Below are 57,671 nucleotides of genomic sequence, written 5' to 3'. Positions count from 1 at the left end.
GCCGGCTGCCATGGGCCAGCTTGATTTCAGCAACCTGCGCGTGCAACCCCTCAGCCCCGATGCCGCGCAGGTGATTGGCCGCTGGCATCTGGCCCGTCCCTCAGCCGGCGACTTACAGGGCCATTTCCTGCTGGTGTTCCGCCGCATCAACGGCCAGTGGGTAGTAGTAGCCGACCATTCGAGCTGAGCGGGTAGCTGAGTAGCTGAGTAGCGGAGTAATTGTTCAGCTGGTCTCGGTCATCCTGAGCATAGCGAAGGACCTTATCCCGCTGGAACGAGTAGTGGCTACGGTTGTCGTTCCAACGGGATAAGGTCCTTCGCTGCGCTCAGAATGACTGAGTCTTCCTACTCAGGTCCTCCGCTACTCTGTCACTCAGCTACTCCGTCACTCTACTGCATTACTGGTTCACCGGAGCCTTCGCCGTCCAGGTCGGCGGCTTCGGGGGCGGCTTCATCCTTTTGCTTTTCCTGCTCCACGGCGGGTACGGCGGCCTGAAATACCAGCCCCGTGTTAGCGGCGTGCTGGGCAGCCTGCACGGTATCTTTCACCAGCAGCATTTCCACTTTATCGTTGTGCAGCTCCTCAGATACTTTCTGCACCATGGCCGCCCGGTCCGGCAGGTTCACGTCGCGGATGTAGATGGCCAGCACACGGCCGGGGTGACGGCGCACAACTTCCCGGTAAATATTGGCATCCTCCTGGCCTGAGTCGCCAATGAGCACAAAGGGCAGCTTGGGGTAGGTGAGGAGCAGGTTGTCAATTTCCTTGAGCTTGTGGCCATGGTGCTCCGACTCGGCCCCAGCCTGCTTGCGCTTAAGGGCCATGTCCCGGAGCAGCAGCGGCCCGGGCGGAATTTCGTTCAGGTGCAGGAAATCCTCCAGCAAGTCATACAGATTCCAGGGTGAGGAGGATACGTAGAAGAAAGGGTTGTTGCGCTTGCCGTTACGGCCCAATTGTAACTGCCGGTAGAACTCGGCCACGCCTTTGAAGGGCAGCCGGGAGCGGGCATTGCGCAGTAGTACCGTACGGGCCATGCGCAGCAAATCGGTGGCCGAGGTCTGAATTACTGTGTCGTCGAGGTCGGAAATGATGCCGTATTCCGCGTCGGGAGGGGGAATGAGCACCATGGCCCGGGTGGTGAGGGCCGGGGGCGTCGGGAACGGGGCCGGTGCCCGGCGCAGTAGTACCTCTACCGGATACCACAGGTAGTCAACGGGCTCGGGCAGCGCCTTAGGAGCCAGATTCAAGGTGAAATAGCCCTCCTCATCCGATACCACAGTGTGGTCGGAGCCATCGGCGGGCAGCACGCTGAGCTGGGCCCCGCTGATTTCGTTGCTGTCGAAGCGCCGGTACATATTCAGCAGGTTGTGCCAGCGCGAATCAGCTGGGTCAGCCTCACTAATGCCCTTATCAGTAAGCAGGCGGCCTTTCACGTACAGGCGCTCCGGGGTGCCGTAGCTGCGGTAGGGTACCAGTTGCAACGGATGCAGCAGGCCCAGGCGGGCGCGGGTGCGGGTCAGGGCATCGTCGGCCCGTTCGGCCCAGTCGTTGAGTTTGCTTAGAAGTGGAGCCATCAGGCGTAGTATAAAGCGGTTTACCAGTGGTTTGCCTACGCAAAACCACTAGGGCTGTGTTGTGCCAGGGTGCGAAACTGTAGAAAACAGATAAAAAAAGCTCCCGAAGAATTCTCCGGGAGCCTGATTTACTGAACTAGCAGGTGTTTTACAGCGCGCTACGCAACGCGGCAAAATCGGAGTTGCCGGCCGAGCGGTTGCGGCAGCTCAGCTGGTCGGCTTTGGTTTGGATATTCTGAATGCGGGAGCCGGGGTCGGGGTGGGTGCTCAAAAATTCCGGGGGGTTCTGCTGCCCTTCATTCTGAGCCTTGATAAAGAAGCCGGCCGCTCCGTCGCAGGCATAGTAGTTCGTTCCGTTCAGGTATTCCACGGAGTAAGCATCAGCCTCGGTTTCGTAGTCGCGGCTGAATTTGAGCTGGCCCAGGCTGGCGGCCACATTTACCAGCGTATTCTCATTCTCACCCAGCAGCAGGCTTAGCAGCACACTAATGCCATACTGGCTCTGCAGCTGGCGGGAGGTGTGGCGCCGGTCGGCGTGAGCAATTTCGTGACCCAGCACCCCGGCCAGCTGGGTTTCGTTATCCAGAAACTTAATCAGGCCCGAGTACACGTAAATATGGCCGCCGGGCGTGGCAAAGGCATTCTGAGTGGCATCGTCGCGGATGATTTTTACATCCCAGGGAAACTCGTTGCGGTATTGGAGCTTGCCGTTATCCAACACCCGCGTTACAATACGGCCCAGGGCGGCGTAAGCCTGAGGGTTGCTGCCGGGTTCCAGCAGCTGGCCCTTGGCCCGGAAGGTGGAATCGGTTTGGGCGGCTACTTTTTCACCCAGGGCTTTGTCGTCTTCCACGGAAAACAACAGTACTCCGTCGCCGTCTTTGGAGCAGGAGGCAGCACCTGCCAGCGTAAGGGCAAGGCCCGCAAGCAGGCCGGTTTTTTGCAACATATTTCGCATGACTTCGCGAGAAATTGAAATGGGAAGGAAAAGGAACAGAATGCAGGCTTCTTAGAGAAAACAATGCCAGAGCTGCAGCCTCCTAACGGCCGGCCGGCAGCAGGTGTTACATGGGGCAGCCGCCAGCCAGGGCTACAGCCCGCAGAATCAGCCTGAAAAAAAGCAGCCGGCCCCGGTACCGACTGTCCGGCGAGTGGCCCGCTGGCAGGTGGCTGGCACCCTGTGCGGCATTCCTGCGTAGAGAGAGGCTCCGTTACTATCAACGGATTTTTACGTTTCTACCGCTCTATGGCAACGGCCACTTCCACCCCCCGCCCTAAAATCAAAAAAAAGCGCCTCACCCCCCTGGAGGAGGCGCATGTGCTCTACAAGGATCCGGCCCGGCAGGCCGAGCTGGCCGGCCTGCGCTACCTCCCCGATACTAAACCCGGCCTTACCCGCGTACCCACCAGCAACGGCAGCTTTGCGTATCAGACAGCTAAGGGAGAGCCGGTGAAGGATGAAAAAACGTTGACCCGGATTCGGGGCTTCGTGATTCCGCCGGCCTGGACGGAGGTATGGATTTCGCCTTCCGCCACCACCCACCTGCAGGTAACCGGCCGCGACGCGAAAGGCCGGAAGCAGTACCTCTACCATCCGGCCTGGGACCAGGCTCGCTCCCTTACCAAATTCAGCCGGCTGCGGGCTTTTGGCGAGAAGCTGGCCGAGCTGCGCGCCCGTATGCACCAGGATTTGCAGCGGCCTCAGCTGGACAAACAGAAGGTGGTGGCCCTGGTGCTTACCCTGATGGACCAGTCGTTTATGCGGGTGGGCAATAAGGAGTACGCCAAGAAAAACAAAACGTACGGCCTTACCACCCTGCGCGACAAGCACGTGCAGGTGAGTGGGGCCGATGTGCGCTTCAGCTTTGTGGGGAAGAAGGGCGTGCCGCACGACCTCACCATTCATGACCGGAAGCTGGCCCGGCTGGTACAGAAATGCAAGGAAATACCGGGGCAGCACCTGTTTCAGTACTACACTCCCGACGGCCACCGGCAGGAGCTGGAATCGGGCGACGTAAACGACTACCTGCACGAGGTAACAGGCCTGAGCCTTTCCGCCAAGGATTTCCGGACCTGGGGTGGTACCGTGAAGATGGTGGAGTGCCTGGAACGGATACTGGACGAAGAGCCGGATTTTCCCAAGCCCAAAACGCTGAAGCGTGCGGTGAAGGATGTAGCCGAAAACCTGGGCAACACGCCCACCGTGTGCTCCAAATACTACATCCACCCGCAGGTCATCGAGCTGTTTAACTCCGACAAACTCATCGACTACCTACGCCGCCACGATGCGGACCCTTCGGAAAACGACCTGCTAACCCCCACCGAACATATGGTGCTGGACATGCTGGCGGAGTTGGAAAAGGATAAGGGATGAAGGATAAGGGATGAAGGATAAGGGATGAAGGATAAGGGATGAAGGATAAGGGATAAAGGATAAGGGATAAAGGACACCGTTAGATTATTGTCCCTTGTCCTTTATCCCTTATCCTTCATCCTTCATCCTTCATCCTTCATCCCTCACCTTCCCGAGCCGTCCCGGTCGAAGGCATGGGACCGGACGCTGTGGTCGGTGCGGTCTTTGGTTTCGGGGCCGGGTTGCAGGCTGTTGTTGCGTTTGGTATCGAAAAAACGGGTACGCTTGCGCAGACCGGCCACGCGGGAGGAGTCCTGAAGCAGGTCGGCATCGGGGCCGCCGTACACAGCCAGTACCGGTGAGCGGTGCACCGTGCCCGATACCAGAAACTCATCCTTGCCTTGTAAGCCGTGCAAAACCACTGTGCGGGTATAGGCCGGGTTGAAGCTGCGCCGGTACTGCAACGAGGCCGCCGGATTCTGGCGGTTCAGCGGCAGCGTGTACACCGATACCACCGTGGCCGTATCGTGCAGGCGCTCCACCACAAACCGCTCGTCTTCATCGGTGCCTGCTACCATTACCGTGCGGGCTTTCAGCCGGTAAAAGTCGGCGGCAGCCTGAGGCAGGGCGGTCCGGCGGGCCTGCAGGGCAGTTATTATATTCCGGCCTTCCAGGCGGTACACTTCGGGTGGTAGACCCTGCCGCACTGCCTGTTCCAGCACGGCGTCGGTGAGGCGGAGCTGCAAGTCCCGGGCCGCCTGCAGGTAACTGCTGCGGGGTACCGCCGCCAGGGCCCGCTCATCTATGAAAACCGCATTACGGGTGTAGCCTTCTATGCTCTCATAGCGGGGCTTAAATGTCCGGAACTTGGCCGCCAGCCGGCTTATTAGCCACGGTATCACCCCATCATCAAAGCGAAAAAAAACCTGGTCCCGGTCTTGGGGAACGGGTTTCCAGAGTGTATAGCCAGTGGCCTGCCGGTAGCCGGCCCAGCTCCATTGGCCCTCGTGCCGGTCCCAGTCGCCCAGCCACAGGTCCAGCAGGCGGGCGCGCACGTAGGTTTCCCCATCCAGCCGATGCTGGGGCGAGGCGTACCGGGCCTCCAGCACGTCTTCCGATTCTTCCAAGTCCTGGGCCCCGGCCACTGGTCCGGCTATATTCTGCTTGCCTTCGAATTTCTCTTCCAGCAGCACCACTTTGCCCCGGAACCGCTCGGAGGCTTCACCCAGCCCATCCTCATCGGGGCGAACATAAAATGCCCGGGGTGATGTATGCGGCAGGCCAGCCGCAGCGGCCAACGGGGGCACTACAAAGGCACCGTAGGGCATACCCGCCGAGGTGGCGTCGCGCACGGTGGTGAGTATAAACCCCTGGCGCAGTGCCTTGGGCAGGGTGCGGTAGGGGTCTTTGTCGATGCTGCGCAGGGCGTAGCCGCGGCCGTCGGGGCCCAGCAGCGTCATGCTGGTGGTTTGAAAGCCGCCCCCAACTTTGCCGAAGCGCAAGCCGCCCGGCACGGCAGTTTGGGGGTTGAATACCGGTAACAGCACTGGCTGGGCCCAGGCCCGCCGGTAGTGGCTGCCCAGAAAAAAGCGGCCCACCGGCCCCCGCCGGTAATGGCGGCCCGCCGTTACCCGGGCACTATCGGTACCGGGGGGCAGCGGCGAGGCATAGTCAACCCGGGCATCGGGCTGGAAGTAGGTGTCGCGGCTGCAGGAGGCAGCGGCCAGCAGCAGAAAAAGGGAGGAGAAACGTGCAGTCATGCAGGGCAGAAAAGCGCAGCTTGGGTTCCTTCAACGCAACTTTCACAGAAAAGTCAATGCGCCCCTGGATAACCGCCGGGGGGTGGTTTGCGCTATAAGCCTTGCCGCTCTTGTTGGAGTGGCTCCCAAACCTGATCCAAACGTACCAGTTCGTGCCGTTACCTTCTCCTGCCTCCTGGCTGGCCACTTGCCTGAGCGGCGGCTTATTACTGGCCTCCTGCCAGGCCCCGGCCCAGCCCCGGCCCACGGCCGCCCCACCCATTCGGCCCGATTCTACGGTGCAGGTAGCGGCTGGGCCTCAGTACACGCGCGGGGCGCTGCACCGGTTTTTTTGGGGTACTCACTACCGGGCACTCTGGGCCCTGCCCGTAACCGCGCCCGTGTTCAACCTGCGCACGGCCGTACCCGGCGGCCTCACCCCGGTGCGGGAAGGTGGCTCTTTCCAAACCAAAAACCTGCGCCTGGTTGACCGTAACGGAGTGCAGTATGTGTTGCGCTCCGTGGATAAAGACGCCACGAAGGCACTGCCCGAAGGCCTGCAAAATGGGCCCATCGGCCGCCTGATGAAGGACCAGACCAGCGTTATTCATCCGTATGGGGCCTACATTGTGGCCCCGCTGGCCGAGGCGGCCGGCCTCTATCACACCAATCCACGCCTGATCTACGTGGCCGACGACCCGGCCCTTGGGGAGTACCGGCAAAGTTTTGCTAATGCATTATACCTCTTTGAGGAGCGGCCCGAGGGCGACCAGCGCACCGTGCGCAGCTTTGGCAACTCTGGCGCCGTGGAAAGCTCCCGCAAAGTGTTTACCAACTTAGTAGCCAGCTCCCGGTTTCGGGTAGATGCCCGCCAGTACTTGCGCAGCCGGCTGTTTGATATGTGGCTGGGCGACTGGAGCCGGCGCGAAGACCAGTGGCGCTGGGCCAGCTTCGCGGCGAAGGGCGGCGGCACCGTGTACCGGGCAATTCCGCGCGACCGGGACCATGCGTTCTTTAAGTTCGATGATGGCCTGCTGACCCACATGATTGGCTGGGTGAAATCCAACTATCAGAGCTTTCACGAGAAAATCCGGCTGGCCGACGTGGAAGGTCTTAACCAGGCGGCCCGCCCCATGGACAAGTCGTTGCTGGCTTATCTGAGCCGGGAGGATTTCCGGCAGGTGGCCGATTCGCTCCGGGGCTCCCTCACCGATGCTGCCATTGCCCGGGCCCTGGCCGTGTGGCCCCAGGAGGTGCAGCACATGAGCAGCCCCGATTTCAGCCGCAAGCTGCGCAGCCGCCGGGAGCAGCTGCCCGCCGTGGCTGAGCGGTTCTACGAGCTGCTGGCCCGCGACGTGGAGCTGCCCGGCACCGACGAAGCCGAGCGGTTTGTGCTGGAGCCGGCCGGGGCCGGCAACGTTCGGGTGCAGGTGTTCCACCTCACGCCCCACGGCGCTACTCTGCTTTGGCAACGCACCTTCCTACACCCCGAAACCCGCTCCCTCAAGCTGTTTGGGCTGGGCGGCAATGATGAGTTTGAATTGCGAGGGGAGCCGGATGCTCACCTGGAAATTGGCGTGTACGATGGGGCCGGCCAGGATTTGATAGAGGCCACCCCCGTACCGACCCGCCGCCTGCGCAGCCGCCTCACCGTGTACGACAGCGGCGACGGTAATACCCTGCGGACCGGTATACTTAAAGTAGAAAAATACCAGCCCCGAGCTGAGGAGTTTGACGCGGCCGGCTGGCTGTTGCGCCACCGGCTGTATTAGGCTATGCTTACGGTCATTCTGAAAAGCCCATCCTTCCGAGTGTGCCAACGTCTGAATTAATTTACAACCTCAGCCCGCGAAATTCCTTGGCACGCTCGGAAGCACGGTTTCTGCCGCACGTTTAAGGGCAGTTTGCCAACGGTACACACGCTCTGGCTGGTGGCCAGCCAGAACTTTCGCATGGGCGTACCGTGCAGGCCGTTGTTCGTACATATAGCCGTTGTTCGTACATATATTGGGGCTCTATTTAGCCCTCATGCGCGCGTTTGCAGCCCCGGATTTTCTTCACCTGACCTACCGCGACGACCTTGATTTTCTGGTTGTCCGTTGGTTACGACCCGTTTCGGGGCCGGAAACCCGGCTGGGGTACCAGCTTATTCTGGAAGCCGCCCGGCAGTGCGGGTGCCCATACTGGCTGCTGGATGGGCGCCGCCGCCTGCCCGCCGATGAGGAGACTACACGCTGGGGATTGGAGGAATTTTTCCCCCACCTGGCCGAACTGCTGGGTAAGCCAGTATATATGAGTCAGCTGTTGTCGCCCAGCTATCAGCAGCTTACCGACAGCCTTTCGGCGTTCCAGGCCGCCGAGCAGGACCAGCAGCGCACCTACCAGATGCGCCGCTTCAACGACGAGACAACGGCCGTGCAATGGCTGCAGCTGTTACAGCGGCAGAAGTAGCGCCGTGGTAAATGAGAGCAGGGGATGGAAGACCTCGTTTCACGATTCCACCCATTTCACAGTCTCATCTTTTACCGGCTCACTTAAATACTTTCACCTTGTCCTTGTGCTCGGTGCGCAGGTACTGGCGGATTATCTGCTGCACGTCCTTATTGTCGTGGTAGCGCGTCACGGCGTCCCGGAAATCGGTGAAGCGGCGGGCCGAAAAGGCTTCATCCACGTAGCCAAAGCCAATGTAACGGCCATTTTCCACCACCACCAGGCTTTTCTCGTCGGGCCGGCGGCCCTGTCCAATCACCACAAATGAGCCGTGCTCATAGGTGAAGGACTCAATGGCGGCCTCTACGCGCTGGTTGTACTCCTCGGCAGGCTCCAGGCCCAGACAGGCGCCCTTACAGCGGTGCACCTGGTAGTCGAAACAGGAGCCCTGCGTCTTATACAGGTCACAGAGTTTCTGGCAGAGGTTGAACTTGGCTACCTTATGAAATAGAAACCCCTTGGCTTTGTACTGGTTGCCCAGAGCAATAAGCGGGTGCGACTCGGCATGGTCGTCGGCGCGGCCGTAGTACAGGCGCTTGTAACCGTTTTCGTCGGTGCGCAGGAAAATACCGGCCGGGAACACGGAGCGGCGCTGGGCCCGGTTGTACAGCGGCTTCAGGCGCTTTATTTCGTGCGACTCGTAGAGCAGGGCAACCAGTTCGGAGCCCGTCAGCTCCCAGGTAATATCGGAAATGGAATTCTTGAACTCGATGCTCTTGCGTGACTTGTAATCAACGGCGAAGTGCTGCTGGATTCGCTTGTAAATGTTAATGCTCTTGCCCACATAAATTACTTCCCCGGCCTCATCATGGAAATAATACACGCCCGCTTCCTGCGGTAAGGAGGCTACTTTCTCAGGGGTGATGTTGGGCGGGAGCAAGGCTGTTTTAATGGCCTCCTGTACGGCCTTTATTTTACGGGCCGAGGGCTGCCTGGCTTGGGCGCCAGCGGGGCGTTGCCCAGCCGGGGCATTAGCATCTACGGCGGCCAGTACTTCCGCGGGGTGCAGGCTTGCAGCGGCATCCTGCTGCTGACTGATGGCTAGCAGGCGGCCAAACAGAATGGCAGTGGCGGCAGCGTCGCCGGTAGCCCGGTGCCGGTCCTGCAAGGGAATGCCAATATTCTGGCACAGCTTACCCAGGCTGTAGCTGGGCTGGCCGGGCATCAGGGAGCGGCTCAGGCGTACGGTACACAGGGTTTTGCGGGAGTAGTTGTAGCCTAAATCAGCAAATTCCTTCTTCAGAAAGGAGTAATCGAAGCGCACATTATGGGCCACGAACACACAACCCTCGGTTATTTCCACAATCCGCCGGGCCACTTCATGAAATTTCGGGGCATCACGCACCATATCATCGGTAATACCGGTGAGCTGGGTGATAAAGAAGGGAATAGCCCGGCCCGGGTTAAGCAGCGTGCTGAACTCATCCACCACCTTTTCGCCATCATGAATGTAAATGGCAATTTCGGTGATGCGGTCCTGGGCGGGTTGGCCCCCGGTAGTTTCAAGGTCGATGATGGCGTACAAAGGAATAGGCTAGGAGGTGCGTCGTACAGAGCTAAACAAATTGCTAACAAAGATACCCGGTTAGATGGTTGCAGCAGCTAAATAGCTTAGCCGGGAAGTGCAGCCAGTCCCAGAGCAAGCGGTACTAACCAACTGTATGGTGCCCGGTCGGGAAAAAGCAGCCGTTGCTCCAACGCAAAACAGCCCGCCAAATGGCGGGCTGTTAGTTCTTGCGGGATTCAGGCGAGGCTAGTGGGTACCTTTCTGCTGCGTAACCCAGTTTTTCGCCGACAGAATTTCGCCGTGCTGCTTCTGGATGATGTTACGGGCCTCTACGGGCAATTCGCTGGAACGAAGTGCCGTTTCGTAGGTTTGCAGCGCCGTAGCGTCGCCGGTTTCACACTCGCCCAGGATGGCCGAGTCGTCCTGGCCCGTAATGGCCGATTTGATGTTGATCCAGCCCCGGTGTACGGCGGCAGCGGCATCGGCTACCACGCCCTCAATGGTCGATTCATTTTCGGGGTTGATGCCGTACTGGCTGGCCTGCCGGCTAAGGTCGGAGGCAAACTGGGCCCGCTGCTGGCTCAGCTCGCTGAGTTTCGATTTCAGATCGGGGCTGCTGACACCTTCAGCGGCTTCCTGATAGCCTTTGGCAGCCGTTTTGTTGATTTCTACGAGGTCGTTGTATGCGCGGGCAGTTTCGCCGGTGATAGTAGCCATGATGGAAAGAAAATTAGGGTGGTATGGAACGTATGATATGCCCAGCCAATGCTGGCACTCTGGGAGTATACCGTGGCTTAGCAAAAGGAGGTTACGTACAAAATTTAGGGTTAGCTGCTCCAAACCATGCATCTGCTACAACGCAAGCCCTCCAGGCGGCCGGCAGCCTGAGGGGGGCCATAGTCCCTAACCAGCGGCCTACGCCGCCTTGCCCATCATCCGCTGCCAGAGCTTCTGTAAACCTCCCGGCTGCTTGGTTTCCGGTTTCACCGAGTCTTCGCCCTCGGCAGTATCGCCCAGCAGGAAGCCCCAGGGCTCGGTAGTTTTGTTGGCATCCAGCACTACTTTGGCTACGGCCATCAGCGGAATACTCAGAATCATACCCGGCGTGCCCCACATCTCCCCGCCCAATATCAGGGCAAGAATAGCCGCCAGCGGGTTGATGCTCACCTGGGAGCCGGTAATCATGGGCGTAATAAAGTTGCCCTCGAGAAACTGCACCACCACAAACACCCCAATTACCAGCGCCGCCTGCAACGGCGAGCCGGTTTCTACCAGCGTAATAATGGCCGGTACCGTGGCCCCAATCATAATGCCGATATAGGGAATAACGGCCAGTACCGAGGCAAAAATGGCGAAGAAGATGGCAAACTTGACCCCCAGCGCCAGCAGCCCGATGCCGTTGAGGATGGAGACAATAACAATTACCTTAAACAGCCCCGAAATATAGGCCTGCACTACCGTCTGGATGTTATCGACGGTGTGCAGCACGCCGGTACGCTTGTCGGGCGCCACAAACCGGAACATAAACTGCCGCAGATGGTCGCGGTAGTACAGAAAGCAGAAAATATAAATCAGCACCTGAGCCAGGTTGCTGAGCACGGCCGTGGTGGTATTGAGGGTGGTACCCAGGTACGTGCCGCCCGATTTCTTCAGGGCCTTGATGGACGTTTCCTTCAGGTCGTTGATGCTCATGGGCTGGTAGCCGAATTTTTGATGGGCCCATTCCTGCGCATCAGTGAAAAACTCCATCAGCTTGGCCTGCAGCTTGGGTATCTCATTCTTGAACTGCGCCAGTTGGGAGCCAAACCCCAGAATAACACCCGTAAAGACGGCCAGTACCAGGAGCAGGCACAGCACAATGGCCAGTACCCGCGGCAGCCCCCGCAGCTCCAGCCACCGGCAAATAGGCAGCAGCAGGAGCGTAAATACCGCCGAGAATAACAAAGGCAGCAGAATATCATCCAGTACTTTCAGGGAATATACCAGTAGCACCAGGGCCAGCATAAAGAAGGCAAACTGGATGAGGGGCGTCTGCTTGACTACCTGATTGGGTTTGTGACCCGAGGGGGGCAGGTTGTGCTGTGCGTTAGGGTGTAGCATGTGCTAATGAAATTGGGAGACGGGGTAGGGGAGTGGAGGGAAGTGTAGGCGGTTTAGGGGCCGAATTAGGGTAAAAATCACCTCGGTCAGGCGCGGAAAGCCAGGGAATTTGCTAACTTTACTAGCGAAACTAAAGCGCGGAAGCGGACAATTTTCTGCGTTATTTTACCTCAAATTTGATTTCTGGTTTTCCAATGGCTGAACAGCAAGCATCTCCCGCTCCACACGCATACACCGAAGACAGCATCCGCTCCCTCGATTGGCGGGAGCACATCCGCCTGCGCCCGGGTATGTACATTGGGAAGCTCGGCGACGGCTCCAGCTACGATGATGGCATTTATGTGCTGGTAAAGGAGGTAATTGACAACTCCATTGATGAGCACGTGATGGGCTATGGCCGTACCATCGACATCAAGATATCCGATAGCCGGGTGCAGGTGCGCGACTATGGCCGGGGCATTCCGCTGGGCAAAGTGGTGGAGGTAGTCAGCAAGATTAACACGGGCGGCAAGTATGACAGCAAAGTCTTTCAGAAGTCTGTGGGCTTGAACGGCGTCGGCACCAAGGCGGTTAATGCCCTCAGCAATTATTTCCTGGTGCAGAGTGTGCGGGATGGGCAAATGAAGGCTGCCGAGTTTGAGCAGGGCCTGCTCAAAACCGACGCCCAGCCTCAGCCCACCAGCCAGCGCAACGGCACGCTGATGGTGTTCCAACCCGACGACAGCATCTTCCGCAACTACCGCTTCATTCCTGAGTTCCTGGAAAGCCAGATCTGGAACTACTGCTACCTCAACGCGGGCCTCACCATCAACTTCAACGGCCAGCGCTACCACTCCGAAAACGGCCTCAAGGACCTGCTGGCCCGCAAGGCCGACCCCGAGGCCATGCGCTACGATATCATTCACCTGAAAGGGGAGGATATCGAGCTGGCCATTACCCACGGCAACGACTACGGCGAGGAGTACTACAGCTTCGTGAACGGGCAGTACACCACCCAGGGCGGTACCCATTTGGCCGCCTTCCGCGAAGCCGTGGTGAAAACCGTGCGTGAGTTCTATAAAAAGGAGTACGACGCGGCCGACGTCCGGGGCTCCATTGTGGCGGCCATTTCGGTGCGGGTGCAGGAGCCTGTGTTCGAAAGCCAGACCAAAACCAAGCTGGGCAGCCTCAACATGGGCCCCGATGGCCCCACCGTGCGGGGCTTCATTCTGGACTACGTGAAGGAGCACCTGGATAACTACCTGCACAAAAATCCGGCTGCCGCCGAAGCCCTGAAGAAACGCATTGAGCAGAGTGAGCGGGAGCGGAAGGACATGGCCGGGGTGAAAAAGCTGGCCAACCAACGAGCCAAAAAAGCCAACCTGCACAACCGTAAGCTGCGCGACTGTCGCCTGCACCTGGGCGAATCCAAGGTTGAGGAGAAAGCGCTGCTCACCACCTTATTTATCACCGAGGGCGACTCGGCCTCGGGCTCCATCACCAAAAGCAGGAATGTAGAAACGGAGGCCGTGTTCAGCCTGCGCGGCAAACCCCTGAACTGCTTCGGGCTGAAGAAGAAAATTGTATATGAAAATGAGGAGCTGAACCTGCTCCAGCACGCCCTCAACATTGAGGAAGGTATTGAGGGGCTGCGCTACAACCGCGTGGTTATTGCCACCGACGCCGACGTGGATGGGATGCACATCCGGCTGCTGCTGCTTACTTTCTTCCTGCAGTTTTTCCCCGATCTGGTGCGTAATGGCCATGTGTTCATCCTGGAAACCCCGCTCTTCCGGGTGCGCAACAAAAAAACCACCATCTACTGCTACAACGAGCAGGAAAAGCAGGCTGCCATGCGGCAGCTGGGCCGCAACCCCGAAGTAACGCGCTTTAAGGGGTTGGGCGAAATCAGCCCCGACGAGTTTGGGAAGTTTATTGGTGACAACATCAAGCTGGAGCCCGTCATTCTGCAGTCGGACCGCAGCATTCAGCAGGTGCTTACCTATTACATGGGCAAAAATACGCCCGCCCGCCAGGAATTCATCATTGATAACCTGCGCCAGGAGAAGGACCTGATAACCTCGGATGTGCTGCCAATGGCGGAGGTAGCCGAAGCCGACCTGGCCTGATAGCTCCTGAACTTTAGAGCCAGCTCCTACCCAAACTGCCCCCTCCGGCCGCGCGCCAGAGGGGGCAGTTTGGGTAGGAGCTGGCCTGGCTGCGCCCTGCCTATATGGGCAGGCTGAGCCCGGGGCTGTACAGAAGCAGTATCCGAAATGCCGTATATTGTACCACCTTTTTCCCCAGGCTCAGCTACTTACCTGCATGACCCGATTTCTTCTTGGTGGACTCATGCTGCTACTGCTGTTAACCGGGCAGTTGAGAGGAGCGGCCCCGGCCGCTCCGGCACCACTACGGGCGGCCAAGGCAGCGGCAAGCGGAGTTCCGCCGGAACTATCGGCCCTGAGTGTACAGCGCACCAGTCAGCGCCGCATTGATAGTTTGCGCGCCCTGGTAGCGGCCCACCACACGCTGGATACTATCAAGATTGACTACATGACCCGCTTGGCCTGGGAAATCCAGCAGCGCGATGTACGGGCGGGACTGCCCGTGCTGAAAGAGGCCCTCCGCCTGGCCCAGCAGCTGAATTACCGCGACTATAAGGCGGAAACAATGCTGGATGTGGCCGACGGCTACATTCTGGTGGGTGACTACGAGGAAGCCAAACACTGGCTGCAGCGTTCCGAAGCCGAGTTTACCCGCATCCACAATATTGGTGGTCAGATTCGCTGCGTAGGCCGGTTCGCCAAAATTGCCGCTCAGCAGGGCCAGTACGCCACTGCCCTGTCATATTATTTCCGGGTGTCGCCAAGGTACGACTATGGGGACACCCGCCGCTTTTATACAAGTCTTCAGATTCAGATTGGCAACGTGTACCGGCAGATTGGGGAGCTGGCCATTGCCGAGGAATATCTGCAGCACGCCCTGGAGGTATCGTTACGCTACGATTATCCCGACCGACTGAACCTGATATACGGGGAGTTGGGTGAGGTGCGGCGGCAGCAGCGGCGCTGGGAGGAGGCCCGGCAGTTTTACCGGCAGAGTATGGTAATCAGCAAAAAGCTGAACCTGGCTCCCGAAATCCTGCGCATGGAAATCAACCTGGCGGAGATGGATGAGCAGCAGGGTGGCTACGAAGCAGCCCTGGCCCGTGCCCGTCCCGCACTGCCTCAGGCTATGCGGGTGCTACCGCTGGCTGTGCCCCGGGTGCTGGTGTTGCTGGCCCGTAGCAGCCTACGGCTGTCCCGCCCCGATAGCGCCGTACAGTTTGCCCGCCAAGGCTTGCAGGTAGCCAGAGCAATTCGGGTACCGGAGGGCATCCGCGACGCCCATGAGGTATTGGCTCGTGCCTACGCTGCTCAGGGCCGGTACGCACAAGCCTACCAGGCGCAGCAACTCTTCATGGCCACGCGCGACAGTTTGAGTGGGGCCGAAGTAAGCCGCCGTACCATTGCGCTGCAGTACCGCAACAAGCTGCGGCAACAGAAAGCTAAGATTCAGCTCCTGACCCAGCGCACGAAGCTGCAGGAACAGGAACGGCAACTGGCCCGGCTCCGCCAGCAGTGGCAGGTGGCGGTTTTGGTTGGGGTGGGCTTGCTTCTGGCTCTGCTGGCCGTGGGTGGGGTGTGGCAGTATCGGCGGCGGCAGACGGCTCGGGAGGCTGCCTTACGCACCAGCCTGGCCGCCGACCTGCACGATGATGTGGGCTCCCTGCTCACCCAGATTTCTCTGCAGAGTACAATGCTACGCGAAGGCCTGTACCCGCCCGAGCAGCAGCGCGGCCACCTCGACCATATGGCCGAAACCAGCCGCATGGCCGCCCGGCAGATGAGCGACGTAGTGTGGGGCATTGATGCCCGCAATGATTCGTTTATCAGCGTACTAGACCGCATGCGCGACCATGCCCACCAGGTATTGCCCCCGGCCGGGTTGGAGCTGGATTTTTTCGCCGACCCGGCCTTGCTTACGGTAGCTGTGCCGCTCAGCACCCGTCAGGCTCTGTATCTGATTTATAAGGAAGCATTGCACAACGCGGTAAAGCACGCCCAGGCCACCCTGGTCACGGTGCGCTTGCAGCTACTTGGCCGCCAGCTGCAGCTGGAAGTGCTCGACGATGGCCGGGGCGGGCCACTGCCAGTACGCCCTGCCGGACAGGGCCTACGCAATATGCAGGCCCGGGCCGCCGCCGCCGCCGGCACCGTCAGCTACGATTCATTGGAGCAGGGCTTCCGGGTGCTGGCCCGCCTGCCGCTGGGATAGGAGAGTGGGTAAGTTGGCAGAACGTCCTTCCGAGCAAAGCCGAGGCATCTCGCGTGCTGACGTTAGAAGGTAACTGTCCTTCCGACCAAGGAGGAATCTCGCGTGCTGACGTTGTAGTGGTAACTGTCCTTCCGAGCGAAGCCGAGGCATCTCGCGTGCTGAGGTTGTCAAAGTAACCCCCAACGTCAGTACGCGAGATTCCTCGGCTTCGCTCGGAAGGACGTTCTATTTGCGCAGAATGCCCTTCTCAAGCCTGAGCCGTGCCCGGCAATTTCACATGTCCATGCTATGGCCTGGCACTGCCGAAAACCTAACCTTTGTAGCGTGATTACCCTCGGCATCATCGAAGACCAGCCTACTATTCGGGAGGCGCTAACCGGCTACCTGTGCGCGCAACCTGAGTTTACGTGCGTACTCAGCACTGCCTCCGTCGAGGATTTCCTGGCGGGGGTAGAGGTTCTGGCCGTGCCGCCCACACTCGTCCTCTCCGATATCGGTCTGCCGGGTATGTCGGGCATTGAGGGGCTGGCCCATTTGCGGCAGCGCCTGCCCGGCGTTGAAGTGGTGATGCTAAGCGTGTACACCGATGCCGAGCGGGTATTTGAGGCCTTACGCGCCGGGGCCGTGGGCTACCTGGAGAAGGACACGCCCCTGACGCTGCTCAAGGAGCACTTGTTGCAGGTGGCGGCCGGCGGTTCGCCCATGTCGCCCAGCATTGCCCGCCACGTGATCCGCCACTTCCAGCCAGTTCCGCGTCCGGCGCTGGAGCCCCTCACGGCCCGGGAGCAGGACATCGTGCGCGGCATTGAGGATGGTCTGAGCTACCAGCGCATTGCCGACCGGCTCTTTCTGAGCATCGACACCGTGCGCAGCCACATCCGGCAGGTGTACCGCAAGCTGCAGGTCAACTCCAAGGCCGAGCTGCTGGCCCGCGGCTACCGTCGCTAACCTCCGGCCCGGCAGCCCCATCCGGAGCGCCTGCCGGGCTTTCCCTTGTTCGTACCCTTTTCTCTACTCTATGCACCGAACACCTCTACTCATTCGTGGGGTTTACCCCACTACGCAGCTAACCACCACTCCCTCTCGCCACCCGGCCTGGCGGAGCGCCTGGCTGCTGCTGTTACTGCTGCTGACCAGCTCTGCATCCGCTTGGGCCGCCAATCCTGTCCTCCTGATTCAGGGTACGGGCAACACCAGCGCCGACGTGACGGCCTTCGTTGATCTGGTAGAAATTGTGCGGGTGTCGGATGGCATTGTGATAAGCGGGGCCGTGACCAACCCCAGTTTTGAAAGCTACGGCGCATTAGGCAACGGCAGCTATGGTTACGCGCCCGCCGGAGCATCATGGGCGTTCAATTCCCGCTCGGGTATTGCCCTGAATGGAGGAGGCTTTGGCGCACCCATTACGCCCAACGGCTCTGCCGTGGCGTTTGTGCAGAGCACGGCGGGTACGGCCAACGGGCAGATTCAGCAAACCCTTACTCTCGGCACGGGGCAGTACCGGGTCCGCTTTCAGGTAGCGCAACGCAACTGCTGCTCCAGCAACAACCAGAACCTGAATGTATATATCGACGGCGTACTGGTTGGCAGCATTCAGCCGGCCAACGACGGTACCTACGCCACCTTCACCTCCACTGCATTTACCGTCGACCCACCGGCTGTAACCAGCCTGGCGCCCGTGCGCAATGCCAAAACGGCCGCTGCGGGCAGCAACGTGCAGGTTGGTTTTTCCCAGAATATCAACTCGGCTACGGCCAGCACTATCCGGGTGTTCTCGGCCCAGGCCGGGGGGCGGAAAGCCGGCACCTACAGCACCAGCGGCAGCACCGTCACCTTCGACCCCAGCGTGAGCTTTGAACCCGGTGAAACGGTGTTTACCAGCATTCCGGCCACTGTAACCAGCACTGGGGGCGCCGCTACCACCAACAAGCAGGTGTATCAGTTTACAACGGCTGCCGGTGGTTCGGGCCGGGGAAACTTTCCTGCCAGTACCACAATTAACGGGGGATTCTCGCCCCGCTCCCTGAGTGTAGGCGACGTGAACGGCGACGGTAACCTTGACCTGCTCACGGCGGGTAGCGGCAATACGGTAAACGTACTGCTCGGCAATGGTGCCGGTGGCTTTACGGCTGGCACGGCCGCTTCGGTACCCATCAGCCCCAACACGCTGGCGCTGGGCGACCTGGACGCCGATGGTGACCTGGATATCATGACCGGAAATTTCTCCGGCGGACAGGTAAGCGTCCGGCTGAACAACGGCAGCGGCACCTTTTCTGGCGGCCAGGATCTGAGCATCGGCACACCGTATGCGCTGACCCTGGGCGATGTGGATGCCGATGGCGACCTGGATGCGCTGGTAGTGAACTTCGTGGCCAACAATAGCTCCATCACCGTACTGATAAACTCCGGTAGCGGCTCCTTCAGTAGTGCTCAGGTTATCGGAGTGAGCTCCAGCTGCTTTGGGTTGACCCTGGGTGATGTGGATGCCGACGGCGACCTGGACCTGCTGGCTCCATGTTACAACTCCAACTCGGTGGCCGTGCGCCTGAACGACGGCAGCGGCTCATTCAGTGGCTCCTATAACCCGGGCGTAGGTACTAACCCCGGCCGCATTTCCCTGGGCGACCTGGACGGCGACGGAGACCTGGATATGGCGGTATCCAACCTGGGAAGCGGTACAGTGAGTATCCGCCTGAACAGCGGTACTGGCCTTTTTGCTGCGAATCAGGAAATTACCGTGAGTCCCTCACCCCAGGGCATTACTCTGGGTGATTTGGACAGTGACGGTGACCTGGACCTGGCTACGGCGAATTTTAATAGCTCGCCTAATGGCACCGCCAGTATTCGCTTTAATAACGGCAGCGGCACCTTCAGCGGCACTACCAATCTGGCCCTGGGCGGCGACCGGTACAGCCCGGTACTGGCCGACATCGACAACGACGGTGACCTGGACCTGTTTGTGGGCAACAACGGCAGCACGGCAGTAGAGCTGCGCCTCAACCAGCCGCCGGCTCCCACTATTACCAGCTTCAGCCCCAATCCGGCGGGGGCCGGCCTGCCCGCTACACTCACCGGTACCAACCTGGCCGGAGCTACGGCCCTGACTATCAACGGTGCGGCGGCTACAATTCTTACCAATACGGCCACCAGCATTACCTTTCGGGTACCGGCTGGCGCTACGGCTACCGGCACGAGTCTGGTAACTACGCCGGGGGGTACGGTAACCAGTACGGCCTTCGTTTTCCTGCCACCGCCTGGCAATGCCCTGGCCTTCGATGGAACCGATGACTACGTGCGCATGGCTAGCACTTTGCCTGCCACGGCGGAGCTTACCCTGGAAGCCTGGGTGAATCCAGCGGCCTTTAGTGGCTCCCTGGATGCGCTAATAATGGCTGATAATTTCCCGGGCCAAGCCATGCATTGCCAGTTCTATGGTAACAACCTGGGCTTCAGTGTGAATGGTAACAGTCCGGTAGATGTGGTTTCAACTACAGCCCTGCCTACCGGCCGTTGGTCGCACGTAGCTGTTGTGTACTCGGCCAGCGCCAGAACGGTAAGATTTTACGTGAACGGGGTACTGAACCATACGGGAACGTACACAACGGCCGTAGCGGTAGCGGCAACTCCCTACAGCATTGGTAGCTGGCTCAGTGGTAGTCCGCAACGCTTCTTTAATGGCAAGCTCGATGAGGTGCGCATGTATACTGCTGCCCTCACGCAGGCCCAGGTGCAGGCCGATATGCTCAGCACCACTGCCAGCGTGCCGGCCAGCCTGAGCCTGTACCTGAGCTTCGACCAGGGCGCCGCCGGCGGTAACAACGCGGGCCTGACTACGCTCTATGACCAGAGCAACAACGCCTTTACGGGCACGCTCACCAATTTTGCGCTGACTGGCACCACCACCTCAAATTACCTGGAAAGCTACGCTCTGGTAGTGCCCACGGCCACGGCTGCTACCACTATTGGTAGCACCGGCTTTACGGCCACCTGGACGGCTCCGGCAGTGGGTACGGTTACCAGTTATGTACTCGATTACTCCACTTCGGCCACGTTTGCATCGGGCGTAAGCACGCTCACCCCGGCAGCTGGCGCTACCAGCCAACCCATTACCGGTCTGACCGCCAGTACTACGTATTACTACCGCTTGCGGGCCGATAAAACTTCCGTTAGCGGCCAGGGGGCATATTCCGGCACTATCAGTGCTGCTACCTGCGCGGCCCCGGTGGCCGTAGCCCAGAACGTGACGGTGACACTCAATGCCAGTGGTGCGGCTTCGGTGGCAGCTACAGCCGTGAACAACGGCAGCACTGCCAACTGTGGTCCGGCTACGCCCGCTGCCTTGAGCCTGTCGACTACTGCGTTCAGCTGCGCCGATGCGGTGCCTGCGGGAACCAATGCGGCCTTGAGCTTCAACGGCACGACCCAGTATGTGCAGGGAACCAATGCTAACCTGCCCCTGGGCAACGCGGCCCGTACGTTGGAAGCCTGGGTATATCCCACGGCGGCCGGGGCCAACGGCGTTATCTTTAATTATGGTACGCCCACCATTAACCAACGCTCGGGCCTGCTGATTAATGGCGGCAGACTCTACTACGTGGGCGAAAACAACGACCTGCGTGGTAATGTGGTCCTGACGGTGAATGCCTGGAACCATGTGGCTGCTACCTACGATGGTGTTACCCTCAAGCTCTACGTAAACGGTGCGCTCGACGTGCAGTTGAACCCCTCGGCTTTCAATACTACGGGTACCACCTGGCGCATGGCCCAACGCTCATTCCCGCAAGCCAACGAGTTCCTTACCGGTCGCCTGGATGAGGTTCGGGTATGGAATGTGGCCCGTACGGCTGCGCAAATCAGCACCGCCCGCGCGGCCAGCCTGCCCGGCAGCACCAGCGGCCTGGTGGCATATTACCGCCTCAATGAAGGATCCGGTGCTACCGTAACTGATGCCTCGGCGTCTAACAGCCCCGGTACGCTCTTCAGCAGCCCCAACTGGCTCACACCGGGTGCTCCGGTTACGCCTGGCTTGCCGGTTACCCTGACCGTAACGGATGCCAGCGGGGCTACCAGCACGGCCCAGGCCCTTGTAGCAGTAACTGATAATACAGCGCCGGCCGCCGCCGGCAGTGGCCCATTGCCCGCCGCCCCGGCGCTGGCCACCAGCAATGTACCCGAGGCCGGCAACTATGGCGTACTCTACCAGCTTAATATTCCCAACGCGGCCAGCTTTAATGGCTTATCGTCCATTCCCTACGCTGTAAACAACTCGGGCGTAAGCATTGCCCGGCCCGCCCGCGTGGCCTATTTTATGGAGCTGCAGAGCGGAGGTGTTACGAAGTGGGTGTGGGCCTCTATGGACAACTTCGCTTCCACACTGGCGCAGCTGGGTATGCCTAACCCGACGGCCAATAACGTGGCCTGGAACCAGAACGTGAGCAACCTGAACGTGTTTGCCAGCAGCAACGCGGGCGTTACCACGGGCACTAGCCTGGGCACCGGCCGTCTGGAAATGTGGACCACCGATTACCAGCCCACCAATGCCAGCAATGTGCCCGGAGCCAGCGGTAGCCTCTATGATTTCGGCGACCTGCCGGCTGCCAACCGCAACTACGGCTCCTTCCAGGTGCATAACGTAACCAACGCTCAAACCCTGCTGGCCTACAACAACTGGGGCAGCAACGGCGACGGGGGCGGAATCGGTGACCTGGGCATTGGTAGCCAGGTGGGAGGCAGCGGCCACCCCGACTGGACTTTTGCCTACAATGCCAGCACCTACACCGTGAAGCGCCTCTACATTCTGGTGCCCAACAACAGTGCCTTTACCCAGCCGGCCTCGCTTACTCTGAGTGCCTCCGGCACGGCTACGCTCAGCCAGAGCCAGGTGTACACCGGGGCTACCGACAACTGCGCCGTTAGCTCAGTGGTGATTACGCCCGCTACGTTTACCTGCGCCCAGGTAGGTACGCCGCAAACCGTAACAGTAGCCGTATCTGATGCCTCGGGCAACACCACCACGCAGTCGGCCTTTGTAACGGTAAGCGTACCCGCCACGCCTACTACCACCTGGAATGGCAGCGCCAGCTCTGCCTGGACCGACTGCGCCAACTGGAGCTACGGTAAAGTGCCCGATGCTGCTACCAGCGTCGTTATTCCGGCCGGCCTGGGCCGCTACCCCAGCCTGCCCGCCGGCACCTATACTGCCCAGAACCTCACAATTGCCAGCGGGGCCACTCTGGCCACGGCTGGGGGCGCTACCCTGCAGATTCACGGCGACTGGATCAACAACGGTACCGCTACCCTGGCCGGACCAGTGGTATTTACCGGATCGGCAGCTACTCAAACCCTGGGCGGCACCACGGCTACCGGCTTCACCACCGTTTCTGTAAACAAAGCCAGTGGTCTGGTGCAACTGGCCCAGAACATGCCCGTAGGCGTGGCTCTGACGCTCAGCAGCGGCAGCCTCCTGACCGACTCCTACCAGGTGGCTCTGGGCAGCACGGCCACCCTCAGCGAAACGGCTACCAGCTACGTGACCGGCATCGTTGCTACTACCCGCGCCCTCGCGCCGGGCGCCACGCAGTCCTTTGGTGGGCTGGGACTGAGGCTGACACCAGCCGCTGGCTCCGTTAGTCCCGGCTCGACGGTGGTACTGCGCACTACGGGCACGGCTCTCAGTGGTCAGGGAACCAGCAAAAGCATCAGCCGCTACTATGATATTCAGCCCACTACCAACGCCGGGCTGGAGGTAACCGTGGAGCTGGGCTATCTGGATGCAGAGTTGAACGGCATCACCGAAACGGACCTGGGTATTTTCCGCTCCAGCACCGGTACCTCGGGACCCTGGGACCGGATCAATGTAGCCAGTGCCAGTCCCGCGGCCAACACGGTTACGGCCACCGGAGTCGAGCATTTCTCCATCTGGACGCTGGGCGCCCGCTCCAACCCCTTACCCGTTAAGCTTACGGATTTCACGGCCGAGCGGCAAGGCGCTGACGCCCTGCTGCGCTGGGCAACGGCCCAGGAACTGAACAATGCCTATTTCGAGGTCGAGTCATCCGCCGATGGCCGCACGTTCCGGTCCCTGGGACGGGTAGCCGGGCAGGGTAGCTCAACCCAGGCCCACGCCTATTCCTTCCGGGATGCCGGCCTGAGCCGCTACCATACTCCGCTCGTGTACTACCGGCTCCGCCAGGTAGATGCCAATGGCACGGCTTCCTTCTCGCAGGTGCGCACCCTGGCCGTTGGTGAAGTGCCGGAAGCCCAATTTGCGGTATACCCCACGCTGGCCGAAGATGGCGCCGTTAGCTACCAATACACCGGTCCGGCCACAGCAGCCACTGTGGAAGTACTAAACGCAGTAGGGCAGGTGGTTCGGGCGCAACCGGCCGTAGCACCCGGTACTCCCGGCCGCCTCTCCCTGACGGGCCTGCCCCGGGGCCTTTACCACGTCCGCTACCGTACGGCCGCCGGGCAGCAGCAGGCCCGCTGCATCGTGCCCTAAACCCCATCTTTTCTGCTTGCATCAACAGGCCTGCCCCGCTGGGGTGGGCCTGTTGCGTTATGGGCTTTTGTGGGTGAATCATCTGTCCCTTTGAGTGGTCTTTGAATAGGAACATGGGCCTCAGCATGGCCGCCGCTGACTAACGCCGGAAGCCGCCTGAACCGATACACCCAACCGACGGACAACTTGGGCCCCGCTACGCGGTAGGTAGTCCCTGGCGACACACGGTCTGCCCCCAACCGGTGGCTGCGCTACAGCACGTCTATTCACTTGTTAAGGCTGTGTCTAAAAACTCCAGAACGGTCATGCTGAGCTTGCCGAAGCATCTCTGCCGCTTTGTTGAATGGTACCTGTCGAAATGGTAGAGATGCTTCGGCAAGCTCAGCATGACGACCATGAGGCTTAAAACGACTTTCCAGACACATCCTAGCACGGCTTCCACTCTCCGCAACGGATGCCCAGCCAACCAATTCAGGGAGATGCTGTGCCTTCCACTCTCTAAACATTGCCTGGAGCCACTCTGAACGATTTGCGAAGGAAGCATTTGCTAATTATGTTAGTATAATAATTGCTCGGTCAACCAGGGTTCATTCGTTTCAGAGCGTGAAATAGGATTTCCCATGCTTGTACTTGCTTTTGGCTAATGAAATTAGGAACTTTGAAAGGGCGGTTGGTCGTTGCGAATATTGCATTCTGCGCGGCCAACGGTACTTTTGAGCTTGGGGCCGGTCATTAGCATGGTCCGGAAGCTGCTGATTTTATTTGTAGCTTTTCCCCCGATTTCGTGCGCCAACGCCCCGGTGCACGACCGTCCGGCTCTAAACCGCAGTGCAGCATAGCCTTCCGCCTGAATGGCCGGAAGAGAGGTACAAGAACAATAACGGTGGCAAGCGCCACACCCTACCGTGTCAGAAGACAATATTCCCCAGGATCCAAATTCTACCGAGCAGCCCCACCTCTTTGGCGCCGGCGACTCCCTGGATTTTGGTGCGGCCTCCGCTGCACCAACCGCCGACCACGATGGTACCACCCAACTCAGCGTGAGTGAAACCGGGGAGCTGCTGCTGGAAATGGCTGCCGCCGAAACCACCGCCGCCGGGCCTGCCGAAGAGGAAGCTGCCCCCGAGGAGGAGCCCAAATTCGCGCCCGGCGAGACGATTCACGACGTGGCCACCGTGAATGGCATGTACCAGAACTGGTTTCTGGACTACGCCAGCTACGTGATTCTGGAGCGGGCCGTGCCGGCCATCGAAGACGGCCTCAAGCCCGTGCAGCGCCGCATTCTGCACGCCATGAAGGAAATGGACGACGGCCGCTTTAACAAAGTAGCCAACGTCATCGGGCAAACCATGCAGTACCACCCCCACGGCGACGCCAGCATCGGCGACGCCATGGTGAACCTGGGCCAGAAGGACCTGCTGATTGAAACCCAGGGCAACTGGGGCGACATCCGCACTGGCGACGGGGCCGCCGCACCCCGCTACATCGAGGCCCGCCTCAGCAAGTTTGCGCTGGATGTGGTGTTCAACCCCGACATTACGGAGTGGCAGATGAGCTACGACGGCCGCAAGCGGGAGCCTACCACGCTGCCTGTGAAGTTCCCGCTGCTGCTGGCTCAGGGCGTGGAAGGTATTGCCGTGGGTCTGAGCACCAAGATCATGCCCCACAACTTCCGCGAGCTGTGCAAAGCCAGCATCGACGTGCTGCGGGGCCGCGACATCCAGCTGTTCCCGGACTTCCCGACCGGCGGCCTCTGCGACGTGACCAACTACAACGGCGGCCTGCGCGGGGCCAAAATACGGTTGCGGGCTACCATCGAGAAGGCCGACAAGACCATGCTCGTCATCCGCGACATTCCCTACGGCACCACCACCACGGCGCTGATGGAGAGTATCGTGAAGGCCTCGGAAGCCAACAAAATCAAGATTAAGAAGGTGGTCGACAACACGGCCGCCGAGGTGGAAATTCAGGTGCACCTGCCCACCGGCGTGAGTCCTGACCTCACCATGGATGCCCTCTACGCCTTCACCGACTGCGAAATCAGCATCTCGCCCAACACCTGCGTTATCATCGAGGATAAGCCGCGCTTCGTAGGGGTGGAGGACATGCTGCGGCTGAGCACCCAGAAAACGGTGCGGCTGCTGGAGCGGGAGCTGGAAATCCGCCAGGAGGAGTTGCAGGAAAAGTGGCATTCGGCTTCTCTGGAGAAGATTTTCATCGAAAACCGCATCTACCGCAAAATCGAGGAGTGCGAAACTTGGGAAGATATTCTGCAAACCATTGATGCCGGCCTGCGCAAGTTTGTGCGCATTGAAGGGGAGAAGGAGAAGGCCAACGACACGCGCATCGTGCTGCGCCGCGCCATCACCGAGGATGACCTCACGCGCCTGACCGAAATCCGCATCAAGCGCATCAGCAAGTACGATGGGTTCAAGGCTGAGGAATACATTCATCGCCTGAAAACCGAGCTAACCGAAGTGGCCGACCAATTGGCCCACCTCACCCGCTACGCCATCAACTACTTCGAGGGCCTGCTGAAAAAGTACGGCGCGGGCCGGGAGCGGAAAACCCAGCTGCGCACCTTTGACGTGGTAACGGCCCAGAAAGTGGCCGTGGCCAACCAGAAGCTCTACGTGAACTACCAGGACGGTTTTGTAGGCTACGGCCTCAAAAAAGACGAAAAAGCCGTGGAAGTCACCAACTGCTCCGACCTCGACGACATCATTGCCATCCGCCGCGACGGCACGTTTACGGTGTCCAGAATTGCGGAGAAGACCTTCGTGGGCAAGGACATTCTGCACGTAGGCGTGTACAACAAGAACGACGACCGGCTGGTATACAACATGGTGTACCTCGACGGGGCCTCGGGCATCAGCTTCGCCAAGCGGTTCCTGGTCACGGGCATCACCCGCGACAAAGTGTACGACCTCACCAAAGGCACCAAGGGCACCAAAACGCTCTACCTCACGGCTAACCCCAACTCCGAGTCGGAGGTGGTGAGCGTGCAGCTGTCCGATAAGGCCCCAGCCCGCGTCAAGCAGTTCGATTTCGACTTTGCCGAGCTGGCCATCAAGGGCAAGGGCTCCATGGGCAACATCGTCACCAAGCAGCCCATCAAGAAAATCACCCAGAAAAGCCTCGGCGACTCCACGCTGGGCGGGCGGGAGCTGTTCTTTGACAGCGTGGTGGGCCGCCTTAACCACGCCGGCCACGGCCGCTACCTGGGAGCCTTCGACACCGAGGATACGCTGTTGCGGGTGTACAAGGATGGCAGCTACGAGGTGGTGCCGCCCGAGCTGTCTTTGCAGTTCGATATGACCAATATGGTGCTGCTGCGCAAGCTGGAACCCGATACGGTACTGAGTGCCGTGTACTACGAGGGCGAGTCGAAGACGCACTACGTGAAGCGGTTCAACATTGAAACGGCTACCCTGAAAAAGCGCTTCACCTTCATCAGCGAAACGCCCGGCTCCAAGCTGCTGGCCGTCACGGCCTTTGCCGAGCCGCAGGTGGAAATCAAGCTCCAGCGCGACAAAAAGGCCGACAAGGAAACCGAGAAGCTGCGGCTCCACGAGTTCATTGACGTGAAAGGCTGGAAGGCCATGGGCAACAAGCTCAACTACTTTAAAATCCACGCCCTCACGCTGCTCACCGACGAAGGGCCCGAGCCCGAGCGCAAGGCTGCCAAGAAAAAAGCGGGTCCGGCTACTATTCCGCGTGCTGCCGCCGCTACTGCCCCGGCTGACGCGGAGCCCCTGTCGGAACCCCTCGGCGACGTGGATATTTCGGCCGCCGACGTAGCCCAGGCCCAGGCCGTACTGAAAACGCCTAAGTCGCAGTTGAAGCTGTTCTAGAATTGCAGAAGTTTTCTTGCCGCGCCAGCATAACGGCCGCTCATTTCCGGATGAGCGGCCGTTATGCTGCCAATTACCCAACTTTACGGTTGCTACCAGGGCAATACCCTGCCGGCGTTTTTCCCCTTTACCACCTCCGTGCATATGCCACACGTGTTTTGCTGCCTAGCCCGCTGGGTGCTGCTGAGCTGGTGGTTAGTACTGGCCCCCAACCTGCTGGCCCAGCCGCCCGCTAAATCCGGTAAATCTGCCCGGCCTGCCGGAGGAACGGCTGCTCCCGATCCGGCCATTGTCCAGCTCCTGAGCGAAGCGGGCCGCCTGCAGGCCGAGTATCATGAATCGGAGGCGCTGAGCAAGTATGAGCAGATTTTGAGCAAAGCTCCGGCTACGTATGAGGCATTGTGGCAGGCCGCCGTGCTGAGCGTGCGCATCGGGTCCCGCTATACCGACGAAACCCGCAAATCGGCGTACTTCGCCGCCGCCCGCCTGTATGCCAACCGGGCCCTGGTGGTGCAGCCCGATGGGGCGGAGGGTCACTATGCCGAAGCCCTTACCTTGGCCAACCAAGCCACCTTGCTCTCGGCCCGCGGCCGGCTGCTGGCCTACCGCGAGATGCGCAGCCACGTGTTCCGGGCCACGGAGCTGCGGCCCGACTGGGCCGATGCCTGGCAGCTGCTGGGCCGCTGGCACTACCGCGTGGATCATTACAACATTCCGGAGCGGATATTCAGCCGGATTTTTTTGGGTGGAGTGCCCGCCAGTGCCAGTACCTTTATGGCCGTCGATGCCCTGCGGAAAGCCCACGAGTTGGAGCCCAAGCGGATTCAGTTTGCCTATGATCTGGCCCGGGTATATCTGAACCGGAGCCAGCAAACCCGGGCCACTGCCGTGCTGCAGGAAGCCGTGGCCCTCACGCCGGTTACGGCCGATGAGCTGGAAATCAGCCGGCGCTGCCGCCGAATGCTGGAACAGCTGAACCGTCGGCTGCGGCGGCAGGTGCATCACCGCCTGAAACGGCTCTGACGCCCGTTGCCAATTTTGCCCTGTATCTTTACGAGGGTTATTTAGTACAGTACCTATCGTGCCTGGTTCTCGCTTTTTCCGGTTTTCTCTCGTGCTGGCTGCTGGAATGCTGGCCGCCTGCACCGATACGCCCACGGAGCGGCCTGAGCGCATGGTAAATCTGAAAACCGTGCAGAGCGGGCCCCATATTCAGGCGGCGGAGTTGGACGGTGCCATTATCCGCCAGCCTCGTAATGCGTCGCTCTACGCGCGCCGGGCCGCATTTCGGCTGGATGCCGGGCAGGTGGAGCCCGCGCTGAGCGACATCAACCAAGCCCTGGAGCTGGACGATGCCCCCGGCGAGTTTTACTTTACCAAAGCCCGCGCCCTGCGGGCTCAGGGCCGCATCAAGTCGGCGCTGGCCGCTACTGATGAGGCAGCTCGCCGGGGCTTTGCTTCGCCGGAGCTGAACCTGCTGGTAGGGGAGATGCACCTGGCCGCCCGCCGCTACCAGGATGCCCTCGACCAGCTTGACCGGGCCCTGCAGCAGGAGCCCGATCAGCCCGCCGCCTTGTTCTATAAAGGTGTGGCGTATATCGGCCTTCAGGATACGGTGCAGGCCCTCGACTACCTCCGCGCCAGCCTTGCCCGCGACCCGCGCCAACCCGAAACCCTGCACCAGCTGGCCTTTCTGCTCAACGCATTTCGTCAGCCCGCTCAGGCCGCTCAGTATGCCGCCCGCGGACTCAAGCTGGCGCCCGCCTACGGCCCGCTGCTCTACGACTACGGCCGCCAGTTTGAGCTCCAGAACCAGCCCGACAGCGCCGCCCGCATCTACGCCCGCACCGTGCAGATGGATACCACGTTCTACCGCGCCGATTACCGCCTGGGCCTGGCAGCTTTCAAAACCCGCCGCTATGCGCAGGCCGTGCCCCATCTGCAGCGGGCTTTGCGCCGCTCTCCCCGTCTCGAAAATGCCCGCCAGATGCTGGCCGAGAGCTTCGAAAGCCTGGGACGCTACGCCGAGGCTGCTGATCAGTACCGGGTGCTGGTTGCTGAGAATCCTGGTAACCGCCACTGGACCTATAAGGCCTGGAAAGTGGGCAACCGCGCCCGGGGAATTGTGGTGGAAGAGCGGCCCGTTCGCCGCGCCGCCGTGGAGGCCGTCGAGCCTATCAGCACCCTACGCCCAACCTCGGGATTTTAGGTGAAATGGTGAGCTAGTGCAGTGGGAAGTTTAAGTTCCAACTGCGCGAGCGGCTCCAACCGACTATTAAACTCACAATTTCACCTTTCACAACTTCACCCTTTCCGTACCTTGCGGCTTCACGGCTGTTTGTATAGCCATTACGCATCTTTTTTATGCTCAATATCACCCTCCCCGACGGCTCGGTGCGCCAGTTTGTAGATGGCGCCACGGGCTACGACGTTGCCGCTGGCATCAGTGAAGGCCTCGCCCGTAATGCCCTTGGCGTGCGCGTCAACGGCGAAGTGCGCGACCTGCACCGCCCCATCACCCAGGATGCTCAGGTAGCCATCCTTACCTGGAATGACCCCGAAGGCAAGTCCACCTTCTGGCACTCCTCGGCTCACCTCATGGCCGAAGCCCTCGAAGCCCTGTACCCCGGTGTGAAACTGGGGATTGGACCCAGCATTGAAAACGGTTTTTACTACGACATTGACCTGGGCGAGGGCCGCACCATCTCCACCGACGACCTACCGGAGGTCGAGAAGAAAATGCTGGAGCTGGCCAAGAAAAAAAGCCAGTTTGAGCGCAAGGAGGTAAGTAAGGCCGACGCCATTGCCTATTTCACCGAGAAGCAGGACCCCTATAAGCTGGATCTGCTGGAGCGCCTCGACGATGGTTCCATCACCTTTTACACCCAAGGTGAGTTCACCGACCTCTGCCGCGGCCCCCATATCCCTGATACCTCGCCCATTAAGGCCGTGAAGCTGCTCAACGTGGCTGGAGCTTACTGGCGCGGCGACGAGAAGAACAAGCAGCTCACGCGCATCTACGGCATCACCTTCCCCAAGGCCAAGGAGCTAACGGAATACCTGGAGAAACTGGAAGAAGCCAAGCGCCGTGACCACCGCAAGCTGGGCAAGGAGCTGGAGCTGTTTGCGTTCAGCGAGAAGGTAGGAGCGGGGCTACCCCTGTGGCTGCCCAAGGGCACTGCCCTGCGCGAGCGGTTGGAGCAATTCCTGCGTCGGGCCCAGATAAAGGCTGGCTACTCGCCGGTAGTCACGCCCCATATTGGCTCCAAGGAACTGTACGTGACCAGCGGCCACTACGAAAAATATGGCGCCGACTCCTTCCAGCCCATCAAAACGCCGAATCCGGGCGAGGAATTCTTCCTCAAGCCCATGAACTGCCCCCACCACTGCGAAATCTACAAAACCAAGCCCCGCTCGTACCGCGACCTGCCGGTGCGCCTGGCTGAGTTTGGCACCGTATACCGCTACGAGCAGAGTGGGGAGCTGCACGGCCTCACGCGGGTGCGGGGCTTCACCCAGGATGACGCCCACATCTTCTGCCGGCCCGATCAGGTGAAAGAGGAGTTCATGAAGGTCATCGACATCGTCCTGTACGTGCTGCGGGCCCTTGACTTTCCCGACTTCACCGCCCAGATTTCCCTGCGCGACCCGGAAAACAAAACCAAGTACATCGGTAACGATGAGAACTGGGCCAAGGCCGAGCAGGCTATCATTGAGGCAGCTACGGAGAAGGGCCTGAACACCGTAACCGAATTGGGCGAAGCGGCTTTCTACGGTCCCAAGCTCGACTTTATGGTGCGGGATGCGCTGGGCCGCAAGTGGCAGCTGGGTACTATTCAGGTAGACTATAACCTGCCCGAGCGGTTCGACCTGGAATACGTGGCGCCCGATAACTCCCGCCAGCGCCCCGTCATGATTCACCGCGCGCCGTTCGGCTCCCTGGAGCGTTTCGTGGCCGTACTCATTGAGCACTGCGCCGGCAACTTCCCGCTTTGGCTCTCGCCCGAGCAGTTTGCCGTACTGCCCATTTCCGAAAAGTACCACGACTACGCCCAGCAGGTGTACGACCAGTTGGTGCAGGCCGAGTTGCGCGGTACGGTGGACCACCGCGACGAGAAAATCGGCCGGAAAATTCGCGACGCGGAAGTAGGTAAAATTCCCTACATGCTGATTGTGGGCGAAAAGGAACAGGCCGACGGGGTAGTATCCGTGCGGCGCCACGGCCAGGGTGATGTTGGTAGTATGCCAATTGCAGAATTCATCAGTAGCTTCCAGCAACAGGTGCAGGACATGATGGACGGCAAAACCGTAATTGCCGAAGCCACGCACTAACTACCTTTGCTGAAACTAGGGGCGAAGCAATCCGTCCTCTGCAAAGCATAACTCCTAACGTCTAAAAAGCCCCTGCCGGTTACGCGGCAGGGGCTTTTTAGACGTTAGGAGTTATGCTTTGTGATTCTCGCTCAAACGGCGTTGCCTCAGCTGTATCGTTCGGGCAGCAGGTGCAGCATGTTGTCTGCTTACAAGTGTTCAGTATAGCTTAGCTGAATTCAGATGCTTATAGTAGGGGAAAAGGATGACTGGCCGGGCCTTTCTACCTCGGGAAACCCTGTGATTTGCTGTTGCTGCTCCGGCAATTTTGTATAGCGTTTTTTGAGCATTCGGAAAAAATGCCGGATATTCGCACGCTGATTGAACCCATCAGGACCTCTGTGCGTCCTGTCAGTCACGCCTCAAACCCGATTTTCACCCTAAGGAGAAACCGCCATAGCTACCCCCAACCGCCGCTATATCCCTCGTGCTCAGGTCGAGGAGCCGTTCAAAATCAACCAGAAGATTACGGCCCGTGAAGTCCGCCTCGTTGGCGACAACGTGGAGCAGGGCATTTACCCCATTGAGCAGGCCCGTCGCTTTGCCCAGGAGCAAAACCTGGACCTCGTCGAAATTTCGCCCACGGCTGTGCCGCCGGTATGCCGCGTCATCGACTACTCGAAATTTAAGTACGAGCAGAAGAAGAAAACCCGCGAGCTGAAGGCCAAGCAGACCAAAGTTGTCATCAAGGAAATCCGTTTCGGACCCAACACCGATGACCACGACTTTGCATTCAAGCTAAAGCACGCCCAGGAGTTCCTGCGGGAAGGAGCCAAAATTAAGGCCTATGTTCATTTCGTAGGCCGAAGCATTGTCTTTAAAGAGCGAGGCGAAATTCTGCTGCTTAAGTTTGCTCAGGCCCTCGAGGACCTTGGCAAAGTAGAGCAGTTGCCCAAGCTGGAAGGCAAACGCATGTTCCTGTACCTGGCGCCTAAAGCTGTGGCTCCGGCCAAGCCAGCTAAGCCCGCTGCTCCAAAAGAGGGTGGCGCACCAGCCCCGAAAGAGGCAAAACCTGCTGCCGAAAAGGCTGCTGAATAAGCTTTACCCGGGACTTCGGTTCCATTTGTACGCTGGCGCACCGGCCCTAGGCAGCCGACCGCCGCAGTTTTTCACCCTTTATCACCACCACAATGCCGAAAATGAAGACCAAGTCCGGCGCCAAGAAGCGTTTCTCGCTGACCGGCACCGGCAAAATCAAGCGTAAGCACGCCTTCAAAAGCCACATCCTGACCAAGAAAACCACTAAGCAGAAGCGTGCCCTCACGCATGTAGGCCTGGTTTCCTCGGCTGATATGAACCGCGTAAAGGATATGCTTACTCTTTAATTAAAAATGCAGAATTAAAAATTCGAAATGGCTCAGGCCGTTTGTGCCGCTCCATTGTCTGATTTTTAATTCACAGTTTTTAATTTTTAATTCTTTTTCACCAGGCGTCCGGTAGGAACCTCAAGCTGCGGCATTCATCCGCCGCCGGCCGCCAAAAACAACTCTGGTTATGCCAAGAAGTGTAAACCACGCGGCCTCGCGCCACCGTCGGAAAAAAGTAATGCGTTTGGCGAAAGGCTATTATGGCCGCCGCAAAAACGTATGGACCGTTGCCAAAAACGCCGTAGAGAAAGGCCTGCTCTACGCTTACCGTGACCGTAAAGTTAAGAAGCGTGAGTTCCGTGCCCTCTGGATTCAGCGTATCAATGCTGGTGCCCGTGAGCACGGCCTGTCGTACTCCCAGTTCATGGGTGGTTTGAAAAAGGCTGGCATCGAGCTGAACCGCAAGGTACTGGCTGACCTGGCCCTGAATCACCCCGAGGCCTTCAAAGGGATTGTGGAGAAAATCAAATAAGCATGTTCTATGCTTTATTACAAAGGCCGGCTCTGGGAAGAGCCGGCCTTTGTGTTATAACTCAGGCGGAGTGAATAAAGTGGTTAGGTTGCCGGTTGATTTTGGTGCTGCATATCGCGCAGCCATTCCTGAGCCTCTTCCAGCGTTTCAAAAATTCGCATTTCAAAGGTAGTACCCACCCGTAGGTGCAGATCCTCGGCAGAGGCTTGCCCAAACACCCCGGGTGCCGCTACGTGTGCGTAGTAGCGCAGTCCGGCCTCCACCACCTGCGGCACGAGTGTGGTAGCCAGCCAATCGTTGGCGTGCTTCCACGACCCCTGTAGCCGGGTGTTGTCGTTGAGCATATAGGGGCAGTGGGTGTGACGCAGAATATTCAGCATCCCGGCGCAGCCCTCCACAATACCCTCCATCGACAACAGGCCTTGCCAGTCGTTATAAATCCAGTTATTGCCCGGATCGAATTTGGTTAGGAGAAACGTATTGCCAAATGAGTTCTTAAATTCATACTGCATCCGGGTAAGAAGATAAAGTCCGGTTTAAGGCACAACTATTTTAGGCTAACAGATAAAGACAGCCGACAAACAGTTGGTTTACCGGCGTGATATTTTACGCTTGGTCCAGGTAGGAGTATTAATAAAAGGCGTCCGTATTACCATAAAGGATGGATAGGGTAGGGAGGAGAATAGTAAATCGGATGGCAGACTTTCAGCGTTTTGTTTCGCGCACTACCCTGTGCCCTACAGGTTAATACTCATTTTTTGGCCTGCCTCCAGGCTGGAGGCGGGAAATACAGGAGGTGAGTGTTAACGAAAAAGGAGCATGATATAACCCGTACTCAGGAGTCAATTTCTGTAATTCTCCCTTGCCCCGAAATTGAGCCTAGTAAGGCAGGAGCAGCGCAGGAAAAACTGAATTGGTAATCATATGTGGTACCATCAGTATTGGCCGTCAGGCAGATGCTGAGGCTATTGCAGGACATAAATTGATAGAATATAAAAACGCCTCTGCTTGGTAGCAGAGGCGTTTTTATGTGTAGCGGGGACGAGAGTTGAACTCGTGACCTCAGGGTTATGAATCCTGTGCTCTAACCAACTGAGCTACCCCGCCCTGTTTGGTGGTGCAAATGTAGGAACAAGATTTAAAGCAATGCAAGTGTTGTGCAAAAAAAAACCCGCGTATATTGGCTGCCGGGCCGCTTTTTTCAATCAGGGCGGACCCCTAAATTCTTACCGCTGTTCTGCTTATGCCGCTTTCTGCCACTCGCCTTAAACACCGTTTTACGGTTGAATACCCCATTAATGCCTCCCCCAAAATTCTGTATCCGTATCTGGCTTCAGCTTCTGGGCTCTCGCACTGGTTTTGCCAGGATGTGCGCATCGAGGGTGGCCACTTGTATAATTTCATTTGGGACAACCAGCCGCACCATGCCGAAATGGCGTCTCACCGCACCAACCGCTCCGTACGGTTCGTGTTCCTGGATGAAAACAAACGTCATACGGCCGATGCCAACTACCTGGATTTTCTGATTGAGGAGTCGCAACTGACGCAGGAGGTGTATTTACGGGTGGTGGATTACTCGGAGGAAACCGACACCATTGAGTTGCAGGAAATGTGGGATAGTCTGATTCAGAAACTTCGGGAACAGGTAGGCGGCTAAACGGCGTTTACCAGCAGGCGGGGAGCAGACACGAAACGAGCCGTATCTTCGTTTCCTGTTTGCTCCCTCTTTGTTTGTAGCGCCCTTTCGCCAGCGGAAAATACTGGCCGGGCCTGCCTGGTATGAAAAAACTCGATAAACTTATTCTGCAGGCGTTTGCCGGGCCGTTTGTGCTCACCTTCGCCGTAGTTCAGTTCATCTTCCTCATGCAGTTCATGATGAAGTACATGGACGACCTCGTGGGAAAGGACCTGGGCTTTGGCGTCATTGCTCAGCTGCTGTTCTACTTCAGCGTGCTGATTGTGCCCATTTCGTTGCCGCTAGCCGTGCTGCTCTCCTCGCTAATGACGTATGGTAGCCTGGGAGAACACCATGAACTGACAGCTATTAAAACGGCGGGCATTTCACTCACGCGAATTCTGCGGCCGGTGATGGTGTTCAGTGTTCTGCTGGCAGGTGGAGCCTTCTGGTTCAATAATACGATTGTGCCCATGGCTAACCTGGAAGCGTATAGTCTGCTTTGGGACGTACGCCAGCAGAAACTGGCCCTGGACATTCGGGAAGGGGTTTTTTACAACGGTATACCAGGCTACACGATTAAAGTGAACAAAAAGCTGGGTGAGAATGGCGACCTACTCAAGGGGGTCATGATTTATGACCATACCCAGAGCCGGGGCGGTAACGCCGTAATTCTGGCCGATTCGGGCCGGATGTTCACCCGCTTTGGCGGCCAGTACCTGGGGCTGGAGTTGTACCACGGCCGCACGTACGTGGAGCAGCCCAACGCGCAGAATGCGTCGGGGGCCAGCTTTATCCGTCAGAATTTCGACCGGAATCTGATTACGTTTTCCCTGGCCTCGTTTGGAATGGACCGCACCAAAAAGGAGCTGTTCAACACCAATAAGATGATGCTGAACCTGGCGCAACTATCGCATTATACCGATTCGCTGCACAACCGCCTGTTTACGGAACGGCGTCATCTCATCCCCCAACTCAACCCCTACTACACGTATCTGCGCCTTGATACCACCGGCCGGGTGGCCCTGCAACGGGTTGAGAACTGGCAGGTGCCAGCCGTAGAGTTGCGGCCCGTAAACCAGAATATTGCGCAACAGGCTGCAAACCGGGCCCGCAATGTGCGTTCTTTTTTGGGTACCTCGGCTGAGCGGCTTAATAATCTAACCAAGGAAACGGCTAATTACCGCATCGAGAGCTACCGTAAATACACCCAGTCCGCCGCTATTCTGCTGATGTTTTTGATTGGGGCGCCGCTGGGTGCTATCATCAAAAAAGGCGGAATTGGAGTACCCATTCTGGTATCCATCGTCTTCTTTATTATTTATTACGTGGTTTCAATAATGGGCGAAAAATACGGCCGCGAGGTAGTAATGCCGGTGGGAGTAGGCATGTGGCTGTCGGCGGCGGTGCTACTGCCCATCGGGCTGTTCTTCCTCTACCAGGCCCGTCACGACTCCGGCCTGCTGGAAGTCGATTGGAACCGCTTCGTACCAAGCTGGCTCCGCTGGCCGTTGCGCGGCTACAAGAAGTCCCTTTAAGCAAGCACCGGCATGAGATTGTAAAAAGTCAGCGCAGAAAGCGGTTTTACTATCTGAAATCCCTACCTTTGCGGCCACCCCGAAATGCGGGGTGGCTTTTCTTTTTCTCAATTTTTAATCCAAGACGGGGAAACCTATCTGCCGATGCAACTCACTACTGAAGCAAAACAGGCTATTTTCGAAAAGAACAGCCTGCAGAAGTCCGCTAACGACACCGGTTCGGCCGAGTCGCAGATTGCGCTGTTCACGCACCGCATTTCGCACCTGACCGAGCACCTGAAGGTGAACAAGAAGGACTACTCGACCCGTCTGGGTCTGCTGAAGCTCGTTGGTAAGCGCCGTCGGATGCTGGACTACCTCCAGCACCGCGACATCAACCGCTACCGCGCCATCATCAAGGAGCTGGGCATTCGTAAGTAAGCCCACGGTCCGGAGCAGGGAGCTTTCCGACACGGGAAGTTCCCTGCTCTTTTTTTGTCCGAAGCCGGCCGCATTATTCTGCCGGTTTCGTTGTTTACTCCCCCGTACAACTCCACTTATCAGAGCAAACCGAAGTCACTGCCGGCCTCGGTTTTACGGCTGCTCGCCCGCTGCACGCTTTCTAAAAGCAACCCTCTCAGATGCCCAATTACACCGCGGTTACCAAACACATTACGCTGCCCGATGGGCGGCAGATTTCCATTGAAACCGGCAAGCTGGCCAAATTCGCGGATGGTGCCGTAGTGGTGCGCCTCGGCGACGCCATGCTGCTGGCTACCGTCGTGTCGCAGCCCAGCGCCCGCGGCGACGTGGATTTTCTGCCCCTGTCGGTTGACTACCAGGAGAAATTCGGGGGTGCCGGCAACATTCCCGGCTCGTTCCAGCGCCGGGAAGGCCGCCTCTCGGATTACGAAATCCTGGTGTGCCGCCTCGTAGACCGCATCCTCCGCCCGATGTTCCCCAAGGACTATCATTACGAGGTGCAGGTGATGATTACCCTGATTTCGGCCGACAAAACGGTGCAGCCCGACGCGCTGGCCGCGCTGGCGGCTTCGGCAGCCCTCTCGATTTCGGACATTCCCTTCGCCGGGCCTATCTCGGAGGTGCGCGTGGCCCGCATCGACGGCAAACTGCAGATCAATCCCCTCACTGCCGACATTGCCCGCGCCGACATCGACCTGATTGTGGGTGCCACGGCCGACTCGGTAGCCATGGTGGAAGGCGAGATGAACGAAGTGAGCGAGGAAGAAATGGTGGAAGCCATTGCCTATGCCCACGAAGCTATTAAGGAGCAGGTGCGCGTACAGCAGGAACTGGCCGCTGAAGTGGAAAAATCCCACGTGAAGCGCGAGTACCCCAAGTATGAGGAAAACGACGACCTCAAAAAGCGTATTCACGAAGGCGTATACCAGCAGGCTTACGAAATTGCCAAATCGGGCAATACCAGCAAATCCGGCCGGAAAGAAGCATTCAGTGCCGTAAAAAAATCCCTGACTGAGAAGCTGCTGGAAGAGCAGCCCGAGCTGGACATGAAGATGTTCGGCCGCTATTACTCTTCGGCCGAGAAAAAAGCTATCCGGGACATGATGATCAAGGAGCGCACCCGCCTCGACGGCCGCGCCCTGACGCAGATCCGTCCGATCTGGAGCGAAGTGAACTACCTGCCCGGTGCCCACGGCTCGGCCCTGTTCACCCGCGGTGAAACTCAGTCGCTGACCACGGTGGCCCTGGGTACCAAGCTCGATGAGCAGATCATCGACACGGCCATGACCTCGGGCTACAGCAAGTTCATGCTACACTACAACTTCCCGGCCTTCTCAACCGGTGAGGTAAAGCCTAACCGCGGCCCCGGCCGCCGCGAAATCGGCCACGGCAACTTGGCCCAGCGCTCCTTGAAAAAGGTGATGCCTTCCGACGACGAGAACCCCTACACCGTACGCATCGTGTCGGACATCCTGGAGTCGAACGGCTCCAGCTCAATGGCTACGGTGTGCGCTGGCTCAATGGCCCTGATGGACGCCGGTATTCCGGTGCGTGCTGCCGTTTCGGGCATTGCCATGGGCCTCGTGCAGGACAAGGAAACGGGTGAGTACGCCGTGCTTTCCGACATTCTGGGCGATGAGGACCACCTCGGCGACATGGACTTCAAGGTAACCGGCACCGAGAAAGGTATCGTGGCTTGCCAGATGGACATCAAAATCCAGGGGCTGAGCGCCGAAATCATGACGGCGGCGTTGCACCAGGCCCGCGAAGGCCGCCTGCACATCCTGCGCGAAATGGCCAAGACCATCAGCCAGCCCGCTGCCGAGCTGAAGCCGCATACTCCTCGTTCGCACAAAATGCTGATCGACAAGGAGTTCATTGGGGCCGTAATCGGGCCAGGCGGTAAAGTAATTCAGCAGATCCAGAAGGATACCAACGCTACGGTTATCATCGAGGAGAAAGACGAGAAAGGCCACGTAAGCATCTACGCCTCCAACCAGGAGGATATGCAGGCGGCTATCAGCCGTATCCAGGCCATTGCGGCCGTGCCGGAAGTAGGAGCAACCTACAAAGGCAAAGTGCGCAGCATTCAGCCCTACGGTGCCTTCGTGGAAATTATGCCCGGCAAAGATGGTTTGTTGCACATTTCGGAGGTGTCGCATGAACGCTTGGCAGCCTTGGAAGGGGTACTGGAAGTAGGACAGGAAATTGACGTGAAGCTGCTCGATATCGACAAGAAAACGGGCAAATACCGCTTGTCGCGCAAGGTGCTGCTGCCCAAGCCCGAACGGGCTGCCGACTCCAACGGCGCTGCGTAAGCAGGCCTTCCCGAACTTTCGCGGGTACCGGCGTGTTGCACACAATCGAGCCGGTACCCGCGTTTGGGTATCCTCCGTATATCGGAGCAAACACGACGTTAGTAGCCTCAACACTTCATTTCTCTCGCGCCCGCAATGAGACAGTTAAAAATCAGCAAGCAGATCACCAACCGCGAAAGTCAGTCGCTGGATAAATACCTCCAGGAGATTGGCAAGGTGGATCTGCTAACCCCCGATGAGGAGGTGACGCTGGCGCAACGCATCAAAGAAGGTGACCAGCAAGCGCTGGAAAAACTCACCAAAGCCAACCTGCGCTTCGTGGTGTCGGTGGCCAAGCAGTACCAGAACCAGGGCCTGAGCCTAGGCGATTTGATTAACGAGGGCAACCTTGGCTTGATTAAAGCCGCCAAGCGTTTTGACGAAACCCGGGGGTTTAAATTCATTTCCTACGCCGTATGGTGGATTCGCCAGTCGATTCTGCAGGCGTTGGCCGAGCAGTCGCGCATTGTGCGCCTGCCCTTGAACCGGGTTGGTTCGCTGAACAAAATCAGCAAGTCGTTCTCGGAACTGGAGCAAAAATTTGAGCGGGAGCCCTCGCCCGAAGAAATTGCCGAAGTACTGGAACTGACCACTTCGGAAGTAGTGGATACTCTGAAGATTTCGGGTCGCCACGTATCCGTGGACGCGCCGTTCGTGCAGGGCGAAGAAAACCGCCTGCTCGACGTGCTCGAAAATGAGGACGAAGAATCGCCCGACACCGGCCTGATGAATGACTCGCTCCGCAAGGAGGTGCAGCGCGCCTTGAGCACGCTCACCAAGCGGGAGGCCGACGTGATTACCCTCTATTTCGGCCTGAACGGGGAACACTCCCTCACGCTGGAAGAAATTGGGGAGAAGTTCAACCTGACCCGGGAGCGGGTGCGACAGATCAAGGAAAAAGCCATCCGTCGTTTGCGCCATACCTCGCGCAGCAAGGCCCTGAAACCCTATCTGGGGTAAGCAACTTTACCCCGCCGCAGAAAACCCTGACCATTGGTTGGGGTTTTTTGTTGTAGCGTGGGCTTCCTGTACCGCCCTGTCATCCCGAGCATGTCGCGTATCAAGCGAGGACGAAAGATCTTGTCATGTAAGAACAGACCGTTCGATAGCAATCCTGATGTGCTAAGGTCCTTCGTCCTCGCTTGATACGCGACATGCTCAGGATGACAGATGACAATAGGTAGCACGACGGTGCAGCAAACTCCGTTTTGTGCGCCTGCTTACCTTTGCATCCCTTCTTCATTCTCTTTACAGCGCAAGCGGAAGCTTCCGCCACATTCTCTGTATGACAACTCCCTCTCCAGAACACATTAAGTGTCTGATTATCGGGTCCGGCCCCGCGGGGTACACGGCGGCCATTTATGCGGCCCGTGCCAACCTCAAGCCGGTGATGTACCAGGGTTTGCAGCCCGGGGGGCAACTCACCATCACCAATGATGTAGAAAATTTTCCGGGCTACCCCGACGGGATTATGGGGCCGGAAATGATGGAGGACCTGAAGAAACAGGCCGCCCGCTTCGGCACCGACATTCGCTATGGTATTGCCACGGCGGTAGACTTTTCGGGCCACCCACACCGGGTCACGATTGATGAACACCTGGAGCTGACGGCCGACACCATTATTATTGCCACCGGCGCCTCGGCCAAGTGGCTGGGCCTGCCCTCGGAACAGCGCCTGAACGGCTCGGGCGTTTCGGCCTGCGCCGTGTGCGACGGATTCTTTTACCGGGGTAAGGATGTAGCCATTGTAGGCGCCGGCGACACGGCCGCCGAGGAGGCTACCTATCTGGCGAACCTTTGCAACAAGGTGTACATGATTGTGCGCAAAGGCGAGATGCGCGCCTCGAAAATCATGCAGAAGCGGGTGCTGGACAACCCCAAGATTGAAGTGTTGTGGAACACGGTGACGGACGAAATTCTGGGTGAGCACGCCGTGGACGGTGCCCGCGTGAAAAACGTGCTGGATGGTACTACGCGCGACTTGGCCATTGAAGGATTCTTTGTGGCCATTGGGCACGAGCCCAACTCCAAAATATTCCAGCCTTATCTGCACCACGATGAGCAGGGCTACCTGAAAACCATTCCCGGCACGGCTAAAACCAACGTGGATGGGGTGTTTGCCTGCGGGGATGTACAGGACTACACTTACCGCCAGGCCGTGACGGCGGCCGGTTCCGGCTGCATGGCTGCCCTGGATGCTGAGCGGTACCTGGCCGCGTTGGGGGACCATTAGGGGAGGTGGTGAGTGGTGAAATAATGAGTTTTTCGCTGGCCCTGCGCGAAACAGGCCCGCCGGACGTTACTGCACTATTTCATTACTCACCCACTCACCATTTCACCATTTCACCATTTTCGCTCTTGCTGCATTTAGTTAAACATTGGCTGCTGCCGCTGCTACTGATCGGGCTGTTTCTGAGCTTGCCCGGCCAGCTGCTGGCCCAGCGGCGTAAGGCACCGGAGCCGAAGGCAAAAGCCGGATCGGCTGGCAAGCGGAAGGATTTTTTCCGCATCAAAACTCCCACCATCCGCTACGTGCGGCCCGATACTACTATTCTGATTGAAACGGAGGAGCTGCCCGAGGAAAATTCTGATGCGGCCAAATCCATCTTCTTTAATCCAGCTAAAAAGCTGTCTATCGTAAGCGAGGATACCACTACCCTTGATGAGGGCGGCCAGGAAATTGTGGAGGTATCGGAGCAGGTAAAAATTGACTCTTCCTGGATTAAGGTGGCGGGCTACTACGCCATCTGGGATACGCACAACATCAACCCCTACCGCGTAGATGGACGCCGTATTAAGGATACGCTGAACCTGAAGCTGACGGAGCCGGAGCGGCAGCGCTACGCCAGAATGCCCCTAGCCAAAACGCCCCTGACTTCCGACTTCGGCTTCCGAGGGTACCGCTGGCACTACGGCGTGGACCTGGACCTGGAAACCGGAGACTCTGTGAAAGCGGCCTTTGATGGGGTAGTACGCATTGTGAAGTGGGACGGCTCGGGCTACGGTAACTACATCATGGTGCGCCACTACAACGGCATTGAAACCCTGTACGGCCACTTGCAGAAGTCTCTGGTGACGCCGGGCACGTTTGTAAAGGCCGGGGAGCTGATTGGGCGGGGCGGCAGCACGGGCCGCAGCAGCGGCTCCCATCTGCACTTTGAGGTGCGTTACGAAGGCAACCCCATCGACCCGGAGCAGATGTACGACTTTCCTGACTACCGGCTGATCAAGGATAATTTCCAGATAACCTCGGGCCTGTTTGCTTACTACAGCAAGTCGTTGAAGTACCGGGGCGGCAGCGTGCCGGGGGCAGGTAGTAGCAGTGGCAGTAGCAGCCGAAGTAGTGCTGCCAAGCCTACGCAGGCCCGGCGCATTGTGTCGCACAAGATCCGGAGCGGCGATACGCTGTCGGAAATTGCTGATAAGTACGGCGTGTCGCAGGCTCAGATTCGTCGGCTGAACGGCGGCACCGCCGTGCTGCGGGTAGGCCGGACGCTGCGCATCAAGTAAACACGCTTCTTCCCTGCATTTTTTGCAAAAGCCCTGCTGCGGTAGTATCCCGGCAGGGCTTTTTGGTGTCTTATCCTTAAGGTGTGGGGGCCACCGCGTGGCGAAGAATGTCTATCTTTTGGCGGCCGGTGTGCGCCGTGGTGTTGACAACCCGCGCCGGCCGCTGCCGAGTACTTGCCCGCTGCCCATGTTCGTCCATCTTGACCTGGCCGTTGTGTTTCACCTGTTCTGCATTGTGCAGGGGCTGAGCACGGCTGCGTATCTGCTGGCAGGGCCGCGCCGGCCGGGCAACCGGTGGCTGGGGCTGCTGCTGCTGGCCCTCACACTGCAAGTGGTCGATTATTTTCTGAGCCGCTCGGGCGTGTATTACCGCAGCCGGTGGTTGTACTTCACGCCGCTGTTTTTCTCCTGGGGTTTCGGGCCGCTACTGCTGAGCTACGTGCGGGCGCTGTACGGGGCCCGCCCGCTGCGGTGGCCGCACTTCGGGCCGGTGGCCGGGCAGGCGCTGTTTTATGCGGTGCTGGCGGTGCAGTCGTTCGATACCAAAACCTGGTTTTGGCTGAATGTGCACAAGCCCTGCACGCGCTACCTGGAGCACTACGGGGCAGTGCTGTCGGTGCTGGTGTACGCGGGGCTGGCGCTGCGCTTCCTGGGCCGGCAGCCCCGGTCGGCCCGCTGGCTGCGGCCGGGGCTGCTGGGCGTGGCGCTGTTTTACGTGGCTGCTGCCCTCGACCCGGTGGTGAATAGCGCCTACCTGCCCGCCGGAGCGCCCAAGTTCTACCTCACCAGCCTGGTGCTGCCCGTGCTGGCGTATGCGCTGGCGCTGGTAGGCTGGCTGAAAAATTCCGGTACGCCCGATCTGCATCTGACTGATGCGGCCCCGACTGAAGCAGAAGCCGCCCGGCTGGAAGTGGAGCCGGCCGCCCCGAGCCCGGCCGCTCCCGGCAAAGAACCGCTGCCAGTCAACCCCGAGCAGCTGGCGCGGGTGGTGGCGGCTTTCGAGCAGGAGCACGTCTTCCGCAACCCCGACCTGACCCTGGACAGCCTGGCCGGGCTGCTGGACCTGACGCCCAACGCCGTGTCGCAGCTGCTGAATGCCGGGCTGGGGCAGTCATTTTACGAACTGGTGAACGGCTACCGGCTGGAGGAGGTGAAGCGCCGGCTGCTGACGGCCGACGCCCGCCGGCTGACGGTGCTGGCCCTGGCCCTGGAAGCGGGCTTCAATTCCAAGACTACCTTCAACCGGGTGTTCAAGGAAAAGACCGGCCTGACGCCCAAAGAGTACCAAAAGAAGTACCAAGCTACCCATCGGGACGATTCGGTGGCGGCCACCGGCTAGGTTTGCTGCCGTCATCAACCCCTGTCTGCTATGCGCCTGCTTGTACTGCTGCCGCTCCTGCTGAGCACCCTGGGCTCCGCTCCAGGTTTCGCCCAAGCCCCCGCCGCCACGCCCTTGCCCGCCTCGGTGCCTGCCCGCATCCGGGCCGTGGAAAACAGCCTGATGCCCTACGTGCCGGTGGCCGGCCTGCCGGGTTGGAACCTGCTGGAACGCATGAAGCACCACCGCGTGCCCGGACTGAGCATTGCCGTTATCCATAACTACCGAGTGGAGTGGGTGAAGGCCTACGGCTGGGCCGATACCACAAAGCGCATTCCGGTGACGCCGGCCACGCTGTTTTCGGCGGGCTCCATTTCCAAGCTCGTAGCGGCCGGGGCGGCGTTGCAGCTGGTGCAGGCCGGCAAGCTGACGCTGGACGCGCCCATCAACACCCACCTAAAGTCGTGGTGGCTCGCCGAAAACGACTTCACCCGCCAGCAGCCCGTAACGCTGCGGCGGCTGCTGAGCCACCAGGGCGGCACCAGTCAGTCGGCGTACTTCGGGTTTGTACCCGGGAAAGGGCCGCTGCCGTCGGTGGTGGACATCCTCAGCGGGCAGCCCCAGGCCGAAAGCCGGGCGGTGGTGGTGAACAAGGTGCCGGGCACGGGCTTTCAGTACTCGGGCGGGGGCTACCTGGTGGCCCAGCTGGCCATGATGGACGCCACCGGCCAGGACTTCGCTACCCTCACCGATGAGGCCCTGTTTCGACCCTTAAAGATGCGCAGCGCCACGTTTGCCCAGCCCTTGCCGCCGGCCCTGGCCGCCCGCGCCGCCTGGGCGTATTCCGAAAACAGCTGGTTTAAGGGCGTGCCCTACGTGTACCCGCAGCAGGCCCCGGCCGGCCTCTACGCCACGCCCACCGACGTTGCCCGGTTTGTGCTGGAAGTGCAGGAAGCCTACCGGGGCCGGGGGCGGGTACTCACCCAGGCCTCGGCCCAAGCCATGCTCACGCCAGCGGCCGACGTCTCGCAGGGCACCTACCGGGAGCAGATGGGGCTGGGGGCCTTCCTGCTGCAACGCGCCGACCGCACCGACACCGGCAGCCGCTACTTCGAGCACACGGGCGTGAATGCCGGCTTTCTGGCCTACGCCCTCGGCAGCGTGACGGGCGGCAACGGGGTGGTAATCATGATGAACAACAACAACGGGGCTTCGGAGCTGGGCAAGGAGCTGCGCCGGGCCGTGGCCGCCGTATACGGCTGGCCGGCCTTCCTGCCCGAGCCCATCCGCCCCCTGGCCGTGGCCCCCGCCGCCCTGGACGCCTACGCCGGCCGCTACCAGCGCGGCCCCGATGAAGTTGTGACGTTCCGGCGGGAGGCCGGACATTTGGTGGAAAACATCAACGACGGGGCCGAAATCCTGGCCTACCCCGTAGCCTCTGACACGGTGGCGTTTACCGACTACGCCATGCGCGGCGTGTTCACGCGCAACGCGGCCGGGCAGGTAGCCAGCCTGCGGATTCTGGAAACCAACCAGCTGCTGCCCCGCCTCGCCCCCGAAAACCTGCTGCCCGGCGAGCTGCTGCGCCGGGGCCGCATTGCGGAGGCGGTGGCCGGCTACCGGCTGCTCCGCCTCAACGAGTACCAGCTCACCTACATGGCCTACGACCTGCTCAACGCCCGCCCCGCCAACCTATCCGCCGCCGAGGGCCTGCTTACGCTGGCTCGGGAGCAGTTTCCGCAGTCGGCCGTGGTGTTTGCCCGCTGGGGCGACCTGTACGCCCGCCTGGGCAACAAGACGCAAGCCATTGAAGCCTATCAGCAGGCGTTGCGGCTGTATCCCGAGGACAAGGACGTGCGGGAAAAGCTGCTGGCATTGCAGCCGTAGCCGGGCTGGGGGAGAGGGTGCGGACAGTTGGTACAAACGCTAAACAGAACGTCATTCCGAGCGCAGCGCAGCGGAGCCGAGGAATCTCGCGTGCTGACATTGCAAGGCTAACCAACCCTTAGAACGTCATTTCGACGGCAGGAGGAATCTCACGTGCTGACATTGCAATGCTACTCAGACGTCAGCCCGCGAGATGCTTAACTTCACCTCCGGCTACGTTCTGCGTGATAGTTACCACTGCAACGTCAGCACGTGAGATTCCTCGGCTGCGGCTTCGCACCCTGGCTTGATACGCCACATGCTCGGAATGACGTGCTGGTTGGGCGGCTATCTATACCGCCCAGGGAAAAGACTACCGTGTACCTGCTACTTTTGCGGCTGACTGTAGCCCGAGCCTGGCTCTTCAGGCGGGCTTGGTCCGGCGTGAGGGCCCTGGCTGAACTACAGGTTTTCCATTGAGGCTTTCTTTTACTACCTGAATGAAACTTGATATTCTGGCCCTGGGGGCGCACCCCGATGATGTAGAAATGTCGGCGGCCGGTACGCTACTGGCGGCGGCGGCGGCCGGCAAGAAAATCGGCATCGTCGATTTTACCCGGGGCGAGCTGGGCACGCGCGGTACGCCCGCCACCCGCGCCCAGGAGGCCGAGGCGGCCAGCCGCATTCTGGGCCTGAGCGCCCGCGAAAACCTGGGCCTGCCCGACGGCTTCTTCCGCAACGACCGGGAGCACCAGCTGCCCGTTATTGCCGCCATCCGCCGCTACCAGCCCGATATCATCCTCTGCAACGCCATCCACGACCGGCACCCCGACCACGGCCGGGGCGCGCAGCTGGCCTCCGAATCGTGCTTTCTGAGCGGGCTGCGCATGATTGAAACCCTCGGCGACGATGGCCAGCCCCAGCAGCCCTGGCGGCCCCGCCTGGTGTTTCACTACATTCAGGACCGCCAGATTCCGGCCGACTTTGTAGTGGACATTTCGGCTCACTGGCCCAAGAAGTGGGAGAGCATCCAGGCCTACCAGTCGCAGTTTTTCAACCCGAACAGTTCCGAGCCCCAGACCTATTTATCCAGCCAGATGTTCAGCAATTTCATGGAAGCCCGCGCCCGGGAGTTCGGCCACCTGATCGGGGTGGAGTTCGGGGAAGGCTTCACCCGCGAGCGGCCTCTGGGCGTACGGGAAATTACGGAGCTGATATAAGCGCCAAGCGGAAATAGCCCGTCATGCTGAGCGTAGCTGGAGGCGAAGTCGAAGCATCTTTACCGCTGGCTAATTAGATGACAGCACCGTTATCTGCTCCATAACCCAAGGTGTAAACCCTGGGCCGATGATGGCTTAACGAAGCGGTAGAGATGCTTCGACTACGCTCAGCATGACGGCCTAACATCACCACGAACCCCAGCCCGAAGGCTGGGCTTTTTGCATGGAATTCAGCCAATTTACGACCGTTTTCAGGGCGCTATGGGAGCTATTGAAAGTCTGATTATGAAACGGTAAAACTTCTTTAAATCCTTGCCTAATGCCGTTTTGCGTACATGCTAAAAGTCTGATGAAGCAACGGATTGAAATGGCGTTCCGGTTGCTAATCCGCTACTTCAGGCATCCCTTCTGAGTTAGCCGCCGGCTGGCAGGAGGGAAGTTGCCTCACTTCATTTCCCCGCCTCCATGATACCCACGCCTGCCCGCTTGCCGCTTTGGTTGAAACTGGCCTTCACTGCCTTCTTGCTGGTGATGGTGCCGGTGTACTGGGTGAATTACGGCCCCACCAACTTCCTGTACTTCTGCGACGTGTCGCTGCTGCTGTGTCTGGTGAGCGTGTGGACGGAGCGCCGCCTGCCAGCCTCCATGGCCGCCGTGGGCATCCTGCTGCCCCAGGTACTCTGGTGCGCCGATTTTCTGGGCGAACTGTTCGGGCATCACCTTATCGGCATGACCTCTTACATGTTCGACCCTAACCGCTCGTTGTTTCTGCGCGGACTCTCGTTCTTCCACGGCTGGCTGCCTTTCCTCATCCTGTTTCTGGTGAAGCGCCTGGGCTACGACCGGCGCGCCCTGCCCGCCTGGACGCTCCTGGCCTGGGGCCTGTGCCTGGTGGCCTACTTCTGGCTGCCGCCCGCCGGGGCCACCGTGCCCGACCCCAAAATTCCCGTCAATATCAACTACGTGTTTGGTTTTGACGATGCCCATCCGCAAACCTGGCTGCCCGCCCCGCTCTACCTGGTAGGCTGGATGCTGACGCTGCTGGTGGTCATCTACCTGCCCACGCACTGGGCCCTGCGCCGCTGGCGGGCCCCTAAGTCGGCTATGAAGGAAGCAGAGGTAGCGCCCTCGGCCCGGCTGATGTGGAAGCAGGCGTAGGTTTCGGTAATTTCTATCCGCTGAGCTATCTTGTTATGAAAATAACACGCCTCACCCGCCCCGTTACTCGCTTCCTCCTGATGTCTATCCTTAGTCCTGAACAGCGCTCCGATACTGTTGCCTCGCCCATCACTGGCCCCGGCCGCCGCCAGCGCCTGGCCGGGGCGGCCGCTACCACCGCCACCCAGCTGCTCCCATTATTCAAGCTGCTCGATACCATCCAGCCCCAGGTGTGCAGCGACTCGGTGTTTCACCTGCGGCGGCTGAAAATTCAGGCCCATTTTGCCGAGGTGCGCCAGGAGCTGCGGGCGGAGCGGCCCCGGCGACAGGCCCTGCAATTCGCCCTCCACGCCCTCACCGAGCTGGTCCGCGAAGAAGCCCGCGACATCAGCCGCAACGAGTTGCAGCAAGCCGCTAAAGAAGTCGTGCTGGCTACATTGAAGAATGCGCCGGCTTTGATTAATGTAGCGAATCAGGCGCGGCTGCTGGCATGAGCAAAGTGTAGACTTGTGGTTTTGGCTATTCTACCATTAATGATGGACTGCTGTACTTACCTTATGAAATACTTGACTCTTGATAGTCGGTAGCGCATGTGCACTGACTCCTGAGTACCTTTATTACCCGAAAGCGCAATCTACTCTGAAGAATATCTACTGATGTTTACCTCACTTCTCAACAAGCATACGGCTTGTGCTTGGCTGTTACCGTTCCTCATTATTCTCGCATCCTGCGGCTCACAGGACGACAAACCAGAGCCTACACCTCAGTATGTAGTCAAGGTCAAAATAATTAGCACAGATGCTGGTGGGTTAGGTGCTGGCGGATTAGTTTCTATTACACGACTAGATAAGCCTAGGGCAGTATTGTTGGATGCTAGCTTACCCGATAACGGGATTGAAGAAGCGGAAACGATTACAAGTCTAAAAACAGGCGAAACAGTTGCCGTTGGTTTAGGCTTTGATAAAGCCACAACAGGGTCTGGCATTGTACCACGTACAACCAGTCAGCTACGCGGAGAGATTTGGGTAAATGGCCAATTAAAAGCTTCGGCTGAGCTGGACCGCAACACTCCCTCGCAAAATCCGGACTACCCTACTAATAGTGCGAGGTACACAATGGGTGACTAGCATCATTAATAGAATATAAAAAAGGCCGCCCGGTTACGTAACCGGGCAGCCTTTTTGTGTCAAACTACATTCTACCGCACCCCTAACCGGTTCCGCTTCCAGGCTGAGCCGGTTGCGGCCGTCGCATCGGCCGAGGCGGCGGTGGCGGGCTTTTTCTCCGTCAGGAGCATGGCGGTGAGCACGGCGGCCAGCTTGGCGGTGGCTTCGTCCGGGGCAGCGGGTTTCAGGGACTCGGGGGTGAAGTGGTCCTTGATGAAGTTGGTGTCGAAGTTGCCGCTCACGAAGGCCGGGTGCTGCAGCACGTAGCGGCCGAAGCCCAGCGTGGTTTCGATGCCGGTAATCTGGTACTCCTCAATGGCGCGCAGCATCCGGGCAATGGCCTCCTCGCGGGTGGCCCCGAAGGTGACGAGCTTGGCAATCATGGGGTCGTAGTAAATCGGAATGTCCATGCCCTGCTCAAAGCCGTCATCGACCCGCACACCGGGGCCCTGGGGACGCACGTAGGTGGTCAGTGTCCCGATGTCGGGCAGGAAGTTGTTCTGCGGGTCTTCGGCGTACACGCGCAGCTCCAGGGCGTGGCCGGTGATGGTGAGGTCTTCCTGGCGGAAGGCGAGGGGCTGGCCCTGGGCTACTTTAATCTGCTCCTTCACCAGGTCCAGGCCCGTAATCTGCTCCGTTACGGGGTGCTCCACCTGCAGGCGGGTATTCATTTCCAGGAAGTAGAAGTTGCGCTGGTCGTCGAGCAGGAACTCCACGGTGCCGGCCCCGGTGTAGTTGCAGGCGCGGGCTACATCTACGGCGCAGCGGCCCATTTCGGCGCGCAGCTCGGGCGTGAGCACCGAGGAAGGCGCTTCCTCAATCACCTTCTGGTGGCGGCGCTGAATCGAGCATTCCCGCTCAAACAGATGCACAATGTTGCCGTGCTCGTCGCCCAGTACCTGAATTTCGATGTGACGCGGCCCGGTCACGAACTTTTCAATAAACACGGCCCCGTCGCCGAAGGCCGACACGGCCTCATTCACGGCCAGCTGCATCTGCTCCTCAAACTCCTCGGGCTGGTACACCAGGCGCATGCCTTTGCCGCCGCCGCCGGCCGAAGCCTTAATGAGCACCGGGAAACCCACCTGCTCGGCCACGCGCTTGGCCTCCTGCACGTCGCTGATGGCTTCATCCAGGCCCGGCACCAACGGAATGTTGTAGGCTTTCACGGCCTGCTTGGCTGAAAGCTTGTCGCCCATCACATCCATGGCTTCCGGCGAAGGACCCACGAAAATCAGGCCCGCTTCCTTCACCATGCGGGCGAATTCGGCGTTTTCACTCAGGAAGCCGTAGCCGGGGTGAATGGCATCGACGCCCAGCTGGCGGCATACTTCCAGGATTTTGTCGCCGCGCAGGTAGCTGTCTTTGCTGGCGGGCGGGCCCACGCACACGGCCTCGTCGGCGTAGCGCACGTGCAATGCGTTGCGGTCGGCTTCGGAGTAAATGGCCACGGTTTGCAGGCCCATTTCCCGGGCGGAGCGCAGCACGCGCAGGGCAATTTCGCCGCGGTTGGCGACCAGCAGCTTGGTGATTTTCTTCATGCTATAGTTGTCGGTTGTCAGTTGCTGGTTGTTAGTACTGCCAGTATCTAGGGTGGGTATCGACCTGACAACTGACAACGAAAAACTAACAACTACGAGCAAAGAAACGCCATTCCGGCCGCACCAGAAAACGCGCCGGGTCAATTCCTATAAGGTTGGATGCCTGCCCGCGGCGGGCTACCTTTGCGGATTGCCATAACTTTGTACATTCCCCGAGCGTTATGCCCCCCAAGCATAACCGCTTGTTTTCGTTTCACATTCAACCTGTTCCCTCGTGGATCTATTTGAGAAGATTGCCGCCAACCGCGGCCCGCTGGGTAGCCATTCACACTACGCGCACGGCTATTTCACCTTCCCTAAGCTGGAAGGCGAGATTAAGCCCCGCATGATTTTCCGCGGCAAAGAGGTTCTCACCTGGAGCCTGAACAATTACCTGGGCCTGGCCAACCACCCCGAGGTGCGCAAGGCCGACGCCGACGCCGCGGCCGAGTACGGCATGGCCCTGCCCATGGGTGCCCGCATGATGAGCGGCAACTCCAACCTGCACGAGCAGCTGGAAAACGAGCTGGCCGAGTTTGTGATGAAGCCCGACTGCATGCTGCTCAACTTCGGCTACCAGGGCGTAGTAAGCATTATCGACGCCATGGTGGGCCGCCACGATGTGATTGTGTACGACGCCGAGTCGCACGCCTGCATTATTGATGGCGTACGTCTGCACGCGGGCAAGCGCTTTGTGTACGTGCACAACGACATGCAGAGCCTGGAGAAGCAACTGGAGCGCGCCCAGCGCATCATCGACGAAACCGGCGGCGGCATCCTGGTCATTACCGAGGGCGTGTTCGGCATGTCGGGTAACCAGGGCGACCTGCGCGGGGTGGTAGCGTTGAAGGAGAAATACCAGTTCCGTTTGTTCGTGGATGATGCCCACGGCTTCGGTACCATGGGCACTACGGGTGCCGGAACGGGCGAAGAACAGGGCGTACAGGACGGTATTGACCTTTATTTTTCGACGTTTGCGAAGAGCATGGCCAGCATTGGTGCCTTCGTGGCCGGCCCCGAGAACGTAATTGAATATTTGCGCTACAACATGCGCAGCCAGATTTTCGCCAAAAGCCTGCCCATGCCGCTCGTAGTGGGCGCTTTGAAGCGGTTGGAGCTGCTGCGCACCCGCCCTGAGCTTAAGGAAAATCTGTGGACGGTGGTACGTGCCCTGCAAAGCGGCCTGCGCGAAAAAGGCTTCAATATCGGCACCACTACTTCGCCCGTAACGCCGGTGCTGCTGGAAGGCCAAATCCCGGATGCCACGCAGGTAACCTTCGATCTACGTGAGAATCACGGCATTTTCTGCTCTATTGTGGTATATCCGGTGGTACCCAAGGGAGTGATTATGCTGCGTATCATTCCAACGGCCGTGCATACCCTCGACGATGTGGCCATTACCATCAAGGCCTTTGAAGCAGTACAGGAGAAGCTGGCCAAAGGACTTTATTCCAAGGCTGAAGTGCCCGAGGGCCTGCAACGCTAGTCTTAGCTTCGCTAAGTGCAAAAGCCAGCTTCTTTCCGGAAGCTGGCTTTTTGTTTTAGGACTATTTCAATATATGTCTCGCGTGAGGGAGGGCTTTGGAGAAGATGTTTTGAGGTAAAATAGGCCCTTAGTGGCTGGAAAAGGCCATTAAGAAAAAAACTTGTCAACTTGCTTGTATTTGAAATCCCTGTATATTAGGGCCGGTTAAACACTTTTTCCACACCAACTAACCCCTCCCAACAATGAGCAATTTTGGCCAACTGAAGGACCTCGTGATGTCGCTGGAAGCTGACTTCGAGAAATTCTACGACAAAGGCAACTCGGCCGCTGGTACCCGTGTGCGTAAAGGCATGCAGGAGCTGAAGAACATGGCCCAGACCATCCGGACTGAGGTACAGAACAAGAAAAACGACGGTGGTGCTGCTGCTGCTCCCGCTGCCAAGGCTGCTCCGGCTAAGAAAGCCGCTGCTCCTGCTGCGAAGAAAGCGGCTCCCGCTAAAAAGAAGTAAGTGGGCGCTACGCCCGGCGTAGCGAACCTGTTTACACCTAAAAGGCCCTGCTGATCATCAGCAGGGCCTTTTTTGTTATGAGCCAGATAAGCCGGACTTACACCAGCTTGATGAGGAAGTAGCTCTTGCCCTTCTGGGCTACCAGGTACTTATCCAGCAGCGCGGCTACGGCCGTGGCGCTCTGGTCGAGGGTTACTTTCTGGCGGTTGAGCTTCACGCCGTTGTTCTGCACCATTTTGCGGGCCTCGCCTTTGCTGGAGAAGATGACGTTGCCAGCAGCGGTGCTCAGTAGGGTGAGGGCATCCTGGCCTTCCAACTCGGCGCGGGAAACCTCCACGTGCGGTACGCCGGCAAACACGTCCAGCAGCGTGGCCTCATCGAGGCTGCTTAGCTCGCCGCCGCCAAACAGCACCTGCGAGGCGGCCAGGGCAGCTTCGAAGGCTGGTTCGCCGTGCACGCGGATGGTGACGTCTTTGGCCAGGGCTTTCTGCAGCACCCGCAGGTGGGGGGCGGCGGCGTGCTCGGCTTCCAGGGCTTCGATTTCCGGCTGGCTCAGCAGCGTAAACACGCGGATGAGGCGGGGCACGTCGGCGTCGGCGGCGTTAAGGAAGAACTGGTAGAACTGGTACGGGCTCGTCATGGAGCTATCCAGCCATACGGTGCCGGTTTCGCTCTTGCCGTACTTGGTACCGTCGGACTTGGTGATGAGCTGGCCGGTGAGGGCGTAGGCCTTGCCCTCGCCGCCCGACATGCGCCGGATCAGCTCGGTGCCGGTGGTGATGTTACCCCACTGGTCACTGGCGCCCATTTGCAGGGTGCAGCCCAACTCCTTATAGAGGTGGAAGAAGTCGTAGCCCTGCAGCAACTGGTAGCTGAACTCGGTATAGCTGATGCCCTCAGCCCCGCCAGAATCGACACTGTTCTCGTTGCCGCCAATGCGGCGCTTCACCGAGTCCTTGGCCATCATGTAGTTGACGGTGAGGTGTTTGCCCACTTCGCGCAGAAACTGCAGGAAGCCAAACTCCTTGAACCAGTCGTAGTTGTTCACCACGCGGGCCCCGGTGGGTGAGTCGTCGAACACCAGGAACTTCTCCAACTGGGCCTGAATGCCGGCCTGGTTGCGGCGCAGGGCGTCCTCATCGAGCAGGTTCCGCTCCGCCGATTTGCCCGAAGGGTCGCCAATCATGCCGGTGGCGCCGCCCACCAGGGCCAGGGGCCGGTGGCCGGCGCGCTGCAAATGCACCAGCAACATAATAGTGGCCAGGTTGCCGATGTGCAGGGAAGGCGCGGTAGGGTCGAAGCCGATGTAGCCGGTGATGGGCGTGTTCTTCAGCAGGTGCTCCTCGGTGCCGGGCATCATGTCGTGAAACATGCCCCGCCAGCGCAGTTCGTCGATTAGGTTCAAGGGTGAAGTTGTGAAGTTGTGAAGTTGTGAATCAGGCAGTGGTTAAAACACGACTAACCCACGCACATAAGAGGCACAAAGGTAAAAAGGCCTGTGGTACATTTGCAGTCCAAGTGAAAGCCGCAGCGGAATAGCGCCGCAAGACCTTCACAACCTCACAATTTCACAACTTCACCCTTGACCGCCTCGCCCGACGAAATCCTGAAGCAGCTCCAGCAGCGGCAGTTTGCGCCCGTGTACTTTCTGCAGGGGGAGGAGCCGTATTACATTGACCTTGTGGCCGATTTGCTGGAAAAGCACGTGCTGCCTGAGCACGAGAAGGGTTTCAACCAAGTGGTGATGTACGGCAAGGACACCGACGTGGCCGGCATTCTGGGCCAGGCCAAGCGCTTCCCTATGATGGCGGAACGCTCGGTGGTTATTGTGAAGGAGGCCCAGGCCGTGGCCGATCTGGAAAACGAAAAGACGTGGCCCTTTCTGGAGGCCTACCTGCGCAATCCGCTGCAAAGCACGGTGCTGGTGTTCTGCTACAAGCACAAAACCCTGGACGCGCGCAAAAAGCTGGGCAAGCTGCTGGCCGGCGACAAAAAGGAGCCCGCCCCGGCCGGCACCGTGCTCATGACCAGCAAAAAGCTCTACGATAACCAGGTGGCCCCTTGGCTGAGCAACTATGTGCGCTCCAAAAACCAGCAGATTACGCCCCAGGCCACGGCTATGCTGGCCGAATACATCGGGGGGGAGCTGGGCCGCCTCACCAACGAGGTGGATAAGATGCTCATCAACCTGCTGCCCGGCCACAGCATCGATGAGGACCTGGTGCAGCGCATGGTGGGCATCAGCAAGGAGTACAACATCTTCGAGCTGCAGAGCGCCCTGGTGCGCCGCGACGTACTCAAGGCCAACCGCATCCTGCTCTACTTCGAGGCCAACCCCAAGAACAACCCGCTCATCCCCAACCTGACGCTGCTGTTCAACTACTTCTCCCGCCTGCTGGTGCTGCATCAGCTGCCCGGGAACCCCGCGGAGGCCGACTGGCTGAAAATGGGCCTGCGCTTTCCCATTCAGCGCCAGGACTATCAGGTGGGCCTGAAAGTATTCGACTTCCACCGCACCCGCGACATCGTGCACCTCATCCGCCGCGCCGACGCCCAGAGCAAAGGCATCGACTCGGGCTCCATGACCGACGGCGAAATTCTGCGGGAGCTGATCTGGCTCATCATCCACCCGGTGCCGCTGCATGCGGTGGTGGGGCAGTAGCGCTGAGGTTGCATCCTCTCAGGATTCGGAGGAAGGCGAACTGCTTTAAGCGAATATTTTGGATGCTACGAAGTGTAGTTTTGCTTACCTGAAGTGGTATTGGCTGCTGACGACACTACTAGCAATGGCGGGACTGTGGACAGCCTATCCGTACGGGCACAGCCTGCTACCGACTGTAGTGGGTGGTGGATTCGCCTCCTTTTTTCTATATGCCATCATCTGGCTGCTGCGCCCTATCCGCAAACCCCGCCCCAAACGAAATGTGCCCTGACTGCTTCCCGAACGGAATATCCGGCTTTCCCTCGTGGTGGGCCTACGAGGCCTTTGAGCAGCAACTGCTATGTAAGCCGCTGAAGCTGCTGCCCGGTGAGGTGACCCGATACACCTGCCCGGCGTGCCGGGAGGTGTGAGTGCTGTCGGAGCCGGGCAATGCGTGGTGGGGCTATTTTCTGCCGCAAGCCGCTGCCGACGCTTATGGGCGGCGGCGGGCCCTGCGCGCGAAGATGCGCCAGCTCGGCTGCTTGGGGCTGTTGCTGGCGGCAGGGTTGTATTGCGGGTGGCGGTGCTGGTAAGTACGCTGCAGGTGCCGTTGTCGGGAACAGACTGGCTTGCGGGAAACACTCAACGGTACAAAAAGAATGGAAATGTGAAACAATGTCTATACATTTGATGTATAGACATCAAATGCCTTCTCCGCAGACTGCCCAGCTGGCCGTAACCTTTTACTCCTAGGGTGGGGCCGACATGATTTCGCAGTTCGGCGGGAAGACGCCTACTTTTCTCTAACACGGTAGTATGAACATTCTGAACGTCATTTCCAGCCCCCGTGGCGGCGCTTCCTTCAGCATCAAGCTGGCCAACGGCATCATCGAGAAGCTGCAGGCTGCGTATCCCGGCAGCACCGTAATTACCCGCGACCTGGCCACACATCCGTTTCCGCAGCTGGAAGAAGCCAAGCTGCAGTCCTTCTTCACGCCGCCTGCCAACCGCACGCCCGAGCAGCAGGAAGCCGCCCGTCACTCCGACGACGCCATTGCCGAGTTGCAGGCCGCTGACGTCATCGTTATTGGTGCACCGCTTTACAACTTTGGCATTCCGTCCACGCTCAAAGCCTGGATTGACCACATTGCTCGCGCCGGCATTACGTTCAAGTATGTCGATAATGCTCCCCAGGGCCTGGTAACCGGCAAGAAAGTGTACGTGGCCATGTCTAGCGGCGGCATTTACTCCGAGGGCCCGGCTGCCGGCTTCGATTTTGTGGCCCCGTACCTGCAGGCCGTGCTGGGTTTCCTGGGCATGACCGATGTAACGGTGGTGCGGGTGGAAGGCGTGTCCATTCCCGGCGTACAGGACACAGCCTTGGAAAAAGCCCTGAACAGCGTGGTTATCTCGCAATCGGCTGAACTTGCTGTATAGCTGTTCTCTTGGTACAGCAACGCTGCGTGATTAGCAACGACGAGGCTACAGCTAATCTGGTTCTGTAGCTTCTGTATGGCGGCTTGAATAGCCGTTTTGCCTCCGTAGCCGGTTTTCTGG

The 57,671-nt window shown here is 59.1% G+C and carries 39 protein-coding genes, 1 tRNA gene and 2 pseudogenes (1 of these 42 only partly in view); 32 read left to right on the top strand and 10 right to left on the bottom strand.

What is annotated here, in order from left to right; translation table 11 throughout:
- Window positions 1–187: the end of a YybH family protein gene (locus EI290_RS17730; RefSeq protein WP_125433050.1), read on the top strand. Its footprint begins 257 nt before the window's first position; 187 of the gene's 444 nt are visible here — the last part of the coding sequence; its start codon lies off the left edge, out of view; the stop codon is at window positions 185–187.
- 203 nt (window positions 188–390) lie between these two features.
- Here the strand turns inward: EI290_RS17730 and EI290_RS17725 are convergent, their stop codons facing one another.
- Both EI290_RS17725 and EI290_RS17720 read right to left on the bottom strand, forming a co-directional pair.
- Window positions 391–1,575 (bottom strand): App1 family protein, encoded by a 1,185-nt coding sequence (locus tag EI290_RS17725; RefSeq protein ID WP_125433005.1) that lies wholly within the window; start codon window positions 1,573–1,575, stop codon window positions 391–393.
- Between the two features lie 148 nt (window positions 1,576–1,723).
- Window positions 1,724–2,524, bottom strand: a complete 801-nt coding sequence (locus EI290_RS17720) for a M48 family metalloprotease (RefSeq protein WP_246008990.1) — start codon at window positions 2,522–2,524, stop codon at window positions 1,724–1,726.
- A gap of 297 nt (window positions 2,525–2,821) precedes the next feature.
- Between EI290_RS17720 and EI290_RS17715 the strand changes: the two genes are divergently transcribed.
- The gene (locus EI290_RS17715; RefSeq protein WP_125433003.1) at window positions 2,822–3,949 is read left to right on the top strand and encodes a DNA topoisomerase IB; all 1,128 of its coding nucleotides are present in this window, start codon (window positions 2,822–2,824) and stop codon (window positions 3,947–3,949) included.
- A gap of 143 nt (window positions 3,950–4,092) precedes the next feature.
- Here the strand turns inward: EI290_RS17715 and EI290_RS17710 are convergent, their stop codons facing one another.
- A complete protein-coding gene (locus EI290_RS17710; RefSeq protein ID WP_125433002.1) occupies window positions 4,093–5,688 on the bottom strand; it encodes a hypothetical protein in 1,596 nt (531 codons plus the stop codon).
- Window positions 5,689–5,840: 152 nt separating this feature from the next.
- On the opposite strand from EI290_RS17710, the gene EI290_RS17705 reads away from it, so the two are divergent.
- A complete protein-coding gene (locus EI290_RS17705) occupies window positions 5,841–7,439 on the top strand; it encodes a hypothetical protein (RefSeq protein ID WP_125433001.1) in 1,599 nt (532 codons plus the stop codon).
- A gap of 256 nt (window positions 7,440–7,695) precedes the next feature.
- Window positions 7,696–8,118: a hypothetical protein gene (locus EI290_RS17700; RefSeq protein WP_125433000.1), complete on the top strand. Its 423-nt coding sequence runs from the start codon at window positions 7,696–7,698 to the stop codon at window positions 8,116–8,118.
- A 79-nt stretch (window positions 8,119–8,197) separates the two neighbouring features.
- On the opposite strand, the gene EI290_RS17695 is transcribed toward EI290_RS17700, so the two are convergent.
- The 3 genes from EI290_RS17695 to EI290_RS17685 form a co-directional block, all read right to left on the bottom strand.
- On the bottom strand, window positions 8,198–9,682 hold the full coding sequence (locus tag EI290_RS17695) for an exonuclease domain-containing protein (RefSeq protein WP_125432999.1): 1,485 nt from the start codon (window positions 9,680–9,682) through the stop codon (window positions 8,198–8,200).
- 228 nt (window positions 9,683–9,910) lie between these two features.
- Complete coding sequence (locus EI290_RS17690; RefSeq protein WP_185817062.1) at window positions 9,911–10,381, bottom strand: ferritin-like domain-containing protein; 471 nt, start codon at window positions 10,379–10,381, stop codon at window positions 9,911–9,913.
- A gap of 198 nt (window positions 10,382–10,579) precedes the next feature.
- Entirely contained in the window at window positions 10,580–11,764 is a 1,185-nt protein-coding gene (locus tag EI290_RS17685; RefSeq protein WP_125432997.1) for an AI-2E family transporter, read from the bottom strand.
- A 194-nt stretch (window positions 11,765–11,958) separates the two neighbouring features.
- Between EI290_RS17685 and EI290_RS17680 the strand changes: the two genes are divergently transcribed.
- The 11 genes and pseudogenes from EI290_RS17680 (at window position 11,959) to rplT (ending at window position 33,628) form a co-directional block, all read left to right on the top strand.
- Window positions 11,959–13,872, top strand: a complete 1,914-nt coding sequence (locus EI290_RS17680; RefSeq protein WP_125432996.1) for a DNA topoisomerase IV subunit B — start codon at window positions 11,959–11,961, stop codon at window positions 13,870–13,872.
- Window positions 13,873–14,068: 196 nt separating this feature from the next.
- Window positions 14,069–16,063 carry a tetratricopeptide repeat-containing sensor histidine kinase gene (locus tag EI290_RS17675; protein ID WP_125432995.1) on the top strand — a complete coding sequence of 665 codons (1,995 nt, stop codon included), beginning with the start codon at window positions 14,069–14,071 and terminating at the stop codon, window positions 16,061–16,063.
- A gap of 324 nt (window positions 16,064–16,387) precedes the next feature.
- On the top strand, window positions 16,388–17,011 hold the full coding sequence (locus tag EI290_RS17670) for a response regulator (protein WP_185817061.1): 624 nt from the start codon (window positions 16,388–16,390) through the stop codon (window positions 17,009–17,011).
- A 70-nt stretch (window positions 17,012–17,081) separates the two neighbouring features.
- Window positions 17,082–23,564, top strand: coding sequence for a LamG-like jellyroll fold domain-containing protein (locus EI290_RS17665; protein ID WP_125432993.1), 6,483 nt, complete (start codon window positions 17,082–17,084; stop codon window positions 23,562–23,564).
- Between the two features lie 1,070 nt (window positions 23,565–24,634).
- Entirely contained in the window at window positions 24,635–27,418 is a 2,784-nt protein-coding gene (locus EI290_RS17660) for a DNA gyrase/topoisomerase IV subunit A (protein ID WP_125433049.1), read from the top strand.
- A gap of 63 nt (window positions 27,419–27,481) precedes the next feature.
- Window positions 27,482–28,441 (top strand): tetratricopeptide repeat protein, encoded by a 960-nt coding sequence (locus EI290_RS17655; RefSeq protein ID WP_221766277.1) that lies wholly within the window; start codon window positions 27,482–27,484, stop codon window positions 28,439–28,441.
- A 58-nt stretch (window positions 28,442–28,499) separates the two neighbouring features.
- A complete protein-coding gene (locus EI290_RS17650) occupies window positions 28,500–29,627 on the top strand; it encodes a tetratricopeptide repeat protein (protein WP_125432991.1) in 1,128 nt (375 codons plus the stop codon).
- Between the two features lie 155 nt (window positions 29,628–29,782).
- Complete coding sequence (thrS, locus tag EI290_RS17645) at window positions 29,783–31,750, top strand: threonine--tRNA ligase (protein WP_125432990.1); 1,968 nt, start codon at window positions 29,783–29,785, stop codon at window positions 31,748–31,750.
- Window positions 31,751–32,185: 435 nt separating this feature from the next.
- Window positions 32,186–32,743 (top strand): annotated as a pseudogene (gene infC, locus EI290_RS17640) (translation initiation factor IF-3); the annotation flags it as partial.
- 176 nt (window positions 32,744–32,919) lie between these two features.
- Window positions 32,920–33,114: a 50S ribosomal protein L35 gene (gene rpmI, locus EI290_RS17635; protein ID WP_125432988.1), complete on the top strand. Its 195-nt coding sequence runs from the start codon at window positions 32,920–32,922 to the stop codon at window positions 33,112–33,114.
- 169 nt (window positions 33,115–33,283) lie between these two features.
- A complete protein-coding gene (rplT, locus tag EI290_RS17630) occupies window positions 33,284–33,628 on the top strand; it encodes a 50S ribosomal protein L20 (protein WP_125432987.1) in 345 nt (114 codons plus the stop codon).
- An 83-nt stretch (window positions 33,629–33,711) separates the two neighbouring features.
- Here the strand turns inward: rplT and EI290_RS17625 are convergent, their stop codons facing one another.
- Window positions 33,712–34,140 (bottom strand): hypothetical protein, encoded by a 429-nt coding sequence (locus EI290_RS17625; RefSeq protein WP_125432986.1) that lies wholly within the window; start codon window positions 34,138–34,140, stop codon window positions 33,712–33,714.
- 521 nt (window positions 34,141–34,661) lie between these two features.
- A tRNA-Met gene (locus tag EI290_RS17620) sits at window positions 34,662–34,735 on the bottom strand.
- 136 nt (window positions 34,736–34,871) lie between these two features.
- Between EI290_RS17620 and EI290_RS17615 the strand changes: the two genes are divergently transcribed.
- From EI290_RS17615 to EI290_RS17555, 13 genes are all read left to right on the top strand, one after another.
- Entirely contained in the window at window positions 34,872–35,285 is a 414-nt protein-coding gene (locus EI290_RS17615; RefSeq protein ID WP_125432985.1) for an START-like domain-containing protein, read from the top strand.
- A gap of 122 nt (window positions 35,286–35,407) precedes the next feature.
- On the top strand, window positions 35,408–36,841 hold the full coding sequence (locus tag EI290_RS17610; protein WP_125432984.1) for an LptF/LptG family permease: 1,434 nt from the start codon (window positions 35,408–35,410) through the stop codon (window positions 36,839–36,841).
- Window positions 36,842–36,985: 144 nt separating this feature from the next.
- Window positions 36,986–37,261 carry a 30S ribosomal protein S15 gene (gene rpsO / locus EI290_RS17605; protein WP_125432983.1) on the top strand — a complete coding sequence of 92 codons (276 nt, stop codon included), beginning with the start codon at window positions 36,986–36,988 and terminating at the stop codon, window positions 37,259–37,261.
- Between the two features lie 200 nt (window positions 37,262–37,461).
- A complete protein-coding gene (gene pnp / locus EI290_RS17600) occupies window positions 37,462–39,621 on the top strand; it encodes a polyribonucleotide nucleotidyltransferase (protein ID WP_125432982.1) in 2,160 nt (719 codons plus the stop codon).
- A gap of 135 nt (window positions 39,622–39,756) precedes the next feature.
- Window positions 39,757–40,620: a sigma-70 family RNA polymerase sigma factor gene (locus EI290_RS17595; protein ID WP_022823752.1), complete on the top strand. Its 864-nt coding sequence runs from the start codon at window positions 39,757–39,759 to the stop codon at window positions 40,618–40,620.
- Between the two features lie 325 nt (window positions 40,621–40,945).
- A complete protein-coding gene (gene trxB / locus EI290_RS17590; protein WP_125432981.1) occupies window positions 40,946–41,893 on the top strand; it encodes a thioredoxin-disulfide reductase in 948 nt (315 codons plus the stop codon).
- A 125-nt stretch (window positions 41,894–42,018) separates the two neighbouring features.
- Entirely contained in the window at window positions 42,019–43,170 is a 1,152-nt protein-coding gene (locus tag EI290_RS17585) for a peptidoglycan DD-metalloendopeptidase family protein (protein WP_246008989.1), read from the top strand.
- A 187-nt stretch (window positions 43,171–43,357) separates the two neighbouring features.
- Window positions 43,358–44,509: a helix-turn-helix domain-containing protein gene (locus tag EI290_RS17580; RefSeq protein ID WP_125432979.1), complete on the top strand. Its 1,152-nt coding sequence runs from the start codon at window positions 43,358–43,360 to the stop codon at window positions 44,507–44,509.
- A gap of 30 nt (window positions 44,510–44,539) precedes the next feature.
- The gene (locus EI290_RS17575; protein WP_125432978.1) at window positions 44,540–46,375 is read left to right on the top strand and encodes a serine hydrolase domain-containing protein; all 1,836 of its coding nucleotides are present in this window, start codon (window positions 44,540–44,542) and stop codon (window positions 46,373–46,375) included.
- Window positions 46,376–46,854: 479 nt separating this feature from the next.
- Window positions 46,855–47,574 carry a bacillithiol biosynthesis deacetylase BshB1 gene (bshB1, locus tag EI290_RS17570; RefSeq protein ID WP_125432977.1) on the top strand — a complete coding sequence of 240 codons (720 nt, stop codon included), beginning with the start codon at window positions 46,855–46,857 and terminating at the stop codon, window positions 47,572–47,574.
- Window positions 47,575–48,039: 465 nt separating this feature from the next.
- On the top strand, window positions 48,040–48,732 hold the full coding sequence (locus EI290_RS17565) for a hypothetical protein (RefSeq protein WP_125432976.1): 693 nt from the start codon (window positions 48,040–48,042) through the stop codon (window positions 48,730–48,732).
- 35 nt (window positions 48,733–48,767) lie between these two features.
- Window positions 48,768–49,226: a hypothetical protein gene (locus tag EI290_RS17560; protein WP_125432975.1), complete on the top strand. Its 459-nt coding sequence runs from the start codon at window positions 48,768–48,770 to the stop codon at window positions 49,224–49,226.
- Window positions 49,227–49,388: 162 nt separating this feature from the next.
- A complete protein-coding gene (locus EI290_RS17555) occupies window positions 49,389–49,859 on the top strand; it encodes a hypothetical protein (RefSeq protein WP_125432974.1) in 471 nt (156 codons plus the stop codon).
- A gap of 71 nt (window positions 49,860–49,930) precedes the next feature.
- Here the strand turns inward: EI290_RS17555 and accC are convergent, their stop codons facing one another.
- The gene (accC, locus tag EI290_RS17550; protein ID WP_125432973.1) at window positions 49,931–51,439 is read right to left on the bottom strand and encodes an acetyl-CoA carboxylase biotin carboxylase subunit; all 1,509 of its coding nucleotides are present in this window, start codon (window positions 51,437–51,439) and stop codon (window positions 49,931–49,933) included.
- Window positions 51,440–51,713: 274 nt separating this feature from the next.
- Here accC and EI290_RS17545 point away from each other — a divergent pair, with 274 nt between their 5' ends.
- Both EI290_RS17545 and EI290_RS22950 read left to right on the top strand, forming a co-directional pair.
- Window positions 51,714–52,964, top strand: coding sequence for an aminotransferase class I/II-fold pyridoxal phosphate-dependent enzyme (locus tag EI290_RS17545; protein WP_125432972.1), 1,251 nt, complete (start codon window positions 51,714–51,716; stop codon window positions 52,962–52,964).
- Window positions 52,965–53,206: 242 nt separating this feature from the next.
- Window positions 53,207–53,374: pseudogene (locus EI290_RS22950) on the top strand (histone H1); the annotation flags it as partial.
- 196 nt (window positions 53,375–53,570) lie between these two features.
- On the opposite strand, the gene tyrS reads toward EI290_RS22950, so the two are convergent.
- Window positions 53,571–54,878, bottom strand: coding sequence for a tyrosine--tRNA ligase (gene tyrS / locus EI290_RS17535; protein WP_125432970.1), 1,308 nt, complete (start codon window positions 54,876–54,878; stop codon window positions 53,571–53,573).
- A 177-nt stretch (window positions 54,879–55,055) separates the two neighbouring features.
- On the opposite strand from tyrS, the gene holA reads away from it, so the two are divergent.
- Together holA and EI290_RS17525 are read left to right on the top strand one after the other, a co-directional pair.
- Entirely contained in the window at window positions 55,056–56,135 is a 1,080-nt protein-coding gene (holA, locus tag EI290_RS17530) for a DNA polymerase III subunit delta (protein WP_125432969.1), read from the top strand.
- Between the two features lie 795 nt (window positions 56,136–56,930).
- Window positions 56,931–57,551, top strand: a complete 621-nt coding sequence (locus tag EI290_RS17525; RefSeq protein ID WP_125432968.1) for an FMN-dependent NADH-azoreductase — start codon at window positions 56,931–56,933, stop codon at window positions 57,549–57,551.
- The last annotated feature ends 120 nt before the right edge of the window (window positions 57,552–57,671 follow it).

Origin of the sequence: Hymenobacter metallilatus (assembly GCF_003944705.1) — a bacterium.
GTDB lineage: Bacteria > Bacteroidota > Bacteroidia > Cytophagales > Hymenobacteraceae > Hymenobacter > Hymenobacter metallilatus.
This window is presented reverse-complemented; position numbering and strand designations above follow the sequence as displayed.

Excerpts from the sequence above, each read along its gene's own strand:
- EI290_RS17675 (WP_125432995.1), top strand. The coding sequence starts at position 14,069 with ATGACCCGATTTCTTCTTGGTGGACTCATGCTGCTACTGCTGTTAACC.
- thrS (WP_125432990.1), top strand. The coding sequence starts at position 29,783 with ATGCTCAATATCACCCTCCCCGACGGCTCGGTGCGCCAGTTTGTAGAT.
- EI290_RS17560 (WP_125432975.1), top strand. The coding sequence starts at position 48,768 with ATGAAAATAACACGCCTCACCCGCCCCGTTACTCGCTTCCTCCTGATG.
- EI290_RS17580 (WP_125432979.1), top strand. The coding sequence starts at position 43,358 with ATGTTCGTCCATCTTGACCTGGCCGTTGTGTTTCACCTGTTCTGCATT.
- pnp (WP_125432982.1), top strand. The coding sequence starts at position 37,462 with ATGCCCAATTACACCGCGGTTACCAAACACATTACGCTGCCCGATGGG.
- EI290_RS17680 (WP_125432996.1), top strand. The coding sequence starts at position 11,959 with ATGGCTGAACAGCAAGCATCTCCCGCTCCACACGCATACACCGAAGAC.
- EI290_RS17595 (WP_022823752.1), top strand. The coding sequence starts at position 39,757 with ATGAGACAGTTAAAAATCAGCAAGCAGATCACCAACCGCGAAAGTCAG.
- EI290_RS17685 (WP_125432997.1), bottom strand. The coding sequence starts at position 11,764 with ATGCTACACCCTAACGCACAGCACAACCTGCCCCCCTCGGGTCACAAA.
- EI290_RS17615 (WP_125432985.1), top strand. The coding sequence starts at position 34,872 with ATGCCGCTTTCTGCCACTCGCCTTAAACACCGTTTTACGGTTGAATAC.
- EI290_RS17655 (WP_221766277.1), top strand. The coding sequence starts at position 27,482 with ATGCTGCCAATTACCCAACTTTACGGTTGCTACCAGGGCAATACCCTG.
- trxB (WP_125432981.1), top strand. The coding sequence starts at position 40,946 with ATGACAACTCCCTCTCCAGAACACATTAAGTGTCTGATTATCGGGTCC.
- bshB1 (WP_125432977.1), top strand. The coding sequence starts at position 46,855 with ATGAAACTTGATATTCTGGCCCTGGGGGCGCACCCCGATGATGTAGAA.
- rpmI (WP_125432988.1), top strand. The coding sequence starts at position 32,920 with ATGCCGAAAATGAAGACCAAGTCCGGCGCCAAGAAGCGTTTCTCGCTG.
- EI290_RS17700 (WP_125433000.1), top strand. The coding sequence starts at position 7,696 with ATGCGCGCGTTTGCAGCCCCGGATTTTCTTCACCTGACCTACCGCGAC.
- EI290_RS17525 (WP_125432968.1), top strand. The coding sequence starts at position 56,931 with ATGAACATTCTGAACGTCATTTCCAGCCCCCGTGGCGGCGCTTCCTTC.
- EI290_RS17610 (WP_125432984.1), top strand. The coding sequence starts at position 35,408 with ATGAAAAAACTCGATAAACTTATTCTGCAGGCGTTTGCCGGGCCGTTT.
- EI290_RS17710 (WP_125433002.1), bottom strand. The coding sequence starts at position 5,688 with ATGACTGCACGTTTCTCCTCCCTTTTTCTGCTGCTGGCCGCTGCCTCC.
- EI290_RS17575 (WP_125432978.1), top strand. The coding sequence starts at position 44,540 with ATGCGCCTGCTTGTACTGCTGCCGCTCCTGCTGAGCACCCTGGGCTCC.
- EI290_RS17715 (WP_125433003.1), top strand. The coding sequence starts at position 2,822 with ATGGCAACGGCCACTTCCACCCCCCGCCCTAAAATCAAAAAAAAGCGC.
- EI290_RS17720 (WP_246008990.1), bottom strand. The coding sequence starts at position 2,524 with ATGTTGCAAAAAACCGGCCTGCTTGCGGGCCTTGCCCTTACGCTGGCA.
- EI290_RS17665 (WP_125432993.1), top strand. The coding sequence starts at position 17,082 with ATGCACCGAACACCTCTACTCATTCGTGGGGTTTACCCCACTACGCAG.
- accC (WP_125432973.1), bottom strand. The coding sequence starts at position 51,439 with ATGAAGAAAATCACCAAGCTGCTGGTCGCCAACCGCGGCGAAATTGCC.
- EI290_RS17555 (WP_125432974.1), top strand. The coding sequence starts at position 49,389 with ATGTTTACCTCACTTCTCAACAAGCATACGGCTTGTGCTTGGCTGTTA.
- rpsO (WP_125432983.1), top strand. The coding sequence starts at position 36,986 with ATGCAACTCACTACTGAAGCAAAACAGGCTATTTTCGAAAAGAACAGC.
- rplT (WP_125432987.1), top strand. The coding sequence starts at position 33,284 with ATGCCAAGAAGTGTAAACCACGCGGCCTCGCGCCACCGTCGGAAAAAA.
- EI290_RS17725 (WP_125433005.1), bottom strand. The coding sequence starts at position 1,575 with ATGGCTCCACTTCTAAGCAAACTCAACGACTGGGCCGAACGGGCCGAC.
- EI290_RS17565 (WP_125432976.1), top strand. The coding sequence starts at position 48,040 with ATGATACCCACGCCTGCCCGCTTGCCGCTTTGGTTGAAACTGGCCTTC.
- EI290_RS17660 (WP_125433049.1), top strand. The coding sequence starts at position 24,635 with ATGGCTGCCGCCGAAACCACCGCCGCCGGGCCTGCCGAAGAGGAAGCT.
- EI290_RS17690 (WP_185817062.1), bottom strand. The coding sequence starts at position 10,381 with ATGGCTACTATCACCGGCGAAACTGCCCGCGCATACAACGACCTCGTA.
- EI290_RS17625 (WP_125432986.1), bottom strand. The coding sequence starts at position 34,140 with ATGCAGTATGAATTTAAGAACTCATTTGGCAATACGTTTCTCCTAACC.